At 73.5% G+C, this 56,422-nt stretch carries 49 protein-coding genes and 2 pseudogenes; 29 read left to right on the forward strand and 22 right to left on the reverse strand.

The genetic code is table 11. From position 1 onward, the window contains the following. The first annotated feature begins 28 nt into the window (after positions 1–28). Positions 29–1,447: a glycosyltransferase gene (locus J2S41_RS37445; RefSeq protein WP_310375425.1), complete on the forward strand. Its 1,419-nt coding sequence runs from the start codon at positions 29–31 to the stop codon at positions 1,445–1,447. Beyond that, complete coding sequence (gene upp, locus J2S41_RS37450; RefSeq protein WP_310375427.1) at positions 1,428–2,060, forward strand: uracil phosphoribosyltransferase; 633 nt, start codon at positions 1,428–1,430, stop codon at positions 2,058–2,060. Before J2S41_RS37445 ends, upp begins: the two co-directional genes overlap by 20 nt. 22 nt (positions 2,061–2,082) lie before the next feature. On the opposite strand, the gene J2S41_RS37455 is transcribed toward upp, so the two are convergent. Continuing rightward, a complete protein-coding gene (locus tag J2S41_RS37455; RefSeq protein WP_310375429.1) occupies positions 2,083–2,571 on the reverse strand; it encodes an NUDIX hydrolase in 489 nt (162 codons plus the stop codon). A 59-nt stretch (positions 2,572–2,630) separates the two neighbouring features. Between J2S41_RS37455 and J2S41_RS37460 the strand changes: the two genes are divergently transcribed. Then, a complete protein-coding gene (locus tag J2S41_RS37460; RefSeq protein ID WP_310375431.1) occupies positions 2,631–3,311 on the forward strand; it encodes a GOLPH3/VPS74 family protein in 681 nt (226 codons plus the stop codon). A 187-nt stretch (positions 3,312–3,498) separates the two neighbouring features. On the opposite strand, the gene J2S41_RS37465 is transcribed toward J2S41_RS37460, so the two are convergent. Continuing rightward, positions 3,499–4,455, reverse strand: coding sequence for a PseG/SpsG family protein (locus J2S41_RS37465; protein ID WP_310376828.1), 957 nt, complete (start codon positions 4,453–4,455; stop codon positions 3,499–3,501). A 38-nt stretch (positions 4,456–4,493) separates the two neighbouring features. Continuing rightward, complete coding sequence (locus tag J2S41_RS37470; protein ID WP_310375433.1) at positions 4,494–5,237, reverse strand: cytidylyltransferase domain-containing protein; 744 nt, start codon at positions 5,235–5,237, stop codon at positions 4,494–4,496. An 86-nt stretch (positions 5,238–5,323) separates the two neighbouring features. Between J2S41_RS37470 and J2S41_RS37475 the strand changes: the two genes are divergently transcribed. Then, on the forward strand, positions 5,324–6,412 hold the full coding sequence (locus tag J2S41_RS37475) for a LuxE/PaaK family acyltransferase (RefSeq protein ID WP_445343941.1): 1,089 nt from the start codon (positions 5,324–5,326) through the stop codon (positions 6,410–6,412). A gap of 32 nt (positions 6,413–6,444) precedes the next feature. Then, entirely contained in the window at positions 6,445–7,605 is a 1,161-nt protein-coding gene (locus J2S41_RS37480; RefSeq protein ID WP_310376833.1) for an acyl-CoA reductase, read from the forward strand. A gap of 49 nt (positions 7,606–7,654) precedes the next feature. Here the strand turns inward: J2S41_RS37480 and J2S41_RS37485 are convergent, their stop codons facing one another. Beyond that, complete coding sequence (locus tag J2S41_RS37485) at positions 7,655–9,520, reverse strand: class I SAM-dependent methyltransferase (RefSeq protein WP_310375435.1); 1,866 nt, start codon at positions 9,518–9,520, stop codon at positions 7,655–7,657. After that, on the reverse strand, positions 9,520–10,353 hold the full coding sequence (locus J2S41_RS37490) for a hypothetical protein (RefSeq protein WP_310375437.1): 834 nt from the start codon (positions 10,351–10,353) through the stop codon (positions 9,520–9,522). The genes J2S41_RS37485 and J2S41_RS37490 overlap by 1 nt, the downstream gene beginning before the upstream one ends. A gap of 93 nt (positions 10,354–10,446) precedes the next feature. On the opposite strand from J2S41_RS37490, the gene J2S41_RS37495 reads away from it, so the two are divergent. From J2S41_RS37495 to J2S41_RS37515, 5 genes are all read left to right on the forward strand, one after another. Next, complete coding sequence (locus tag J2S41_RS37495; protein WP_310375439.1) at positions 10,447–11,391, forward strand: aldo/keto reductase; 945 nt, start codon at positions 10,447–10,449, stop codon at positions 11,389–11,391. Further along, the gene (locus tag J2S41_RS37500; RefSeq protein WP_310375440.1) at positions 11,388–12,137 is read left to right on the forward strand and encodes an SDR family NAD(P)-dependent oxidoreductase; all 750 of its coding nucleotides are present in this window, start codon (positions 11,388–11,390) and stop codon (positions 12,135–12,137) included. Before J2S41_RS37495 ends, J2S41_RS37500 begins: the two co-directional genes overlap by 4 nt. Before the next feature lie 222 nt (positions 12,138–12,359). Then, positions 12,360–15,050, forward strand: a complete 2,691-nt coding sequence (locus J2S41_RS37505; RefSeq protein ID WP_310375442.1) for a fibronectin type III domain-containing protein — start codon at positions 12,360–12,362, stop codon at positions 15,048–15,050. A gap of 171 nt (positions 15,051–15,221) precedes the next feature. Continuing rightward, positions 15,222–16,262, forward strand: a complete 1,041-nt coding sequence (locus tag J2S41_RS37510) for an SGNH/GDSL hydrolase family protein (RefSeq protein WP_310375443.1) — start codon at positions 15,222–15,224, stop codon at positions 16,260–16,262. A gap of 141 nt (positions 16,263–16,403) precedes the next feature. Continuing rightward, entirely contained in the window at positions 16,404–17,096 is a 693-nt protein-coding gene (locus J2S41_RS37515; protein WP_310375444.1) for a GH12 family glycosyl hydrolase domain-containing protein, read from the forward strand. Positions 17,097–17,542: 446 nt separating this feature from the next. Here the strand turns inward: J2S41_RS37515 and pseI are convergent, their stop codons facing one another. From pseI to pseB, 6 genes are read right to left on the reverse strand one after another with little or no spacing between them, the layout of a single operon-like run. Further along, positions 17,543–18,598: a pseudaminic acid synthase gene (gene pseI / locus J2S41_RS37520; RefSeq protein WP_310375446.1), complete on the reverse strand. Its 1,056-nt coding sequence runs from the start codon at positions 18,596–18,598 to the stop codon at positions 17,543–17,545. After that, positions 18,595–19,122: a GNAT family N-acetyltransferase gene (locus tag J2S41_RS37525; protein ID WP_310375448.1), complete on the reverse strand. Its 528-nt coding sequence runs from the start codon at positions 19,120–19,122 to the stop codon at positions 18,595–18,597. Before J2S41_RS37525 ends, pseI begins: the two co-directional genes overlap by 4 nt. After that, positions 19,119–20,789: a class I SAM-dependent methyltransferase gene (locus tag J2S41_RS37530; protein ID WP_310375450.1), complete on the reverse strand. Its 1,671-nt coding sequence runs from the start codon at positions 20,787–20,789 to the stop codon at positions 19,119–19,121. The genes J2S41_RS37525 and J2S41_RS37530 overlap by 4 nt, the downstream gene beginning before the upstream one ends. Positions 20,790–20,820: 31 nt before the next feature. Next, positions 20,821–21,744: a hypothetical protein gene (locus J2S41_RS37535; protein ID WP_310375452.1), complete on the reverse strand. Its 924-nt coding sequence runs from the start codon at positions 21,742–21,744 to the stop codon at positions 20,821–20,823. After that, positions 21,744–22,868, reverse strand: coding sequence for a DegT/DnrJ/EryC1/StrS family aminotransferase (locus J2S41_RS37540; RefSeq protein ID WP_310375453.1), 1,125 nt, complete (start codon positions 22,866–22,868; stop codon positions 21,744–21,746). The genes J2S41_RS37535 and J2S41_RS37540 overlap by 1 nt, the downstream gene beginning before the upstream one ends. Next, positions 22,869–23,846, reverse strand: coding sequence for a UDP-N-acetylglucosamine 4,6-dehydratase (inverting) (gene pseB, locus J2S41_RS37545; RefSeq protein WP_310376834.1), 978 nt, complete (start codon positions 23,844–23,846; stop codon positions 22,869–22,871). 134 nt (positions 23,847–23,980) lie between these two features. Between pseB and J2S41_RS37550 the strand changes: the two genes are divergently transcribed. The 4 genes from J2S41_RS37550 (at position 23,981) to J2S41_RS37565 (ending at position 27,116) form a co-directional block, all read left to right on the forward strand. Next, entirely contained in the window at positions 23,981–24,223 is a 243-nt protein-coding gene (locus J2S41_RS37550) for an acyl carrier protein (RefSeq protein WP_310375455.1), read from the forward strand. Next, positions 24,216–24,923, forward strand: coding sequence for an SDR family NAD(P)-dependent oxidoreductase (locus J2S41_RS37555; protein ID WP_310375457.1), 708 nt, complete (start codon positions 24,216–24,218; stop codon positions 24,921–24,923). Before J2S41_RS37550 ends, J2S41_RS37555 begins: the two co-directional genes overlap by 8 nt. Positions 24,924–24,992: 69 nt before the next feature. After that, positions 24,993–26,459: an AMP-binding protein gene (locus J2S41_RS37560; protein ID WP_310375458.1), complete on the forward strand. Its 1,467-nt coding sequence runs from the start codon at positions 24,993–24,995 to the stop codon at positions 26,457–26,459. Between the two features lie 180 nt (positions 26,460–26,639). Continuing rightward, the gene (locus J2S41_RS37565) at positions 26,640–27,116 is read left to right on the forward strand and encodes a CAP domain-containing protein (RefSeq protein ID WP_310375460.1); all 477 of its coding nucleotides are present in this window, start codon (positions 26,640–26,642) and stop codon (positions 27,114–27,116) included. 47 nt (positions 27,117–27,163) lie between these two features. Here the strand turns inward: J2S41_RS37565 and J2S41_RS37570 are convergent, their stop codons facing one another. Genes J2S41_RS37570 through J2S41_RS37580 form a run of 3 tightly spaced genes read right to left on the reverse strand, consistent with a single transcriptional unit; the run spans position 27,164 to position 32,230 of the window. Then, the gene (locus tag J2S41_RS37570) at positions 27,164–28,498 is read right to left on the reverse strand and encodes an ATP-binding protein (protein ID WP_310375462.1); all 1,335 of its coding nucleotides are present in this window, start codon (positions 28,496–28,498) and stop codon (positions 27,164–27,166) included. Positions 28,499–28,547: 49 nt separating this feature from the next. Beyond that, complete coding sequence (locus tag J2S41_RS37575) at positions 28,548–30,188, reverse strand: phospho-sugar mutase (protein ID WP_310375463.1); 1,641 nt, start codon at positions 30,186–30,188, stop codon at positions 28,548–28,550. Positions 30,189–30,244: 56 nt separating this feature from the next. Further along, entirely contained in the window at positions 30,245–32,230 is a 1,986-nt protein-coding gene (locus J2S41_RS37580) for a serine/threonine-protein kinase (RefSeq protein WP_310375465.1), read from the reverse strand. Positions 32,231–32,456: 226 nt separating this feature from the next. On the opposite strand from J2S41_RS37580, the gene J2S41_RS37585 reads away from it, so the two are divergent. Both J2S41_RS37585 and J2S41_RS37590 read left to right on the forward strand, forming a co-directional pair. Beyond that, positions 32,457–34,037, forward strand: coding sequence for an acyl-CoA mutase large subunit family protein (locus tag J2S41_RS37585; RefSeq protein ID WP_310375467.1), 1,581 nt, complete (start codon positions 32,457–32,459; stop codon positions 34,035–34,037). A gap of 236 nt (positions 34,038–34,273) precedes the next feature. Beyond that, positions 34,274–35,713: an amidohydrolase gene (locus J2S41_RS37590; RefSeq protein ID WP_374728228.1), complete on the forward strand. Its 1,440-nt coding sequence runs from the start codon at positions 34,274–34,276 to the stop codon at positions 35,711–35,713. Between the two features lie 75 nt (positions 35,714–35,788). Here J2S41_RS37590 and J2S41_RS37595 read toward each other — a convergent pair whose 3' ends face one another. Continuing rightward, complete coding sequence (locus tag J2S41_RS37595) at positions 35,789–36,784, reverse strand: DUF4349 domain-containing protein (protein ID WP_310375469.1); 996 nt, start codon at positions 36,782–36,784, stop codon at positions 35,789–35,791. Between the two features lie 149 nt (positions 36,785–36,933). Between J2S41_RS37595 and J2S41_RS37600 the strand changes: the two genes are divergently transcribed. The 3 genes from J2S41_RS37600 to J2S41_RS37610 are packed head-to-tail and all read left to right on the forward strand — an operon-like array spanning position 36,934 to position 39,352. After that, positions 36,934–37,569, forward strand: a complete 636-nt coding sequence (locus J2S41_RS37600) for an MBL fold metallo-hydrolase (RefSeq protein WP_310375470.1) — start codon at positions 36,934–36,936, stop codon at positions 37,567–37,569. Then, a complete protein-coding gene (locus J2S41_RS37605) occupies positions 37,566–38,600 on the forward strand; it encodes a hypothetical protein (protein WP_310375471.1) in 1,035 nt (344 codons plus the stop codon). The genes J2S41_RS37600 and J2S41_RS37605 overlap by 4 nt, the downstream gene beginning before the upstream one ends. Then, complete coding sequence (locus J2S41_RS37610; protein WP_310375473.1) at positions 38,597–39,352, forward strand: SCO6745 family protein; 756 nt, start codon at positions 38,597–38,599, stop codon at positions 39,350–39,352. Before J2S41_RS37605 ends, J2S41_RS37610 begins: the two co-directional genes overlap by 4 nt. Here the strand turns inward: J2S41_RS37610 and J2S41_RS37615 are convergent. Then, a complete protein-coding gene (locus J2S41_RS37615; protein ID WP_306835167.1) occupies positions 39,349–39,807 on the reverse strand; it encodes a gamma-glutamylcyclotransferase family protein in 459 nt (152 codons plus the stop codon). The two genes, J2S41_RS37610 and J2S41_RS37615, sit on opposite strands and share 4 nt — an antisense overlap. A gap of 100 nt (positions 39,808–39,907) precedes the next feature. Between J2S41_RS37615 and J2S41_RS37620 the strand changes: the two genes are divergently transcribed. The 5 genes from J2S41_RS37620 to thrS all read left to right on the forward strand — a co-directional run bounded on the left by J2S41_RS37620 (position 39,908) and on the right by thrS (position 46,380). Further along, complete coding sequence (locus tag J2S41_RS37620) at positions 39,908–41,326, forward strand: NAD(P)H-quinone dehydrogenase (protein ID WP_310375476.1); 1,419 nt, start codon at positions 39,908–39,910, stop codon at positions 41,324–41,326. 265 nt (positions 41,327–41,591) lie between these two features. Further along, a complete protein-coding gene (locus J2S41_RS37625; protein WP_310375477.1) occupies positions 41,592–43,190 on the forward strand; it encodes a circularly permuted type 2 ATP-grasp protein in 1,599 nt (532 codons plus the stop codon). Beyond that, the gene (locus tag J2S41_RS37630) at positions 43,184–44,122 is read left to right on the forward strand and encodes an alpha-E domain-containing protein (protein ID WP_310375478.1); all 939 of its coding nucleotides are present in this window, start codon (positions 43,184–43,186) and stop codon (positions 44,120–44,122) included. The genes J2S41_RS37625 and J2S41_RS37630 overlap by 7 nt, the downstream gene beginning before the upstream one ends. Beyond that, positions 44,122–44,982: a transglutaminase family protein gene (locus J2S41_RS37635; protein ID WP_310375479.1), complete on the forward strand. Its 861-nt coding sequence runs from the start codon at positions 44,122–44,124 to the stop codon at positions 44,980–44,982. Before J2S41_RS37630 ends, J2S41_RS37635 begins: the two co-directional genes overlap by 1 nt. A gap of 153 nt (positions 44,983–45,135) precedes the next feature. Next, the gene (gene thrS, locus J2S41_RS37640) at positions 45,136–46,380 is read left to right on the forward strand and encodes a threonine--tRNA ligase (RefSeq protein ID WP_310375480.1); all 1,245 of its coding nucleotides are present in this window, start codon (positions 45,136–45,138) and stop codon (positions 46,378–46,380) included. 68 nt (positions 46,381–46,448) lie between these two features. Here thrS and J2S41_RS37645 read toward each other — a convergent pair whose 3' ends face one another. The 4 genes from J2S41_RS37645 to J2S41_RS37660 are packed head-to-tail and all read right to left on the reverse strand — an operon-like array spanning position 46,449 to position 49,468. After that, the gene (locus J2S41_RS37645) at positions 46,449–47,252 is read right to left on the reverse strand and encodes an ABC transporter permease (RefSeq protein ID WP_310375481.1); all 804 of its coding nucleotides are present in this window, start codon (positions 47,250–47,252) and stop codon (positions 46,449–46,451) included. Further along, positions 47,249–48,301 (reverse strand): ABC transporter ATP-binding protein, encoded by a 1,053-nt coding sequence (locus J2S41_RS37650; protein ID WP_310375483.1) that lies wholly within the window; start codon positions 48,299–48,301, stop codon positions 47,249–47,251. Before J2S41_RS37650 ends, J2S41_RS37645 begins: the two co-directional genes overlap by 4 nt. Beyond that, the gene (locus J2S41_RS37655) at positions 48,279–48,743 is read right to left on the reverse strand and encodes a MarR family winged helix-turn-helix transcriptional regulator (RefSeq protein WP_310375485.1); all 465 of its coding nucleotides are present in this window, start codon (positions 48,741–48,743) and stop codon (positions 48,279–48,281) included. The genes J2S41_RS37650 and J2S41_RS37655 overlap by 23 nt, the downstream gene beginning before the upstream one ends. 41 nt (positions 48,744–48,784) lie before the next feature. Then, the gene (locus tag J2S41_RS37660; RefSeq protein WP_310375487.1) at positions 48,785–49,468 is read right to left on the reverse strand and encodes a TetR/AcrR family transcriptional regulator; all 684 of its coding nucleotides are present in this window, start codon (positions 49,466–49,468) and stop codon (positions 48,785–48,787) included. Between the two features lie 75 nt (positions 49,469–49,543). On the opposite strand from J2S41_RS37660, the gene J2S41_RS37665 reads away from it, so the two are divergent. After that, positions 49,544–49,771, forward strand: a complete 228-nt coding sequence (locus J2S41_RS37665; protein ID WP_310375489.1) for a hypothetical protein — start codon at positions 49,544–49,546, stop codon at positions 49,769–49,771. A gap of 204 nt (positions 49,772–49,975) precedes the next feature. On the opposite strand, the pseudogene J2S41_RS39990 reads toward J2S41_RS37665, so the two are convergent. Beyond that, a pseudogene (locus J2S41_RS39990) lies at positions 49,976–50,200 on the reverse strand (acyl-CoA carboxylase biotin carboxyl carrier protein subunit); the annotation flags it as partial. Positions 50,201–50,263: 63 nt separating this feature from the next. After that, positions 50,264–51,718 (reverse strand): annotated as a pseudogene (locus tag J2S41_RS37670) (acetyl-CoA carboxylase biotin carboxylase subunit); the annotation flags it as partial. 102 nt (positions 51,719–51,820) lie between these two features. Here J2S41_RS37670 and J2S41_RS37675 point away from each other — a divergent pair. From J2S41_RS37675 to J2S41_RS37690, 4 genes are all read left to right on the forward strand, one after another. After that, positions 51,821–52,432: a PadR family transcriptional regulator gene (locus tag J2S41_RS37675; RefSeq protein ID WP_310375493.1), complete on the forward strand. Its 612-nt coding sequence runs from the start codon at positions 51,821–51,823 to the stop codon at positions 52,430–52,432. A gap of 94 nt (positions 52,433–52,526) precedes the next feature. After that, entirely contained in the window at positions 52,527–53,468 is a 942-nt protein-coding gene (locus tag J2S41_RS37680; protein ID WP_310376836.1) for an ATP-binding cassette domain-containing protein, read from the forward strand. 3 nt (positions 53,469–53,471) lie between these two features. Next, entirely contained in the window at positions 53,472–54,236 is a 765-nt protein-coding gene (locus J2S41_RS37685; RefSeq protein ID WP_310375495.1) for an ABC transporter permease, read from the forward strand. A 19-nt stretch (positions 54,237–54,255) separates the two neighbouring features. Further along, the gene (locus J2S41_RS37690) at positions 54,256–55,977 is read left to right on the forward strand and encodes an MFS transporter (RefSeq protein ID WP_310375497.1); all 1,722 of its coding nucleotides are present in this window, start codon (positions 54,256–54,258) and stop codon (positions 55,975–55,977) included. Positions 55,978–56,422 lie beyond the last annotated feature (445 nt).

Here is a 56,422-nt window from a genome sequence, read left to right on the forward strand (position 1 = left end):
TGACCGACGGCTCCGATTGTCTCTCGCTGTGCGAGTAGTGCACTTCTCCGATACGTACCTGCCCCGCCGCGACGGCGTCATCACGTCCATCCGGACGCTGACCTCGGCGCTCGCCGAGCAGGGCCACCCCGGCATGACCGTCGTGCCCCGGCACCCGGGCCAAGCGGTCGAGGACAACCTGCTGACGCTACGTGCCCTGCCGTGCGGGGTCGCAAACCTGCGACTTTCGCCGTGGCTGCTGCGCGAGACCGGGGCGAGCGGCGTGCTCGACCAGATCGCGGCGTTCCAGCCCGACATGGTCCACGTGCACACGCCCGGGACGGTCGGGCTGCTCGGCGTGGTCGCGGCGCGGAAGTTCGGGCTGCCGATGGTGCACACGTACCACACCGACCTGCACGCGTACGCGGACGCGTACCGGGTGCCGGCCAGCGCGCTCAACGCGCTCACCAAGCTCTACGCGCGCCGGCTCGGCACGCCCGTGCACGAGTCGCACCTGGTGCCGATCACCGGCCCGCGCGCGGTTCGGTACGCCCGCCGCGCCGCCGCCCGCACCCGGCTGGTGGCCGGGCGCGCCGCCAGCGTCGCCGGCCGGGCCGCCAGCGTGGCCCGCCGCGCCGCCGGCCGCCGCCCCGCGCGCACCGCGCCGGAGCGGCCGATCAGCAACCGGCACGCCGCCATCGACAACTACAACCGGCTGCTGCTCGGTGACGCGGACGCGGTGATCGTGCCGACCCGCGCCGCGCTCAACCGGATCACGCTGCCCGTGCCGGACGAGCGGATCTTCCTGGTCCCGACCGGCGTGGCCGCGCGTCCCACCACGCCCGAGGCGGTCGCGGCGTTCCGCGCCGAGCACGGCATCGCGGACACCGACCGGGTGCTGCTCTTCGTCGGCCGGGTCAACCGGGAGAAGGGCGTCGGCCTGCTGATCGAGAGCTTCAGCCGGATCGTGGCGCGCTGCCCCGAGGCCCGGCTGGTGCTGGTCGGCGCGGTCTTCGAGCGCCGCTGGCTGGCCTCGCTGCTGGACGCGGCCGGTCCCGAGGCCGCGGCCCGGGTCACGATCGTCGGCGAGCAGCCGTCGCACGTGGTCGCGGCCGCGTACGGCGCGGCCGAGGCGTTCGTCTTCCCGTCGCTGTCCGACACCCAGGCGCTGGTGTTGCAGGAGGCCGCGCTGGCCGGCGTCCCCGCGGTGATGTGCGACGAGGTGCTGCACGGCCAGGGCCCGCTGGGCGGCGCCGCGGTGCTCGCCGCGCCGGAGCCGGACCGTTTCGCGGACGCGGTGCTGTCGCTGCTGGCCGACCCGGAGGGCGCGCGCCGGGTGGGGCGGGCCGCCGCCGCGCAGGCCGCGCGGCACACGCCGTCGGCGTACGCGGAGACGATGTGTGAGGTCTACGCGTTCGCGTCGGCCGCTGCCGGTAGGTTGAACGACCGTGGACGTACTCGTCGTTGATCATCCCCTTGCCCAGTCCCGGCTGACCGCGATGCGCGACGCGCGCACCGACTCGGCCACGTTCCGCGCGGCGCTCACCGAGCTCACCACCATGCTCGTGTACGAGGCCGCGCGCACGTTCGACGTCGAGCAGTTCCCGGTGGAGACGCCGGTCGCGCCCACGTCCGGCACCCGCCTGGCGCGCCCGCCGCTGATCGTGCCGGTGCTGCGGGCCGGGCTGGGCATGGCAGACTCCGCGCTGGCGCTGCTGCCGGAGTCGTCGATGGGCTTCGTGGGGCTGGCGCGCGACGAGGAGACGTTCGCGCCGCGGGCGTACATGGAGTCGCTCCCGGTCGACCTGACCGGCCACCCGGTGCTGGTGCTCGACCCGATGCTGGCCACCGGCGGCTCGCTGGAGCACTGCTGCCGCCTGCTGACCGACCGCGGTTGCACGGACATCACGGTCATCTGCGTGCTGGCCGCGCCGCCCGGCATCGAGCGGCTGCGCGCCTCCGGCCTGCCGTTGCGCCTGGTCACCGCCTCGATCGACGAGCGGCTGAACGAGCGCATGTTCATCGTGCCGGGCCTCGGCGACGCGGGCGACCGCCAGTTCGGCGGCATGCCCCGCTTCTGAGCCGTCGCGCGGGGCCGGCGCCTCAGCCCGTCCGGTAGTCCCAGGACAGCGCCCGCCCCGCCGCGAACGGCATCACGCCGTGGAACACGCGCGGCCGCTCCGCGAAGACCAGGGGCAGGAAGTGCCGGTCGCTCTCCCACATCGGCACCGCGCCGGCCAGCACGTCCTCGACCGGCGTCCAGACCAGCGTGCCCTCCGGGTTCGAGGCCAGCGGCGTGCCGGACCACGCGGTGATCCGGAAGACGAAGCCGAACCAGTTCTCCCCGTTACGGCCGAAGCCGGGCCACGAGATCGTCCCGGCCAGGTCGAGCGCGTCGCAGGTGAGGCCGGCCTCCTCCAGGATCTCGCGTCGCATTCCGGACACCACGTCCTCGTCCGGCTCCAGCTTGCCGCCGAGGCCGTTGTAGTAGCCGAAGTGCACGTCGTCCGGGCGGGCGTCCCGCCTGATCATGAGGATTTCCCGCTGGTCGGCGGAGAATACGTAGCCCAGCGTGGCGATGATGGCCTGCACCGTGCTCACCCTATCCAGCCCCTACCGTCGCCTTGGTGGCGGCCACTATGGTCATGGCCATGGCTCCCATTACGTTGCCCGAGGAATTGCTGGTCCTGGCGTACGACGACGAGTCCGGACGTGCCGTCGGGTCGCGGATCGCGCTCGACCTCGGCATGGCCGCGGCGATCCTGGTGGAGCTGGCGCTGGTGGGCCGCCTGACCATGGCGGGCGACTCGCTGGTGGTGAAGGACAACACCCCGGTCGGCGACCCGATCCTGGACGCCGTGCTCGCGAAGATCGACGCCGAGGCGCCGCACGCCCCGTCGTCCTGGCTCCAGCGCCTCCGCCACGGCCTGCGCGACCGCATCCTCGCCGACCTGGTCGAGCGCGGCGTGGTCCGCGACGTGGACGAGACCGCGATGGGCGGCGTGATCCACCTGCACCGCTACCCGACCGTCGACCGCAGCCACGAGGAGGGCATCCGGGCCCGCCTGGCCGACGCGCTGACCGGTCAATCCCTCCCCGACGAGCGCACGGCGGCGCTGGCCACGCTGCTCGCCGCCACCCGCATGGAGCCCGCGCTCGGCCTGGACAACGAGGCCCTGGAGCAGGCCCACAAGCGCCTGGAGGAGATCGCCGCGGGCGCCGGCTTCGGGGGCGGGGTCAGCATGGAGGAGTCGACCATCCGGCCGAGCGTCTCGCTGGTCATAGCCGCGCTCGGCCGCGCCATCAACCAGGCTCTCGGCTCGCGCGCCTAGGGCGTATCCGGAAGGGGTCGCGACCGCTTCGGCGCTTCGCCCGAAATATCGCCGCAGGTCACGCCGGATGGCGTGCTCTGGTGCGGCTTTGCTCTGCTTACCTCGCGTACCGCCGGGTGATGTCGGGGGTGTCGCGCCGTCCGGTTCGTCCGGGTAAGCAGAGCAAAGGCGGCGGGGGACCGGACGGCTATCGGGTGAGGAGGGCGTCGGCGGCGCGGAGCCGGCCGTCGCCGTCGACCGAGGACCAGCCCCGGGTGGCGCGCGTGTGCCGCAGGGACGGGGAGGTCAGCGCCGTGCGCAGCGTGTCGAGCGCGGCGGGGGAGGGCAGCGCGGTGAGCGGGCCCAGGCCGAAGCCGAGGCCGTGGGCGAGCATCGCGTCGTAGCCGAGGCGCTGGTTGTCCGCGACCGTGATCAGCGCGGGGGCGACGCCGAGGCAGAGCAGTTCCCAGGTGGAGGTGCCGGCCGCGCACACCGCCAGGTCGGCGCCGTCGAGCAGCGCGGGCAGGTCGGGCGTGTGCGGCACGAAGCGGAAGCGCTGGCCGGGTGCGGGCCGGAGCGGGACCGGCGCGGGGGTGATCACGACGGCCTCCAGTGGCAGGCCGGTCGCGGCCAGCATGCCGGCCAGCACGGGCGCGGCGCCGAACGGGTCGGTGCCGCCGAAGAAGCAGACCACGGACGGTACGCCGGGCGCGGCGAGCGGGCGGGGCGCGGGCGGGCGGCGGGACCGGACCGAGTCGCGCAACAGTACGTAGGGCAGGCCGGCCAGGCGGGTGGCGCCCGCGGGCAGCGGCGGCGCGGACAGCTCGGCGCCGAGGTTCTGGTCCAGGTAGAGGTCCGCGTGCTGGCCGCGGAGGTCGCCGTCGACGATCGCCATCACCGTGATGCCGGCGGAGCGCAGCGCGGCGGCGCAGCCCGGGTCGGTCACGTACGAGTCGATCACCACGGCGTCCAGGCCGAGCCCGGCGGCGGTGGCGGCCAGCGCGGCGGGCTCCGGGGGCGCGGCGACGACCGGCAGGCCGAGCCGGGCGATCTCGCGCGCGGTCCACGGCACCGTGCCGACGTCGCCGAGCAGCGTCACCCGGCAGCCGCGCGCGATCAGTTCCTCGGCGAACGCCAGGCAGCGCACCAGGTGGCCGACGCCCATCGTCACGCCTGCGTCGCAGCGCAGGCCGACCGCGGCGGTCACCGGTCGGCCAGCGCCTTCTGCCGTACCTCGCCGTTGAGCGCGCGGACGTCCGGGTTCGCGTCCAGCCAGGCGGACAGTTCGGCCACGCCGACGATCCGGTCGCCGAAGTGGGCGACCACGGCCTCGATCAGCCGCCAGTCCTCGATCGTGTCCAGCGTGACGCGCAGGCCGGAGCGGTCCGGCGGCAGCGCGATGCCGGTGACCGTGAAGTCCTCCGGATGGGTGTACACGTACGACGTGACGTGCGTGCGGTGGAACCCGGTCGCGAGCCGGTCCGCGCGGCGCAGCGCGTCCACCGAGACGATCTCCACGTCGGTGCCGAGCGGCAGCACCCGGTGCAGCGACGTGCTCAGGTAGTCCAGCCCGGGCGCGGCGGCGAAGTGGCGGGCCGCGGTGCGGATCACCTCCGGGTCGAGCAGCGGGCAGTCCGCGTTGAACCGCATCACCGCGTCCACGCCGCCCTGTACGGGCAGCACTCCGGCGAGCGCGCCGACGAACCGGGTGAGCACGTCCTCCGCCGGGCCGCGGAACACCCGTACCCCCAGCGTGGCGCACTCGGCGGCGACGGCCGCGTCCTCGGGGCGGTCGCTGGTGGCCACGATCAGGTCGTCCAGGCAGCCGGCGGCGCGCGCGGCGCGGACCACCCAGGCGAGCACGCTGCGGCCGGCGAGCGGGCGCAGCACCTTGCCGGGCAGCCGCTGCGAGCCCATCCGGGCCTGGACGATTCCGACGATCCGCATCCGTGCCGCTCCCGCTCTCGTTTGACCCCGGGGGCCGTCGCTGGTGGCCCCGAGGGTCAACGAACGTGAGAGACGGGGGTGACCGCGTGCCGATCGACACCCTGGGCGCGCCCGAGGTCTTCCGGCTGGCGCAACCGGCCAAGGAGGAGCGGCTGCTGCCGGAGATCGTCGAGCGGCTGGCGGCGCACCGGGCCGGCTGCCCGCCGTACCGCCAGATCATGGACGCCCTCGGGCACCGGCCGGACCGCACCTATCGGAGCCTGGAGCAACTGCCCTGGCTGCCGGTACGCATGTTCAAGACGCACGCGCTCAAGAGCATCCCGGACGCGGCCGTCTTCAAGACGCTGACCAGCAGCGGGACCACCGGCGCGCCGAGCCGGATCTTCCTGGACCAGCACGCCGCGGCCGCGCAGAGCCGCATGCTGTCGCGCACCATGCAGACCGTGCTGGGCCCGCACCGGCTGCCGATGCTGCTGGTCGACACCCGGGCGATCCTGGCCGACCGGCGTACGTTCTCGGCGCGCGGCGCGGGTGTGCTGGGCATGATGGGCTTCGGCCGGGACCACGCGTGGGCGCTCGACGCGGACGGCGAGGTCGATCCGGGCACCATCGAGGCGTTCCTGCGCAAGCACGGCGACCGGCCGTTCCTGATCTTCGGGTTCACCTTCATGGTGTGGCTGCACCTCTACGAGCTGGCCCGGGACAACGGCTGGGACCTGGGCAACGGTGTGCTCGTCCACTCCGGAGGGTGGAAGAGGCTCCAGGACCGCGCGGTCTCGCCGGGGGAGTTCCGCGCGCGGTTCACCGCGGACACCGGGCTACGGCGGATTCACAACTTCTACGGCATGGTCGAGCAGATCGGCACGGTGTTCCTGGAGGGGCCGGACGGCGGCGGGCTCTACTGCCCGGACTTCGCCGACGTGATCGTCCGGGACCCGCGCACCTGGGCCGAGCAGCCGGTCGGCGAGCCGGGCCTGATCGAGCTGGTCAGCGCGCTGCCCACGTCGTACCCGGGGAATGTCCTGCTGACCGAGGACCTCGGCGTGATCCGCGGGGTCGATGACGGCGCGTGGCCCGGCAAACGCTTCGAGGTGCTCGGGCGGCTGCCGCGGGCCGAGGCGCGCGGGTGCAGCGACGTCTACGCCGTGCCGGCGCAGGGGAGGGCCGCGCTGTGATCGTCCGTTTCCCGTCCGGCGCCACCGATCCGATGCCGGCCGCCGAGCCGCTCACCGTGGGCGATGCGCGCGTGGTCGCGTTCCTCGGCGCGCTGTCCGCCCGGCTGCTGTCGCCGTCCGTCGCGCGCGCCCACCCGGAGCTGGGGTCGCTCGGCTTCTTCCTGCGCCGGGCCGAGCTGGCCCGGACCGTGGAGCGGATCAGGACCACCGATCCGCACACGGTACGCCGCCCGCGCGGCCTGGTCTTCCACGTTCCACCGGCCAACGTGGACACCGTGTTCGTCTACTCCTGGGCGCTGAGCGCACTGGCCGGCAACCGCAACGTGGTACGCCTGTCGTCCCGCTCCGCCGGTGCCGCGGACGCGGTGCTGGCCGCGCTGAACGCCGCGCTCGCGGACGCCGACCCGGTGATCGCGCGTACCCAGCGGATGATCACCTACGGCCGCGACGACGCCGTCACCGCGGCGCTCTCCGCCGCCTGCGACCTGCGGGTACTGTGGGGCGGCGACGCGAGCGTGACCGAGTTGCGCCGCTACCCGCTCGGCCCGCTCGCCCGCGACCTGACGTTCCCGGACCGGTCCTCGTTCGCGGTGCTCTCCGCGGCCGGCTGGCTGACCGCGGCCGGCGACGCGCAGCGGGCCGCGGCCGAGGGCTACGCGAACGACGTCTACTGGTTCGACCAGGCGGCGTGCTCGTCCCCGGGCACGCTGTACGTGATCGGCGCGCCGGCCGACGCGGAGAAGGCGGTCGACGGCTTCCGGCGGGAACTGGCGGAGGCGGTGCACCGTCGCGGATGGACGGTGGACGCCGCGATGGCGGTGGAGAAGCGGGTTCGCGCCTACGGGCTGGCGGCGGACGGGCGCGCGGTCGGGGTGCGGTTCCCCAGCAACGAACTGGCCTGGCTGCGGCTCGCGGACGGGGCGGAGCCGGCGCGTGCGTGGCTGGGCGCGGGGGTGGTGGCGGTGTCCCGGCTGGACTCGCTGCTCGACCTCGTGCCGATGGTCGGCCCGCGGGATCAGACGGTGAGCCATTTCGGGTTCACCGTGGGGCAGTTGCGGCCGCTGGTGGAGGCGCTGCCGGGGCGGGGGGTGGACCGGATCGTCCCGTTCGGGCAGGCGCTGTCCTTCGCGCCGGTCTGGGACGGGCACGATCTCCTGGAGGAGTTCACCACCCGCACCACGATCCGCACCTGACCCGCCCGAGGGCGGATTCCCGGAGGAATCCGCCCCCGGGGGCAGGGGGTCAGACGACCTCGCCGGGTTGGGGGAAGTTGGCGTCGCGTTTGGCGCGGCGGGCGGCGGCCCGGCGCTTGCTGATCTTCCTGGTGAGTTTGCGGGTGTCGTTGCGGACGAGCTTGTAGCCGCTGCGGGCCACCATCAGGAAGCGGCCCGGCCAGGACTTCCGGTAGAGCTGGATCTCCCAGTCCATCTTGGACAGGTGCAGGTCGCGGGAGCGGATGATCTGCTCGGTCCACTCCATCTGGGCGAGCAGGTGGCTGGCCTGGTAGCGCTGACGCCACAGGGCCTCGGCGAGCTCCCGGTAGCCGGGGACGTCGATGGTGGCGGCGCCGGGGGCGAGGGCCAGCAGCTCGCGGCGGCGAGCGTCGCGGGCGGGCAGCGGGAGGCCGGAGAGGTCCAGTTCGAGCGCGACGGCGGCGCGCAGCGAAGGCTCGCGCAGCGGGCGGTCGATCATGCCGAGCAGCAGCGTGGCCAGGTCGACGGCGCTGCTGGTGAGCGGCCAGGGATGCGGCTGGCCGGAGGTGATCAGGCGGGCGGCGAACCGCCAGGCGATCCGGGTGAGGACCACGTCGACGGCGACCGGCTCCTCGGGGGACCAGCGGGGCGGCGCGAGGCCGAGCTGCGTACCGTCGTCGAGCAGGTCGCCGGCGTCGGCCAGGGCCATCGGGCCGGTCACCCAGCCGTCGCGGGCGTGGCCGTCCAGCCAGGCGGCGAGCCGGCGCAGCTCGGTGCGGAGGCCGCCGAGGTCGGCGCGGGCGCACAGGCCGAACAGCCGTTCCTCCAGGACCACCCCGGCGGGTACGGGGAAGGAGCCGTTCACCCGGCGCAGGCCGCCGTGGCTGACCGAGTCGTCGGCCGGGACGAGCGTGGTCGCGGTCGCGCCCCAGTCGGCGGGCGTCAGCGTGTACGCGTGCGGGCCGTCCGCGTCGCCGGCCAGCAGCGCGTGCGCCGGGATCTCGCCGGACGCGCGGGACACCGTCACCCAGGCGGGGGCGAGCACGGCCTCGGCGCCGGCCCGCAGCGCGCGGCCGGCCATCCGGCGTGGATCGCTGAGCACGGGCCGGTCCCGGTACGCGTCCGTGAACGCGCGGGCCAGCACCGCCTGCAACGGCCCGCGCAGCGGCGCGCCGGGCTCGCCGAGCAGGCCGGGGCCGACCAGCACGGTCGGGCGGTCCGGCACCGGGAACGCGGCGTAGCCGGCGGACGAGTGCAGGCCGAAGATGGCCAGCCGGGTGGTCAGCTCGGTCAGCGACGCGGGCCGGTCCGCGGACGAGCCGGGCGGGTACCAGGCGGAGTCGGAGCGTTCGCGCGCGCCGGGGTCGAGCTCCACGGCCGCGTGGATGCCGAGCGGGTTCTCGTGCCGGAGCACCAGCGTGCCGTCCGGCGCCACCGCCTTCGCGAGCGTGGCCAGCAACTCGTCATCGGTCAGCGGCGTGCCCTCGGCCGAGTTCAGCCGGTCCAGGCCGTCCAGGCAGACGACCAGGTCGTACCGGGTGATCGGGTCCAGCCGGGACGCGCTGCCGCAGAGCACCCCGGCCGCGGGGAAGCGCAGCGCCAGCGCCTCCGCGTCGCCCAGCGAGCGGACCAGGCAGGTCACGTCCGCGCCGGCGGCGAGCAGCACGGTGATCAGCTCGTCGTGGTGCGGGCCGGCGACCAGCACGTGCGCGCCGGGCGCGGGCACCAGCGTGTGCAGCAGGTGCCGGAGCGCGCCGCTGTACCCGGGCGTCGCGTCGGACCAGGCGAACATCTCGCCGCCGATCCGGGTCAGGTTGGCCAGCGCGGCCGCGGCCGGGTTCACCTGACCCGGGATCGGCGGCTCCGGGGCCGCGTGGGCCGGTTCGGGCAGCAGGGCGGCGGGGCGGTCGGACATCAGGCGCACCTCTCCAGGGGCTCCGCCCAGCCGAGCACGCTCCTCAGCTCCGCCGGCCGGGCCAGGTTGTCGGCGCCGAGCTCCCGTCGGGCCAGGGCTCGGCAGGTTCCGCGGTCGGTGGCGTAGCCGTAGACCTCGGGCCACTGGCGGCGCAGCCGGGGCTCGCCGCCGAACGTCAGGTCGCCGTCCTCCAGCACCATCGGGTCGCCGTAGACGGCCGCGTCGGCGCCGGTGAGCAGGCCGTACCAGATGGCGCTGCACAGCCGGTTGGACACCACCCGGCGGTGCCGGCGCAGCTCGCCGAGCTGCCGGACCAGGAACTCGCGGTCGTGGTCGCGCCACCAGAAGCCGCGGTAGCCGTGGCAGATCACCCGGAAGCCGGCCCGCTCGTACAGCCGGCGGATGCCGCGGACGCGGTGCTCGTTCCAGTAGAGACACACCGTGACCGGGCCCTCCTCCACGGACCGGACCTCGTCGATCAGCCGCTGGTGGTCGCCGAGCACCTGCTGGCCCTCCCAGCCGTGGAACGGGTAGAAGATCGTGCCGGTCCGCTCCCCGTCCGCGGCGGGCGTCATCTCGTGCAGGTACGCGAACGGCGACCCGATCGCCACCACGTTCCGGCGGCCCTGCGACACGGCGCGGCGGCGGGTCTCCTCGGACCAGACGAACAGCGGGCTGCCGTCCACGTACGGCACGCCGGGCGCCAGCCCGTCCCCGATGTTCCAGCCGTGCTGCAGGTACCCCAGCATCCGCGGCGGGTGGGCCGGATCGGCGAGGCCGCAGTACCGGGCGAGCACGTGCGCATGCCCGTAGTAGTAGTTCGCGTGATGCATGGGCAGGCCCACAGCTCCCGGAGCTCGACGGCGACGGTCCGCAGTGCCCAACGCGCCGCGCACCCGTTCGGTGACTTCGCCGTTGGTCCCTGCATGACGGACCTGCGCGCAGCGCTGCCCGTACGGGAGCGCGGCGGATACCGGCAGTCGGCCCTGGTGCTCGGCGGCGCCCAGCTCGGCGGCGCCTACGGCATCGCGAACACCACCGGCGGCCCGACCGACGCGGTCGCGGCCGAGCTGCTGGTCGCCGCGGCCGGGCTCGGCGTCACGCACGTGGACACCGCCCGGGCGTACGGCGAGAGCGAGCGCCGGATCGGCGCGGCCGCGTCCGGGCTGCGCACGATCACCAAGGTGGCGCCGCTCGGCGCGGTGGCCAGCTGCGAGTCCTCACTGGCGAACGCGGTCGCCGCCAGCGTCGCGCGCAGCGCCGAGCACCTCGGCGAGCCGCTGACCATCCTGCTGCACCGGGCCGCGGACGCGCTGGCGGTCGGCGGCGCGGCCTGGCACACGCTGCGCCGGTACGCGGAGCGCGGGCTCGCCGAACGGGTGGGCGTGAGCGTGCAGTCGCCGGCCGAACTGCGCGCGGTGCTGCGCCTGCCCGGGCTCGGCTACGTGCAGCTGCCGTGCAACGTGCTGGACCGGCGGTGGCTCGCGGCCGACCTGGCGGACACGCTCGCGCAGCGGCCGGACCTGGTGGTGACCGTGCGCAGCGTCTACCTGCAGGGGCTGCTGGCGGCGGGCCGGATGGTGCGCTGGCCGCACCTGGACCCGGGCGCGCGGAACACGGTGGTGGACACGCTGGACCGGCTGGCGCCGGAGCTGGGCCGCGCGGACCGGGCGGATCTCTGCCTGGCGTACGTGCTGGGGCTGCCGTGGGTGACGTCCGTGGTGGTGGGTGCGGACTCGGTGGCGCAGCTGCGCGCGAACGTGGCGCTGGCCTCGCGCACGCCGCTGACCGCGGACGAGCGCGCGCACGTGCTGGCCGCGCTGCCGCACGTACCGCTGGAACTGCTGGACCCGAGCCGGTGGACGCCGTGAGCGCGTTGTTCGACCTGACCGGGCGCACGGCCGTGGTGACCGGCGCGACCGGGCGGCTGGGGCGCACGTTCGCGTCCGTGCTGGCGGACGCCGGCGCCGCGGTGTGGGCGGTGTCCCGCTCGGGCGGCGAGGTGGCCGGGTGCCGGTCGTTCGCCTGCGACGTGACCTCGGACGACGCGGTGGCCGCGCTCGGCGAGGGGCTGCGGGACGGCGCCGGCCGGCTGGACGTGCTGGTGCACGCGGCGCACGTGGGCCGGTCCGGGTCGCTGGCCACGGCCACGCCCGCGGACTACGCGGAGGCGGCCGGCCTGGCGCTGACCGCGTTCCAGCGGCTGCTGTCGGCCACCCGGGATCTGCTGGTCAAGGCGACGGTGGACGGCTCGCCGTCGGTGATCGCGGTGTCCTCGATGTACGGGCTGGTCAGCCCGCGCCCGGTCTACGACGATCCGGCGGCCGGGAACCCGCCCTACTACGGTGCGGTCAAGGCCGGCGTGGTGCAGCTCGCCCGGTACGCGGCGGTGGAGCTCGGCCCGCTGGGCGTGCGGGTGAACACGCTGACGCCCGGCGCGTTCCCCGGGCCGGGCGCGGACCCGGGCCTGGTGGCGAGGCTGGGCGCGCAGACGCCGCTGGGCCGGGCCGGTGAGCCCGCCGAACTGGCCACCGCGCTGCTCTGCCTGGCCTCACCACACTCGACGTACCTGACCGGCGCGAACCTGGTGGTGGACGGTGGCCGTACCGCCTGGTGATCCGCGGTCCCGGCAAGCCAACCTATCTCGCAAAATTCGGGTGTAAATCCCGATTAACGCGCGGATATTCGCGAATCGCCACGATCACACTGTGTACTGCCTTAGGTTACGTGGAGTGTCTGCCGGTCAACTAGGCGCCGGCCCACCCACACGGGGGTACGAAGAATGTCGATAAGGAAACCACGTGGGCGTGTGCCACGCTCACGCTGGGCGACAGCGAGGATGGCTCGTCACGTCGGGGTGGCGGGCATCGCTGGCGCGGTCGTCGGGTCGGTGCTCGCCGCGCCGGCCCTCGCGGTCCCGGTCGCGCCCACCGCGCTGACCGTCTCGCCGCGCGCTGAGGCCGTCTGGGCGAGTTGGACGGCGCCGCCCGGCACGGTTGACCACTACATGGCCTGGGCGTACGACCCGGGCAGCCAGGTGGACGGCAGTTGCATGGTCACCGGCACGTCCTGCCTGATCGGCGGTCTGGACACCGGCGTCGCGTACACGGTCCGCGTGGCCGCCTACGAGACCGACCAGGCCTCGTCGAAGGGCGCGGAGGCGGTCTCCGCCACCACCGCGACGCCCGGCCCGCCGTCCACGCCGACCGCGCCGACCGCGGCCGTGACCGCGCCCGGCAAGGTGAGCGTGACCTGGGGTGCCGGCGGCGGTGGCATCGCGGCCGAGTCCTTCCGGGTGACCTCCACACCGGCCAGCGCGGGCTGCGTGCCCGCCACGCCGGTCGGCACCAACTGCACGGTCACCGGCCTGGACCCGGCCACGTCCTACACGTTCCGGGTCACCGCCCGCGGCCCGGGCCAGACCGGCACCGCGGTGTCGGACGCCTCGCCCGCGGTCACGCCGGCCGTGCCGAACCCGCCGACCGACATCGTGGTGAACGCGACCACGGCGGTCAGCGGCACCGGTGAGGCCCGGATCAGCTGGCTGCCGCCGGCGACCGGCGGCACGGTGTCGAGCTACACGGCCCTGGTCACCGGCCCGGGCGGATTCAGCGACACCTGCGTCGAGACCACGGACACGTACTGCGACATCGCCGGGCTCACCGACCAGGCGACGTACAACATCCGGGTGTTCTCCAACGGCGCCGGCGAGTCGTCGCAGCAGCAGGCGACCGCCACCTACATCGGTGGTTCGCCGTCCGCGCCGGACCTGCTCGCGGCCACCGGCGTGTCGCCCACCGGCGTCACGCTGAACTGGGACCCGACGGCCGCGATCGGCACGGCCGCCACCAACCCGTACACGGTCACCGTCAGCCCGGCGGCCACCGTGCCCACCACCTGCGTGAACGCCCCGGCGGTCACCGCCAGCTGCGCGATCTCCGGCCTGACGCCGGGCGTGGCCTACAAGTTCCGGGTCGGCGCGGCCGGCGGGACGTTCGGCCAGAGCACCTACACCAGCGCCTTCTCGGTCGCGGCCCGCCCGGCGCGGGTGGAGAACGTGAAGACCTCGGTGGAGGAGGGCGGCACCGGCCGGATCACCTGGACGCTGCCGCAGTCCGACGTGGTGCCGTCCGGCATCAACGTCTACGAGGCGACCGACCTGGCCACCAACGGCGCGGGCGCCACCCCGATCGCGTGCGTCGGCGGCGCGGCGCCTCCGCTGGTGCTGTCCGGCAAGGCGGTCGAGTGCATCCTGCCGGTGGTCTCGCCGGGCACGACGAACTTCGTGGTCCGTACCTTCGGCTGGTCCGAGGGTCTTCCGTCCACGGACTTCTACTCCGACTCGGCCTCCACCGCGCTCGCGGTCGGCGCGCCGGGCCGGCCGTACATCCAGGAGGCCGTCGCGGCCGGTGCGGGCAAGGCCACGATCACCCTGCGCCGTCCCGCGGCGCTCGGCGCCGGTATCGAGTCGTACCTGGTCACGTCCGCGCCGGACGCCAAGACCTGCACGGCCAAGTACATCGCCAGCGACGACCCGACCAGTTGCACGATCGAGGGTCTGACCGGCGGCACCAGCTACACCTTCACGGTGAAGGCGCTCGGCGTCGGCGGCAACGACGACTCGCCGACCGTCACCAGCGAGGCCGTCCTGGTCGGCCCGCCCGGCGTGGCCACCTCGGTGACCGCCAAGGCGACCGAGAACAGCTCGATCACGGTCGCCTGGAAGCCTCCGGCGGACAACACCATCCCGATCACCAGCTACACGGTGCGGTCCACCACCGGTGGCCTGCAGTGCACCGTGCTGGCGACCGCGACCCCGCTCCAGTGCGTCTTCGACAACCTGGCCGCGGGCTCCACCTACAAGTTCACGGTCTCGGCCAACAGCCAGAGCGCGGGCAGCTCCGACGTGACCACCGAGTCGGTCACCGTGGGCGCCTCGGCCGGCGGCGTCCCGACGGGCGTCCAGGCCAGCGCGAACAGCGGCGGTCTCCGGGTCGCCTGGAGCGCGGTCGCCGGCGTCGCCAAGTACCAGGCGATGGCCACCGCGAACGGCAAGTCCACCTGGTGTGCCGCGGTCGGTGCGACGAACCTGTCGTGCACGATCAAGCCGCTGGAGGCGAGCACCGAGTACACGGTCGCGGTCCGGTCGGTCAGCGCGGCGGGCATCCCGTCCGCCTGGTCCACCGAGATCACGGCGGTGACCCGCAAGGCGCTGCCGACGATCGTCTGGCCGGCGACCTCGCCGGGCGGCGGCGGTCTCAAGAGCAGCGGCGGCTACGTGCTGTACCGCAACTCGCGGACCACCATCAGCGGGTACGGCTACCTGCCGGGCGAGTCGGTCTGGGTCTACCTCTACACCGGGGCTACCAAGGTCCGGGTCGGCGGCGCGACCGTGAAGGCGGACGGCACCTTCGCCACGGCGATCACCATCCCGGTGAACGCCACCCGCGGCGGCAAGCGCCTGCTGGCCGGCGGCTGGGACGCGGACGGCGACGTCCGCTGGCAGAACGCCTTCATCACGGTCCGGTGAGTACGGACCGATAGGAACGAGCACGGGGGAGCGCCCCGCCGGCCACTCGCCGGCGGGGCGTTCCGCGTGAAACACGAATGAACAGCACCTGGGCTTCCGTTGAGCAATCCAGGCATGTCAACCTGCTCCTCGGCGTGTCAACGCATGGGCTGAGGAGAGATCGTCTTGTCTTTGTCTGGAGTTCTACGGGCCGCCGCGGCGGTCACGGTCGCGGTGCTGGCCACGGCGGGTCCCGGCGCCCCGGCCCACGCCGCGGCCGCGCTGCCCACCGTGGACTACGTGTCGCTCGGTGACTCGTACGCGGCCGGCGTGGGCGCCGGGACGCCCGTCGACTCCTGCCGGAACACGGAGGGTGCGTACCCGCGGCGGTGGACCGCCACCGACGCGAAGCAGGTCCGGCTGACCACCGCCACGTGCAGCGGCGGCAAGACCGCGGACGTGCTCGCCGCGGCCGCCGCCGTGACCGCCGAGACCGACCTGGTCAGCATCACGGCCGGCGCCAACGACCTCGGCGTGACCGGCGCGTTCGCCGCGTGCATGACGCCGGGCCGGGAGACGGACTGCGCGGCCGCGCAGGCCGCGATCGAGGCGGCGCTGCGCACCACGCTACCGGCCGCGGTCGGCACCGTGCTGACCACGGTCAAGGAGAGGGCGCCGGAGGCGAAGGTCGTGCTGACCGGCTACCCGAAGCCGTTCTCCGAGACCGGAACCTGCACCGGCACGGACATCCCGGTGGCGATCCGGGCGCTGGGCAACCGGGTGATGAGCGGGCTGAACGCGGTGCTCGCCGCGCAGGCGAAGCTGGCCGGCGTGGCGTACGTGGACGTCGAGTCCGCGTTCGCCGGGCACGAGATCTGCTCGGCCGCGCCCTGGGTGGTCGGCTTCGAGGGCCAGGCCGACGGCACCATCCTGCACCCGAACCCGACCGGGCACACCGAGGGCTACCTGCCGCCGTTCACGAAGGCGGTGGGCACGCCGCAGGACGTGGCACAGTGGATCGCCGAGCGGGACGCGCCGCCGGCCACGCCGTCGCCGTCCGGGTCCGTGACGCCGTCCGCCTCCGCCTCCCCGGCGCCGTCCGCGGTGGCGGCGCCGCCGCGTGACACGCCGTCGCTGCCGATCACCGGGCCGGACGTGGTGCTGACCGTGCTCGCGGGCGTGGCGTTGATCGCGGTGGGCGGCGCGGTCTACCTGCTGGCGCGCCGCGCCTGATCCCACCTTCTCGTGGAGGCCCCGGCGACGCCGGGGCCTCTTCGTATAGATGGATGTAGTTGACTTCGTTTAGAGACAAAACTAACGTGGGTACGGTCGCGCGGCATTCGTCTTACTGGTCCGGAATACCGGAGGTGCATCGTGCTGCGTACCGCACGCATCGCCGTCGGCGCGCTCGTCCTCGCGCTGACGCTCACCGTCGCCGCGCCCGCCCAGGCCGCGGCCTGGTCCTCCAGCGACCGCTGGGGCACCTGGACCAACGGCGGTTACACGCTCTACAACAACATCTGGGGCTCCGGGCACGGGGCGCAGACGATCTGGGCGAACTCGTACAGCAACTGGGGCGTCTGGGCCGACCACCCGAACACCGGCGGCATCAAGGCGTACCCGAACGCCACGAAGTTCGTCGGCCGTCGGGTCAGCGCGCTCGGCCCGACCACGAGCAGCTTCAACGTCACGGTCCCGACCAGCGGCGTCGCGTTCACCACGGCGTACGACATCTGGTCCTCGGACAACGCCCACGAGATCATGCTGTGGATGAACAAGCACGGCGCGGTCGGCCCGCTCGGCACGTTCCAGCTGCGGGCGTCGGTCGGCGGCCACACCTGGGACATCTACCGCGGCTCGAACGGTGCGAACAACGTCTACTCGTTCATCCGCACCAGCAACACCGACTCCGGCACGGTCGACATCCGGGCGATCGCCCAGTGGCTGCGCACCAACGGCTGGTGGGGCGACGTGACCGTGGGCAACGTCCAGTTCGGATACGAGATCACCAGCGCCGCCGGCGGCAAGGACTTCGTCACCAACTCCTTCTCGGTGACCGCCGCCTGACCCACCGCCGCGCGCCCCACCCGCGCGGCGCCCCTCCTCCCGCGGCCCCTCCTCGCGCGGCGCCCCTCCTCGCGCGGCGCCTCCTCGCGCGGCGCCCCTCCTCGCGCGGCGCCTCCTCGCGCGGCGCCCCTCCTCGCGCGGCGCCTCCTCGCGCGGCGCCCCTCCTCGCGCGGCGCCTCCTCGCGCGGCGCCCCTCCTCGCGCGGCGCCTCCTCGCGCGGCGCCCCTCCTCGCCGATCTAGGCCGGATTCACGCGACCGGAGATCAATGCGCCGGAATCCGCCCTAGATCGCCGCGGGAGGCGCGCAGCCGCGGGAGGCGCGCAGCCGCGGGAGGCGCGCAGCCGCGGGAGGCGCGCAGCCGCGCCAGGCGGGCCCGCCGGGTGAGCCGGGCGAGGCCGTCGGAATGCGCCAGGTCGTGGGAGCTGGGCGAGGGCTGCGCGGAGGGTTAGACGATGTCCCAGGTGAGTGGGGTGCCCTTGGGGTAGGAGGAGCGGAAGGTGCGGCCGAGGACGAGGTCGATGTCGCCGGGTGGGAGGCCGCCGGCGGGACGGATGGAGCGCACGTTGTCCCGGGTGACGGTGTCGCCGGCGGCCACGTCCTCCACCACGTAGAGCGAGCGCCGGTAGCGCAGGCCCTCCTCCTCGGACTGGTCCGCGCCGATCCGGGGCGAGCCGAGCGCGGCGTGCGCCCGCCGGGCCTCGACCACCAGCGCCGCCAGTTCGGCCGGCTCCAGCGAGAACTCCGCGTCCACGCCGCCCTCGGCGCGGGACAGCGTCACGTGCTTCTCGATCACGGCGGCGCCGAGCGCCACGGACGCGACCGCCACGCCGATGCCGGGCGTGTGGTCGGAGAGCCCGGCGACGGTGTCGAACGCGTCCGCCAGCACCGGGATGCGCCGCAGGTTCGCGGCCTCCACCGGCGCCGGGTAGGTGGCGGTGCAGGACAGCAGGATCGGGTGGGCGCAGCCGGCGCCGCGCGCGGCCCGGACCGCCTCGTCGATCTCGGCGATGCTGGCCATCCCGGTCGACATGATCAGCGGCTTGCCGGTGGACGCGGCGAGCCGGATCAGCGGCAGGTCCACCAGCTCGGACGAGGCGATCTTGTACGCCGGCGCGTTCAGCTTCTCCAGCAGGTCGACAGCGGTCGGGTCGAACGGGCTGGAGAAGACCGTCAGGCCGCGCTCCCGGGCCCGGTCGAAGATCGGCTCGTGCCACTCCCAGGGCGTGTGCGCGCGCTCGTACAGCCGGTAGAGGTTCTCGCCGCCCCACAGCTCGTGGCCGTCGCTGATCCGGAAGCGCGGGCCGTCCACGTCGATGGTGAGCGTGTCCGCCCGGTACGTCTGGATCTTGAGGGCGGACGCGCCGGCGTCCGCGATCGCGTCCACGATCCGCAGCGCGCGGCCGAGGTCGCCGTTGTGGTTGCCGGACATCTCGGCGATGACGAACGGCGGGTGTGCCGTGCCGACGTGCTGGTGGTCGATGCGGGTCTGGCGGGCCGTCATGCGGGTTCTTCCTCTCGATAGGCGGCGGCCGTGAGCGCGTACCGCACGACCGTCTCCGGCTCGCCGTCCACGTCCCGCCGGTACTCGCCGGTGACGGTGAAGCCGAAGCGCTCGTGCAGCTTGATCACGGCCGAGTTCTTCGCCAGCGCCTCGCCGCGCAGCTCGGCGTACCCGGCGGGGCCGAACGCGTGGTCCAGCGTGGCGATCTCGGTGGCGATCCAGGTGGGCAGCAGCGCGCGGCGCGCCTCCAGCCCGTCCACGTCCAGGTAGAAGCTCCAGTCGGCGCCGCCGCCGGCGTCGTCGAAGAGGACCACGCCGACCGGCTCGCCGTCCGCGCAGGCGATGTGCAGGTGCCGGGCGTCGTCCGCGGCCACCCGCGACCACCAGGCCGCGTGCTCGTCCGGCGCGATCACGTGCGTGGTGAAGCTGGCCTGGCGTACCACCTCGTGGTTGCGCCAGCGCAGCACCCGGTCGCGATCGTCGTCCGTGGCCGGGCGCAGCCTCACGGTCGGTACGGGGCTCATCGGCCACTCCTGGACACTCGTTTGACGGTCTGGCGGGCCAGCCGCAGCGGCGCGGTGACCGCGCGGCCGACCAGGAAGCTGCGCGAGTTCTCGTAGTGGTGCAGGCGGCGCTCGTGCTCCCGGTGCGAGGTGCGCACCCGCTCCTCCCACCAGGCGATCTCGTCGCGGGCCTGGGCCAGCTCCGCGGCCAGCCGGTCCATCGCGCCGGTCATCGCGCGCCAGTCCCGCGCGGCCAGCGCGGTGTGCCGCGCGGTGACCGTGCCCAGCTCGCAGCGCAGTTCCTGCTCGGCCTGCTCGGTGAGCAGCCAGCGCGCGGCCTGGATCTCGCACTCCAGCGCCACGGCCCCGCGCGCGGCCTCGCGGGTCAGCGGGCGACCCGCCGCCGCGGCCAGCGACACGGTCAGGCTCTCCACGTCCAGGCTGGTCGGCCACGGGTGCGGGAGCCCGGAGGTGAGCAGCGTGACCGCGAACCCGCGCAGCGCCCGGGCCAGCACCTCGTCCACCGGGATCGGCGCGGACAGGTGCCAGGACGGGTCCAGCAGCTCGTGCCGGGTGCCGTCGGTGAGCACGTTGTCGCAGGTGGCGAACGCGAGGTGGCCGCTGGGCGGCGAGCCGGCCAGCCAGTCCGCGTACCCGCGCAGCAGCCCGCGGACCGCCGGCAGGTCGTGCTCCGCGCATGCGGCCAGCAGCAGCTCCTCCAGCAGCCGATCCGGCGCGACCCGGCCGGTGAGCAGCTCCGGCATGCGGGTGACCCGGCCGACCAGGCGCAGCGTGGCGCCGGAGTCGGACAGCAGGCGGCGGGACCACTGGCCGTCGTCGGCGCGCTCGTAGGCGACCGCGGTGTCCCAGTGCGCGGCGTGCGCGCCGCCGGCGATGAACGCGGGGGGCAGCGGCTCGCGCGGGCACACCGGCCGGCGCCCGGCCGCCACCACCCAGCCCGGCGCGAGCTGCGCGCCCATCCCGGCGCGCAGCGCGGCACCGGCGAGCCGGCGCGGATCGTCCAGCAGCGGCCGGCGGCGGGTGGCGGCGGCGAACGCGGCGGCGGCCTCCGCGGCCAGCAGCGGCACCGTGCCGGAGGCGGCGTCCAGTTCGGGGGTACGGGCCAGCACGGTCGGCCGGGCCGGATCCGCGAACGCCGCGTAGCTCGGCGCCACGTGCAGCCCCGCCTCGCGCAGCCGCGCCACCAGCGCGCTGTGCCCGACCGGCTCGGCCGGGTCCGGCGCGGGCAGCCCGCCGGCCGCGGTCAACCGGTGCACGCCGAGCGCGTTCTCCACGCCGAGCAGCAGCACGCCGTCGCCGGCCGCCGCGCCGATCAGCCGGTCCAGCGCGGCCGGCCAGGACAGCCGGGCGCCGTCCGGGCCGTGCAGCCGGCCCAGCCCGGCCAGCGCCAGCACCAGGTCGTGGTCGCCGGCCGGGGTGAACCTGTCCAGGCTGCCGCAGAGCACCCGCACGCGCGGGTTGCGCTCGTGCCGCCGGGCCAGCGCCTGCGCGTCCACGTGCGAGCGGATCAGGCAGGTGACGGCCGCGCACCGGTCGGCGAGCGCGTCGGTCAGCTCGGTGGTGTGCGGGCCGGCGACCAGCACCCGGCTCTCCGCGTCCGCGTACGCGCCGGCCAGCAGCTCGAACGCCGCGCCGCCGGCCGCGTGCCCGGCGTCGGAGTGCGCCATGGTCTCGCCGCCGATGAGACGGAAGGATTGATCAAGATCTGACACGGCTCGCCCTCGGATCCGGAGTGGCCTGTGCGGGAAGGGGTGGTTCCTGGGGCCAGCCGAGGAGGTCGCGCAGCTCCTCCGGGCCGGCCAGGTGGTCGAGTCCGAGCTCGGTGCGGGCCGCCTCGCGCGCGGCCCGGGGGTCGATCTGCTCGCCGTGCAGCGCGGACCACTGGCGCCGCACCCGGGCGTGGCCGCCGTACCGGGGGTCCTCGCCGGTGAGCGTCATCGGGTCGCCGTAGACGGCCGGTTCGCAGCCGGCCGCGATGCCGTAGAAGATCGCGGTGGAGAGCCGGTTGGACGCGACCCGGCGGTGTCCGCGCAGCTCGGCGAGCTGGCGGTCGAGGAATTGCGGGTCGGTGCCGCGCCACTTCAGCCCGCGGCGGCCGTGGCAGACGACGCGGAAGCCGGCCCGCTCGTACCGGGTGCGTACCCGCCGGTCGTCGTGGTCCTGCCAGTAGAGACAGACGGTGACCGGCTCGGTCTCCACCGATCTGATCGTGTCGATCAGCGCGTCGTGGTCGCCGCGGACCTTCTGCCGCTCCCAGCCGTGGAACGGGTACCAGATGGTGCCGGTCCGCCGCATGTCGCTCTGCCGCGGCACGCTCAGCGCCGGCGGCGCTAGCCGGGGCCGCTCGGCGGCCAGCACCCGGTCCGCGTGCGCGATCAGGTACGCGAACGGCGCGCCGATCACCACCGCCGGCCGACCGGCCAGCCGCGCGCGCCGGGCCGTGGCCGCGGACCAGGCGAACGTGGGCCGCCCGGCGACCAGCCGCGTGCCCTCGCCCAGCCCGTCGCCGATGTTCCACCCGTGCTGGAGGTAGCCGGCGATCCGCGGCGGGTCCGTGTCGTCCAGTCCGCAGTACCGGGCCAGCACGTGCGCGTGGCCGTAGAAGTGGTTCGCGTGGTGCATCAGCCCAGGACGGCCCGCAGCGCCTCGACGGCCCGCTCCTGGTCGGCGTCCGTGAGGTCGGCGAAGAGCGGCAGCGAGAGCTGCTCGTCGTAGAACCGCTCGGCGGCCGGGCACATGCCGCGCCGGTAGCCGAGGTCGGCGAAGACCGGGTGCAGGTGCACCGGCAGGTAGTTGACCTGCACGCCGATCCCGGCGGCGCGCATGCGCTGGTAGACCTCGCGGCGGCGGCCGTGGGCGATCCGCACCGGGTAGAGGTGCCACGTCGGGTCGGCCCAGGCGCGCTGCACCGGCAGGCTCAGCCCGGGCACTCCGGCCAGCATCTCGTTGTAGCGGGCGACCAGCCGGGCCCGGGCCGCCTTGAACTGGCCGAGCCGGCGCAGCTGGCTGAGCCCGAGCGCACAGAGCACGTCCGGCAGCCGGTAGTTCAGGCCGAACGAGTGCACCTCCTGGTGCCAGCCGCCCTCGTCCGGCGCGCGCATCAGCTCGCGGTCGCGGACCATGCCCTGGTTGGCGAAGCGCCGGGCCCGGCCCAGCACCGCCGGGTCGGTGGCCGCCACCGCGCCGCCCTCGGCCGTGGTCAGGTTCTTGGTCGGGAAGAACGACAGCGTGGTCACGTCCGCCAGCGAGCCGACCGGCACGCCGCGGTAGACGGAGCCGATCGAGTGCGCGGCGTCGCCGATCAGCACCGCGTCCGCGCGCCGGGCCACCTTGGTCAGCGCCTCGTACTCGGCCGGGTGGCCGGCGTAGTCGACCGCGGTGATCGCCCTGGTCCGGGTGCCGATCGCGGCGTCGACCGCGGCCGCGTCCAGGTTCGCGGTCTCCTCCTCCACGTCGGCGAACACGATCCTGGCGCCGTGCAGCGCGGCCGTGGCCGCGGTGGCGGCGAACGTGATCGGCGTGGTGATCACCTCGTCGCCGGGCCGGATCCCGACCGCCGCGTACGCCGTGTGCAGCGCCGCGGTCCCGGACGTGACGGCCACGCAGCCGGTGCCGCCGAGGTTCGCGGTGAGCGCCGCCTCGAACGCGCCGACGGTGGGGCCGGTGGTCAGGAAGTCACCCCGGAGCGCGGCCGTGACCGCGGCGATGTCGTCGTCGTCGATGGACTGGCGTCCGTAGGGGAGCATTCAGGCACCTGTGCCGATCATGTCGCGCAGCTCGTCGATGGAGAGCCACAGGTCGTTGGTGTCGGAGCGGTAGACGAAGTCGTCGGCGACCGGCTCGCCACCGGCCGGCGGCGTGTAGCCCCAGGACGCGATGGTCGGCTGGACCACGTACCGGTCGGGCAGGCGCAGCGTCCGCGGCGCGTCGTCCAGCGCGATCATCTCCTCGTGCAGCTTCTCGCCGGGGCGGATGCCGATCTCGTACGTGGAGACGTCCGGCGCGACCGCGTTGGCCAGGTCGAGGATGCGCATCGAGGGGATTCGCGGCACGAACAGCTCGCCGCCGTGCATCAGGTCGAACGAGGTGGAGACGAAGCGCACGGCCTGGTCCAGCGTGATCCAGAAGCGGGTCATCCGCTTGTCCGTGATCGGCAGGCTGCGCCCCTCCGCGTGCAGCCTGCGGAAGAACGGCACCACCGAGCCGCGGCTGCCGACCACGTTGCCGTAGCGCACCACCGCGAACCGGGTCGGGTGGTTGGCCGCGTAGTGGTTCGCGGAGATGAAGATCTTGTCGGCGGTCAGCTTGGTGGCGCCGTACAGGTTGATCGGGCTGGACGCCTTGTCGGTGGAGAGCGCCACCACCTTCGTGACGCCGCAGTCGATCGCGGCCTCGACCACGTTCTGCGATCCGTACACGTTGGTGCGGACGAACTCGAACGGGTTGTACTCCGCGGTGTCCACCTGCTTGAGCGCGGCCGCGTGCACCACGAAGTCGACGCCGTGCATGGCCCGGGTGAGCCGCTCGCGGTCGCGCACGTCGCCGATGAACCAGCGCAGCCGCGGGTCGTCGCCCAGTAGCTGCCGCGTCTCGTACTGCTTCAGCTCGTCGCGGGAGAACACCACCAGCCGCTTCGGGTTCAGGTGATCGAGGGCGTAGCGCAGGAACGCCTTGCCCAGCGAGCCCGTACCCCCGGTGATCAGAATCGCCGACCCGGTCAGCACGCTCACGGTGAAAACCCCCTGGTACCTCGACTATGCGATTGCCACCCGACCTAACGACCAAGCATCTTGATCGTTCGTTGGACAGGCGGAAGAAAAGCAGCAGAACGCTAAAAATCGCCGCAAAGGAGTCTTCTTTGCCACCCCTGGACCGCCTGCGCGAGGTGTTTCGCGCGTCGCTCGAGCTCCCGGCCGACGCCGTCGTCGACGGCCTGGAGTACCGCGGCATCGAGAAGTGGGACTCGCTGGCGCACATGGCCCTGGTCGCCGCGCTGGAGCAGGCCTTCGACGTCATGATCGACACCGAGGACGTGCTGGCCATCAGCTCGTTCACGGCGGCCCGCAAGGTGCTGGAGCGCCAGGGGGTCGACTTTGACTAGCCGCGTCGCGCTGATCACCGGCGCGTCGCGCGGCATCGGCCGGGCCGTCGCCGCCCGCCTGGCCGCGGACGGCCACACGCTCTGCCTGCACGCCAGCCGGGCGGAGCACGTGGACTTTCCCGGGGCGCTCGCGGTCGGCGGCGACGTCGCCGACGCGGACGCGATGAAGGCGGTGGCCCGGGAGATCTTCACCGCCCACCGCCGCCTGGACGCGCTGGTGATCAACGCGGGTACGCACGACGCCGCGATGCTCGGCGCGATGCCGGCCGCCGCGGTGGACCGGCTGTTCGCGGTCAACGCGGCCGGCGCCACGCACACGCTGCAGGCCTCGATCAGCCTGCTCCGCCGTGGCGACCGGCCCGCCGTCGTGCTGGTCTCCTCCGTCATGGGTACGGCCGGAGCCGCCGGTCAGGCCGTCTACGGCGCCACCAAGGCCGCGGTCGCCGGGCTGGCCCGCGCCGCCGCCAAGGAGCTCGGCCCGCTCGGCATCCGGGTCAACGCGGTCGCGCCCGGCTTCGTCGACACGGACATGCTGGCTTCGCTTCCCGAGGCGCAGCGCAAGGAGCGGATCGCGGCCACCGCGCTCGGCCGGCTCGGCACCGCGGACGACGTCGCCGCCGCCGTCGCGTTCCTGCTCGGCCCGGACGCCGGCTTCGTCACCGGCCAGGTGCTGGGCGTGGACGGCGGGCTGACCGTATGAGCCGGCTTGCGAGCGAATCACCGGCTCGGTGCCGACCACGGCGGACCGCGGCGCTGAGGGGAGGCCGGCATGAGGCTCGGTGACGCGGATCGGCTGACCGTGCCCGCGCAGGCGGCCGGGTCGGCCGCGACCGGCCTCTCGGACGCGGACGCGGTCACGCTGCCGCACCCGGGCGCCGCGCTGATCGACCCGATCGCCGGCCGTGAGCTGAGCGGCTCCGCGCTGGTCGCGGCCGTGGACGCGGCCGCGGACCGGTACGCGGAGCTGCCCGCCGGGCCGGTCTTCGCGCTGACCGGCACGGACCTCGACTCGGTCGTCCGCTACCTGGGCGCGGTGCAGGCCCGGCGGCCGGTCGCGCTGCTCGACGGGAGCCTGCCCGCGGAGACGCTCGGCGACCTGATCGACCGGTACCGGCCCGGCGTGATCACCGGCGTCGCCGGCCGGACGCAGGACCGGCTCACCCCGTACCACGGGCAGGAATGTGCGGTTCTGGGACCGCTGTGGGCCGGGCCCGGCGGCGCCGAGACGCACCCGGACCTGGCGTTGCTGCTGGCGACGTCCGGCTCGACCGGCAACCCGCGGCTGGTCCGGCTGTCCCGGCACGCGCTGTTCCGGAACGTGGCCTCGGTGGTGGCGGCGCTCGGCATCGACGCCACCGAGACCACGGTCACCAGCCTGCCGCTGTTCTACACGTACGGGCTGATGGTCCTGAACACGCACCTGGCGGCCGGCGGCACCGTGCTGCTCGACCCGCGCGGGCTGCTCGACGCCGGGTTCTGGCGCACCGCGGCGGAGCGGCGGATCACGTCGCTGGCCACGGTGCCGTACCAGTGCGAGATGCTGCGCCGGATCGGCTTCGACCCGCAGACCGTGCCCACGCTGCGCACGCTCACCCAGGCCGGCGGCCGGCTGCGCGGCGACCTGGTGGTCGACTTCAGCGCGCGCATGCGCACGGCCGGCGGCGAGCTGATCGTCATGTACGGCCAGACCGAGGCCGGCCGGATGGCCGTGCTCCCGCCGGGGCTGCTGCCGGACGCCGCGGAGTCCGCCGGCGCCGCGATCCCGGGCGGCGCGTTCCTGGTCGACTCGCCGGACTCGGACGGGATCGGCGAGATCGTGTACACCGGGCCGAACGTGATGATGGGGTACGCCGACTCCGCCGCCGACCTGGTCCGCGGCGACGATCTGGCCGGCGTGCTGCCGACCGGGGACGTCGGCCGGGTGGACGAGCGCGGGCTGCTGTTCCTCAGCGGCCGGATCAAGCGGTTCAGCAAGGTCTTCGGCGTCCGCCTCAACCTGGACGACGTGGAGCGCATGCTGGCCGGGCGCGGCCCGGTCGCGGCGGTGAGCGGCGACGACCGGATCGTGGTCTACGCGGAGGCGGCCGACGACGACCTGCGCACCGTGATCCGCCACGACCTGGTCAAGCGCACCGGGCTGCACTCCACCGGCTTCGACATCCGCGCGATCGACGCGCTCCCGCTGCTGCCCAACGGGAAGATCGACTACCAGACCCTGGGTGGTATGGAGCGGTAGGTCCGGTTTCCGGGACCCCGTCGGCCTTCGGGCCGGCGGGGTCCTCGCCGTTTCCGGCCCCGCACCCGTCCGGGACCCGAGCGCTCACCGCATAGCACCCGGTCGATTCGTCAGACCCGCGAACACCCCGCCGAACGTGATGGGCGTAAGCAACGCAACGCCGATCGAGAGGCTGAATTCTTGCGCAACCTGGTCCGCTCCGCCGTTCTGACCGCCGTCACCGCCGCCGTCACGATCGGTGGCACCGCCACCGCCGCGACCGCCGCCGTCACCCCGGCCACCACGCTGGAGACCCAGGTCGTCGCCGCCACCAACACCGAGCGCGCCAAGCACGGCTGCAAGAAGCTGACCATCTCCCCCGCCCTGACCAAGGCCGCCCGCGGCCACTCCAGCGACCAGGCCAAGCACGGCTACTTCTCCCACACCGGCCGCAACGGCTCCACCTTCACCCAGCGCGTCAAGTCCGCCGGCTACGCCCCCGCCGTCGGCGAGAACATCGCCTGGGGCTACGCCGACACCACCGGCGTCATGACCGGCTGGATGAACAGCCCCGGCCACCGCAAGAACATCCTCAACTGCAAGGCCATCAAGATCGGCGTCGGCGTCGCCCGCGACGCCAAGGGCACCATCTACTGGACCCAGGAGTTCGGCGGCTGAATCGGCCCGCCACCGGGACCGGCGTCGGATGACGCCGGTCCCTTTCGCTATGCGCCGAGCAGCGCGGCCGGGACCACGGCGATGCCGTCCGCCCGGCGGTACGCGTCCCGCCCGGTGGTGATCACGGCGGCGTCCAGCAGGTCGGGGCCGAGCCGGTCGCGCAGCCAGTGCAGGTGCTTCACGTCCTCGTCGGACACGTCCGGAGCGAGCTTCACCTCCAGCGCCACCACCCGCTGATCGGCCCGCTGCACGATCAGATCCACCTCGTGCCGCCCGTCCGCCGTTCGCAGGTGGTGGACGGTCGCCTCGGCGGCCTGCGCGTACACCCGGACGCACAGCGTCACCAGCGACTCGAACATCGCGCCGAGCAGCGGCCCGGGCCGGCGCACGCCGGAGGCGGCCACCGAGTCGTCGAGCAGCGCCGGCACCTCGGCACCGAGGAGACGGCAGGCGAGCGCGGGATCGGCGAGATGATGCTTGGGTGCCGCGGCGAGCCGGGAGAAGGAGCTGCGGCTCGGCAGCCAGCCGCTGACCGGATCCAGCAGCCAGAGCTGGGTCAGGACGTCCCGATAGGCGCTGGTGGTGGTCTTCGCCGGCTTGTCCACCTCGCCGGGGGTGGCGGCGTCGAGGATGGCGCTGTATGACGCGGTCGTCGCGGTCGCGCTCGCGTAGGCCGCCAGCCAGGCCCGCAGGATGGCCGGCCGCCGGACCATGTGGCCCTGTTCCGGGAAATCCCGCTCGACGATCCGCGCCAGGTAGCCATCGAGCTGCGCGCGCCGGGCACGGGCCGGCAGCCGCCGGATGGCGGGGAAGCCGGAGCCGACGATCTCCTCCGCATAGCGCGTCAGGGTCACGTCCGACGAACCCGTGATCTCCGGCCGGTTGCCCGCGATCATCTCGGCCAGGCTCACCGTGGGCCAGGAGATCGCCCGCTCGGCGAGGCTCATCGGCCGCATGCGCAACTGGACGATGCGGCCGGCGCCGGAGTGGGTGGGCGCGGTGGTCGGTGAGGCGCTGCCGGTCAGCAGGAAGCGCGCGGGACTCGGGTCGTCGTCCACGCTGCGCCGGACGAGATCCCAGATCGCCGGCTCGCGCTGCCACTCGTCGATCAGCACCGGCCGTCCCGCGCGGTCGAGGCGTTCGGGATCGGCCCGGACGAGCTGGCGCTGCGCCGGATCGTCCATGGCGAAGACGGTTGCGGCCCGCCGCCCGGCGGTAGCCGTCTTGCCGACTCCCTTCGGCCCTTCCAAGCTGATCGCGGGAAGCCCGCTCAGGAGATCGTCGAGCTCACCGTCGACGATGCGCGGATCATAGCCTCTCACCAGCGTGATCACCGCCCTCGGCCTGCTCGGCCTACAGTTTACAGGTCTTCTGGCCTGCATTTTTCAAGGGTTCTGGACTACTTTTTTCAAGCGTCCTGGGCTGCACTTTTCACGCGCCACGGCCGAGGGCGGTGGCGATCTCGGTGCGGAGGGTGGCCAGGCGGCTGGTGGCGCGGTCCCGGGCGGCCGGGACGGGGGCGTCGCCGACCGGCTCGATGACCTCGAGATACGCCTTGAGTTTGGGCTCGGTGCCGGAGGGGCGGACCACGGCGCGGGCCGAGGCGGTGCGCAGGATGAGCACGTCCGCGTCGGGGAGCAGGTCCTCGGCGGCGGTGAGCGGCTCGCCGAGCAGCGTGGCCGGGCTCGCGGCGCGGAGCGCGGCCATCATGGTGGCGATCTCGGAGAGGTCCTGGACCCGGACGGAGAGCTGGTCGGTGGCGTGCACGCCGAACTCGGCGGCCAGCTCGTCCAGCCGGTCCGCGAGCGTGCGGCCCTCGCGCTTCAGCGCGGCGGCCAGCTCGGCGGCGAGCAGCGCGGCGGTGATCCCGTCCTTGTCGCGGACCAGGTCCGGCGCGACGCAGTAGCCGAGCGCCTCCTCGTACCCGAAGACCAGCTCGCCGCCGGTGGCGCGGACGATCCACTTGAAGCCGGTCAGCGTCTCGTCGTAGGCCCGGCCGCGCGCCGCGCACAGCGCGCGGAGCAGCGACGACGAGACGATGGTGGTCGCGAACAGGCCGTCGGTGCCGCGCCGGATCAGCGCGTCCGCCAGCAGCGCGCCCAGCTCGTCCCCGCGGAGCATGCGCCAGCCGCCGCCGGCCGGCACCGCGACCGCGCACCGGTCCGCGTCCGGGTCGTTGGCGATCGCCAGGTCCGCGCCGGACGACGCGGCCAGCGCCAGCAGCAGGTCGGTGGCGCCGGGCTCCTCCGGGTTCGGGAACGCCACGGTCGGGAAATCCGGATCGGGCTCGGCCTGCTCGGCCACCACGACCGGCGCGGCGAACCCGGCGGCCTCGAACGCGGCGGCCAGCACCGGCCCGCCGACGCCGTGCATCGGCGTGTAGGCGACGGTCAGGTCGCGGGAGCCGGCGGAGACCGTCCCGGCGGCCGCGGTGACGTAGGCGGTGACGATCTCCTCGTCCAGGACCGTGCCGTCCGGCCCGAGCGGCACGCCGGCCAGCGGCCCGACCGCGCGGATGGCGTCGGAGATGCCCGCGTCCGCCGGCGGCACGATCTGCGCGCCGTCGCCGAGCGGCCCGCCCAGCCCGTTACCCAGGTAGACCTTGTAGCCGTTGTCCCGCGGCGGGTTGTGGCTGGCGGTGACCATCACGCCGGCGGCGGCGCCGAGCCGGCGCACCGCGAACGCGAGCACCGGCGTGGGCAGCGGGCGGGGCAGCAGCAGCGCCTCCCGGCCGGCGCCGGTGGCGACCCGCGCGGTGCGCTCGGCGAACGCGCGGGAGCCGTGCCGCGCGTCGTACCCGATCACCAGCGGGCCGGTCGCGCCCTGCGCGTCGAGCCAGCGGACCAGCCCGGCGGCGGCGCCGGTGACCACCGCGAGGTTCATCCCGTTCGGCCCGGCGCGCAGCGGCCCCCGCAGCCCGGCGGTGCCGAACGTGAGCGGGCCGGCGAAGCGGTCGGCCAGCTCGGCGGGGTCGTCGAGCACCGCGCGCAACTCGTCCCGGGAGGCGGGGTCGGGGTCGTCAGCGATCCATGCCTCGGCCTGTGCGATCAGCGACTGCGCGTGCGTACTCATTGAGTCTTGATAGCACGCCGCCGGGACCGCAAGATCGCCGTCCCGGCGGTTCCGGGTCAGGACGCGGTGAGCGTGAACGTCTGCACGGTCTGGTCGTAGATCGGCCTGCTCTCCTGGAACCGGGCCTCGGTGGTGGTCAGGAAGAAGGAGTAGACCTTGCCGCCGGAGGCGACGAACCGGCGGATGCCGTGCCGGCCGGCGTCGCCCTGGCCGCAGGTGTACTCCAGCTCGATCGCCTCCTCGCCGGACATCTTCGCCGCGGTGCGCTGCACCTGCGTGTACGGCTTCGGGCAGGAGTTCGAGTTCTTTTCCAGGAAGCCCTCCGCCGCGTTGACGAAGTTCTCCAGGTTGCCGCCGTTCTCCACCGTTATGCGCAGCCGGCGGCCCTTGTCCTCCGGGTCGGTGAAGTCGACGTAGACCCGCTGCTCCGCGTCGTCGACCTTCCAGCCGGCCGGCACCTGCACCGAGATGCCGCGGTTCGCGTACTCCTCGACCGGGATGGTCGGCGCGGCCGGCTCGGACGCGGTGGGACCGCCGCCCGCGACCGGTGCCGGCGTCGGTGACTCCTGGCCGCCGCCCAGGTTGAACAGCACGATGACCAGGATCAGCGCGGCGGCGGTGCCGGCCGCGGCGAGCGCCTGGGTGCGGCGCGGCCAGGACCGGACCGTGTCCACGGTGCGCACGCCGATCCGCTTCGCGGAGTCGAGCGCGCCGGCGGCGCCACCGGCACTGCGCGGTGACCCGCCGTACACCCCGCCCTGGGACATGCCGGGCGCCATGCCGGTCGGTGCCATGCCGGCCGGCACCATGCCGGTCGGTGCCATGCCGGGGTAGCCGCCGTGCGGCGGAAGCTGGTGGGTGGTGTCGCCGTGCGACTGCCACGGCGCGCCCATCGGTGGCGGACCGGCCTGCATGCCGCCGTAGCCGGCGGGGGAGACCGGGGACGCGGGCGCGCCGCCGGACTGCTCGCCCGACTGGATCTTGCGGAGCCGGTCGGTCAGCGACTCGCCGGGAGCCAGCATGGCCGGGCCGCCGATCTGGCCGCTCGGCGGCGGCTTCGGCGGGGCGAGCGGCGCGGGCGACTGCGGCGCGTTCGGGTTCTGCCGGGGGCGCTGGGCGGGGACCACCGCGTACGGATCGGTGGCCATGTGCGGCGGCACGTTGCTGGCCAGCGGGCCGGCCAGCAGCTCGCGCAGCAGTCGGCGGGCGGTGTTGACGTCCATCCGCCGGTCGGGGTCCTTCTCCAGCAGCCCGAGCAGCACGTTCGCCAGGGAGCCGGCGCGGACCGGCTGGAGCGGCGGGTCCTCGACCACCGAGTGCATGGTCTCGATCGGGTCGCCCTTGTCGAACGGCGGCCGGCCCTCGACCGCGGTGAAGAGCGTCACACCGAGCGAGAAGAGGTCGCTGGGCGGGCCGAAGGCCTGGCCCATGGCCCGCTCCGGCGAGATGAAGTGCGGCGAGCCGAGCACCATGCCGGGCGTGGTGAGCTGCACGTCCGTGGGCATGCGGGCGACGCCGAAGTCGGTGAGCACGCACCGGCCGTCGGAGGCGATCAGCACGTTCGCCGGCTTCACGTCGCGGTGCAGCACGCCGGCCGCGTGCGCGACCTCGAGCGCGCCGAGCAGCGCGATCCCGATCTTGGCGACCGCGCGCGGCGCCAGCGGGCCGTCCTCGATGATCATGTCGGCCAGGGAGCGCGCGTCCAGCAGCTCCATCACGATCCACGGACGGCCGCCCTCGTGGACCACGTCGTAGACCTGGACGACCGCGGGGTGTTGCAGCGCGGCGGCGGCGCGGGCCTCGCGCAGCGTCCGCTCGTACATCTGGTCCCGGTCGCTGGGGGCGAGCCCCGGCGGCAGGATGACCTCCTTGACCGCGACGTCGCGGCGCAGCAGCGTGTCGGACGCGCGCCACACGGTGCCCATGCCGCCGTGGCCCACCGCGGTGCGCAGGCTGTACCTGCCGCCGATGGTCGCGCCGGGGACGGCACGGCCTCCGGTCGGGCCGACAGAGGGGCTGTTCCACGTCGGAATCTGTGTCACTGGAAATGCCGCCCGGGGGAGTCGTGGGCCGGAACCAACCCCCCTATCTTGCGGGGTGGCTCGCCGTGAGGAAAGGTGCGGGGTACCAACTCTCCGCGAACTCGACCCTGTGTGTCCGCCGAGTGGCCCTCGGTCTATGTTTTATCGCGGGTGCGCAACGATGCCCGAACCGGCGGTGCGAAATACCTCACCCATCGATGGTGTCCCGAGTCATAGGATCGTCGAAATGAGGGATCGTTCAGGGGAGTCGGGTTTCCCGATCAAGCCGGTCTACGACGAGTCCGACCTCCCGCCCGGCTTGGCCGAGCGCCTCGGCGCGCCGGGGGCGTACCCGTACACGCGTGGCGTCTATCCGACCATGTATACGACCCGCCCGTGGACCATGCGGCAGTACGCCGGCTTCGGCACCGCGGCCGAGTCCAACGCCCGCTACCACGCGCTGCTCGCGGCCGGGACCATGGGCCTGTCCGTGGCGTTCGACCTGCCCACGCAGATGGGGTACGACTCGGACGAGCCGATCGCGCACGGCGAGGTGGGCAAGGTCGGCGTGGCGATCGACTCGATCGACGACATGCGGCTGCTGTTCGGCGGCATTCCGCTGGACAAGGTCTCCACGTCCATGACGATCAACGCGCCGGGCTCCGTGCTGCTGCTGCTCTATCAGCTGGTGGCGGAGGAGAATGGGATTCCCGGATCGGCGCTGAACGGCACGATCCAGAACGACATTCTCAAGGAGTACATCGCGCGGGGCACCTACATCTTCCCGCCGAAACCGTCGTTGCGGCTGGTCGCGGACACGTTCGCGTACTGCCGCAAGGAGACGCCGAAATGGAACACGATCTCCATCTCCGGCTATCACATGGCGGAGGCCGGCGCGACGCCCGTGCAGGAGGTCGCGTTCACGCTGGCCAACGGCGTGGAGTACGTGCGCGCCGCGATCGAGGCCGGCCTGGCCGTCGACGACTTCGCGCCCCGGCTGTCGTTCTTCTTCGTGGCCCGCACCACGCTGCTGGAGGAGGTCGCGAAGTTCCGCGCGGCGCGGCGCATCTGGGCCGGCCTGATGCGCGACGAGTTCGGCGCCACCGACCCGAAGTCGTTGATGCTGCGCTTCCACACCCAGACCGCGGGCGTGCAGCTCACCGCGCAGCAGCCGGAGGTGAACCTGATCCGGGTCGCGGTGCAGGCGCTCGGCGCGGTCCTGGGCGGCACCCAGTCGCTGCACACCAACTCGTACGACGAGGCGATCGCGCTGCCCACCGAGAAGGCGGCCCGGCTCGCGCTGCGCACCCAGCAGGTGCTCGCGCACGAGACCGACCTGACCGCGACCGTGGACCCGTTCGCCGGCTCGTACGTGGTGGAGGCGATGACCGACGAGATCGAGCGTGGCGCCCGCGAGCTGATCGACCGGGTCTTCGCGTTCGGCTCCTCGGTGGCGGCGATCGAGGCCGGGTTCCAGAAGCGGGAGATCGAGGCGTCCGCGTACCGGACCGCTCAGGAGATCGACGCCGGTGACCGCGTGGTGGTCGGCGTCAACCGGTTCGCGACCGACACCGAGGAGCCGTACGAGCCGCTGCGCGTGGACCCGGCGATCGAGGCCGCGCAGGCCGAGCGGCTGGCCCGGCTGCGCGCCGAGCGGGACGGTGACGCGGTGACGCGGGCGCTGTCGACGCTGCGTGACGCCGCCGCCGGTACCGAGAACGTGCTCTATCCGATGCGTGAGGCGCTGCGTGCGCGGGCTACCGTGGGTGAGGTCTGCCATGCCCTCCGCGACGTCTGGGGCACTTATCGCCCGTCCGAGACGTTCTGACCGCGCGGTGATCACTCGAACGAGTGGCGATCACCGATCCCGCCGCGCGGTGTGCGTTTGGCCTCATGGGGTACCAAGGAACGAGCGGCGGACCCTGCCGAAAGCGCGATAACGCCCCCTTGACCAGGGGTAATTTTGATCAGAACACCTGTTGGCTGTCCGGTGTATACGGGACTCGCCCGAAGTTCACTCGTGTCCCGTGACGCCGTAACGCGTTGTAGAAAGGGAGGTGGCGAGTGCCTGCGCAGGACCATGGCGCAGCCGGCGCCCCACCGACCCTCAAGCGTCCTTACCAGCGCTTTCGTGACGGACCGCGACCCGATCACTACCGTAACGAGGTTGCGCAGCGTCACCATTTGAGGTCTAGGCTGTCCGAGTCAACATCCATCCCCATCAACAGTGATCGAGAATCCGACGTGACGAGTGCGTTGACGCTGCCGAGCAGCGAGCTGACGTCGTCCTGGCCCGATACTCCACCCGGGGCCGACCCCCTGCCCGGTCAACTCGACCGATGGCTCGCGTCACGAGGGGCCGAGCTGGTAGCCGTACGCCGGCACATCCACGCGCACCCGGAGCTGTCCTACCACGAGTTCGAGACCGCGGCGCTGGTCGCGCGCGAGCTCGCGGTGGCCGGGCTGAAGCCGCGGTTCCTGCCCAAGGGCAACGGCGTGATCTGCGACATCGGCACCGGCGACCGGGTGATCGCGTTCCGGGCCGACCTCGACGCGCTGCCCATCCAGGACACCAAGGACGTGGCGTACCGGTCCACCGTCGACGGCGTGATGCACGCCTGCGGCCACGACGTGCACACCACGATCCTGCTCGGCCTCGGCCTGGCGCTGGCCAAGCTGAACGAGGAGGGTCAGCTGCCCGGCCGGGTGCGGCTGCTGTTCCAGCCCGCCGAGGAGTCCATCCCGTCCGGCGCGCCGCACGTCATCGCGGCCGGCGGGCTCAAGGACGTCGCCGCGATCTTCGCGCTGCACTGCTACCCGCAGCTCCCGGCCGGCCTGGTCGGCGTGCGCTCCGGCCCGTTCACGGCCGCGGCGGACACGCTCGAGGTGCGGCTGCGCGGCGCCGGCGGGCACACCGCCCGCCCGCACCTGACCACGGACCTGGTGCACGCGCTGGGCCGGGTGATCGTGGACGTGCCCGCGCTGCTGGACCGGCGGATGGACGCCCGCGCCGGCGTCTCCATGGTCTGGGGCACCGTGCACGCCGGCGAGGCGTACAACGCGATCCCGGCCGAGGGCTACGCCAAGGGCACCATCCGCATCCTCAGCCGCGAGGCGTGGCGGGAGGCGCCCGAGCTGATCACCCGCCTGATCAAGGACGTGGTGGCGGCGACCGGCGCGGAGGCCGACGTGGTCTACACGCGCGGCGTGCCGCCGGTGATCAACGACCGGATGACGTCCGCCGTGATCGCGGCCGCGGCCGGCGCCGCGCTCGGCCCCGAGCGGGTGGTCGAGGCCGAGATCAGCATGGGCGGCGAGGACTTCGCGTTCTACCTGGAGCAGGTGCCGGGCACCATGATCCGGCTGGGCACCAGCACGCCCGGGTCCGAGATCCGCCGGGACATCCACCAGGCCGGCTTCGACGTGGACGAACGCGCGATCGGATACGGCATCCGGGTGATGGCGCACACCGCGCTCGCGGCGCTCGCCAGCGGCGCGTTCTGACAGATCAAGATCATTCGAGGGTACGGGTGGCCCGTTCGCCGAGACGGCGGACGGGCCACCCGTCGCCCTTGGTGATCAGGGGGCCGAGGCCGGCGGCGGGGCGCTCACCGGGATGACCGGGCGGCGGCGCCGCGACCGGCGCCAGAGCAGCACCAGCGCCAGCACCGGCAGCCCCAGCCCGGCCAGCCACGGCAGCAGCAGGCCGACCAGCGTGAGCACGCCCGCGCCGAACGACAGGAACGAGTTCCAGCCGTTGCGCAGGCCGAACAGGAAGCCGCTGCGCTCCTCCGGCTCCTCCTCGGCCACCGGCGCGGTGTCCTGCACCAGCTCGACCGTGAGCGTGGAGAGCGCGGACAGGTCCTTCAGCCGGTCCCGCTTCGCCTCCAGCGAGGCCAGGTCCGCCTGCCGCCGGGCCAGCTCGTTCTCCAGCGAGACCAGGTCGTTCAGCGTCTTCGCCTGGGCCAGCAGCTTGCGGGCGCTCTCCACCTGCGCGCGCTGGCTGGCGATCCGCGAGTCCAGGTCGACGACCGCCTCGGTCACGTCCTGCGCGTCGACCTTCCGGTTCTCCTGCTCGCCGAGCGCCGCGATCTTGCCGAGCGTGTCGTAGAACGCGTCCCGCGGAATCCGCAGCGTGATGGTGGCCTTCTCGTACGGCGTGCCGGTGGGGTTCACGTCCGAGGTGCGCGCGTCCGCGCCGACGAACCCGCCGGCCGCCTCGACCAGCCGGATCGTCTCCTCGGCCCGCGCGGTCACGTCCGTGACCCGGACCGTCACCGAGCCGGTGTAGATCACGTCTCGGTTGATCACCGGTGCGCCGCCGCCACCACCGGACGCGGGCGTTTGCTCACCGGAGCCCGAGCCGGTGCCGGTGCCCGCGCCGCCGTCGTCCGCGCTGCCGTCGTCCGTGGCGCCGTTGTTCTGCGGCTTCGCGGGCGCGGCGGCCGGCGCCTCGCCCGCGGTGCTGGCGGCCTCTTCGGAACCGCCCGCGCCGCAGCCGGTCAGCGCGAGCGTGAGCGCCAGACCCGTCGCGCCGAACGCGGTGAGTGCGCGATGTCGTCGTACCGTGGCCATGGTGTGTCCGATCCCCTCGTCAGACGCGCGCCGTGGCGGCGCGTGCGTGATCGATCAGACGCACCCGGCGGATGAACCGGTTCCGCGCGGGAACCTTCGGTAGCGTCACGGTTCGGCCGCGAGACGGCCACGGCCAGAAGGAGGCGTCGATGCGGATCACGAAGTTCACCCATGCCTGCGTCCGGCTGGAGCGCGACGGCGCGGTGCTGGTCATCGACCCGGGCGCGTTCAGTGAACGGGACGCGCTGGACGGTGCGGACGCGATCCTGATCACGCACGAGCACATCGACCACGCGGAGCCGGAGCGGATCGCGGCCGTGGTCAAGGAGCGCGGCGTGCCGGTCTTCGCGCACCCGGGCGTGGCGGCCGCGCTGCCGGAGCTGACCAGCGTGATCACCACGGTGCAGCCGGGCGAGTCGATCGAGGCGGCCGGCTTCGCGGTGAGCGCGCACGGCGGCGCGCACCAGATCATCCACCCGGACATCCCGCGGGTACCGAACCTGGCCTGGCTGGTCGAGGCGGACGGCACGAACGTCTACCACCCGGGCGACTCGTTCGCGCGCCCGGACGGCGTCGACGTGGACACGCTGTTCCTGCCGATCTCCGGGCCGTGGATGCGGATGGCCGAGGCCGTCGACTTCGCCCGCGAGGTCAACCCGCGGCGCGCGTTCGCGCTGCACGACGCCCTGCTCAGCGATATCGGGCTGGGCGTGGTCGGGCGGAACCTGGAACGGCTGCTGGACGTGGAGTACGCCCGGCTCCAGCCCGGGACCACCGTGTCGTGACCGTCGGCGCGGACCTGGTCTGGCGGCTCTACGGCGAGCCGCCGGAGCGTTTCACGGCCGCCCGGGACCGGGCCGTGGCCGAGGCGCGGGCGCGCGGTGACGCGGCCGGGGCGAAGGAGATCGCGGCGCTGCGCAAGCCCACGATCGCGGCCTGGCTGGTCAACCTGCTGGCGATCCGCCGCCCGGAGCTGCTGGCCGACCTGGCCGCGCTGGCCGGCGAGATGCGCGCCGCCCAGCGCGAGCTGCGCGGCGCGCAGCTGCGCGAGCTGTCCGCGCAGCGGCGGCGCGTGGTGTCGTCGCTGGTGGCCGAGGTGCGCACGCTGGCCGGCGCGGCCGGGGTGAGCACCGCGAAGCTGCCGCTGAACGAGGTGGAGGACACGCTGAACGCGGCACTGTCCGATGAGGGGATCGCGGCGTCGGTCCGATCCGGACGGCTGCTGCGCCCGGTGTCCTACGCCGGGTTCGGCGAGGTGCCCCGCCCGAGACTGCGCCTGGTGACGGCCGAGCCCGGCGCCGCCTCCGAAGAGGACGGACCGGGCCGCGCGCGGCCCGGCGAGACCCGGACGAGCCGCCCGCGGCGGGAGGAGCCGAAGGCCGGGGCGCGCAGGAGGGAGGCGGCCCGCGAGGCCGAGGCGGCCGCGCGGCGCGCGCTGGAACGGGCCGAACGCGAGGCACTGCGCGAGCGCGAACAGGCCGACGTGGACCTCGCCGCCGCCGAGGACGCCGAGCGCGCCGCCGTCGCCGCGATCGCGGACCTGACCGAGCGGATCGCCGCGTTGCAGGCGGAGCGCGCCGAGGCCGAGCACGAGGCCGGCCGGCGCAGGCTCGCGCGCCGGACCGCGGAGCGCGCCGCGAGCGCGGCCCGGCGCCGGCACGGTGACGCGGCCGCCGCGCTGGAGGCCGCCGGGGGCACGCCGGGACCGTTCGTCGAGCCCGCGGCGCCGTTCGCCGACGGGGGCGGGCGGAAAGCTGCGGCACGCCGGGGCAGGGCTGACCGTGGCGGCGCCACCAAGGCAGAATCGGGCGCGTGACCCCCGACCAGGCGGCGGCTGCCGCGAAGGCGCACGTGCTGCGTCTCGGCGGGGCGTTCGCGGAGGACCCGCTGACGCTGCAACGCGCGCGGCGGCTCGGCCTCTCCGGCTGGGCGTACTACGTGGCCGCGCGCGGCGGCGCGCTGGGCGACGTGCGGGCGGACACGGTGGCGGCCGCGCTCGGGTTCATAGCGCCGGACGCGGTCTCGGACGGGTGGGACGCCGCCGCGACCGTGCTGCCGCCGTCGAAGATAGCGGCCGAGCACCTGTCCGAGTGCGCGCGCTGGGGCGTCGAGCGGCTGTCCACGTTCCCGCGGCTGACCCGGCTGATCGAGCTGTGCCGGCGCGTGGTGCTGGCCGCGGACCCGGCCGGGCTGCCGCTGTTCGCGGCGTGGCGGGCGATGCCGGTGCCGGACCACCGCGCGGGCGGGCAGGCCGCGGTGCTGCTGCACCTGATGCGTGAGCACCGCAACGGCGCGCACCTGCTGGCCGCGCGGGTCAGCGGACTGAGCCCGCTGGAGGCGGTGATCTCCGGCCCGGAGGGCGAGGCCGGCGCCGTGGCGTACGGCTGGCAGCCGCCCTACCCGAAGGTGCCGCCGCTGGTCCGGCGCCGGCTGTGGGCGGACTCGGTCACCGACCGGATCGCCGGCCAGGCGTTCGAGGTGCTCACCCTGACCGAGCGCGCGGAACTGCTCGGCCTGCTGGAGTCCGCCTGCGCGCTGATCTGGCCGGAGGACCGGCCCGGTGGCTAATCCGGCTTCGCCGTGCGGGTGGGCCGGGCGCGCAGCTCGGCCACGTAGTCGTCGGGGGCGCCGGCCGCCTGTGCCGCGTTGGCGATCTCGGTGAGGTACCAGGAGGTGGGCAGGCCGCCCTCGTACCCGTTGAGCACGTAGACCCACGCGGTGACCTCACCCTCCAGGGTGGCGACCCGCACGGTCAGCTTCCGGTAGGTGCCGGAGTTCACCCCCTCGACCTCGTCGAGCTGCGCGGCGTCGAACTCGTCGACGTCGTACAGGGCCACGAACACGCGGTCGCCCGGCGACTCCACCACCGTGGTGACGGCGCCCTCCCAGCCGAGGACGTCCTCCCCGGCGAAGGTCAGCCGCCAACCCTCCAGCCACCCGACCCCGATCATGGGCGAGTGCGGAGCGTAAGCATGCATGCGGGCTGGGTCGAGGTTTGAGCCATACGCGGCGTAATGACGCACGGCGATGACGATAGCCCGGCCGACGGTTGGGGGAGAATATGACCGAGCGTGTCGTATCTGGTTTACGGGGAAAAACCAGATCGTGGTTGGGAGGAATGGCATGGGCGAGGGGCCTGCTTCGGGCGGAATCGTCATCATCGGTGGCGGTCCGGCCGGATACGAGGCGGCGCTGGTCGCCGCGCAGCTGGGGGCCGAGGTGACGGTGGTCGAGCAGGACGGCGCGGGCGGTGCCTGCGTGCTGTTCGACTGCGTACCCTCGAAGACCTTCATCGCCAGCTCCGGGGTGGTGACGGCGTTCCGGGACACGGAGGAGTTCGGCATCGACTCCGACGGCCTGGAGGCGGTCACCGTGGACGCGCCCGCGGTGCACGCGCGGGTGAAGCGGCTGGCGCTGGCGCAGTCGTCGGACATCCACGAAAAGCTGATCAAGGCGGGTGTGACCATGGTGTCCGGCCGGGCGCGCCTCGGCGACGACACGCTCGGTCACACTCACCGGGTGCTGGTCACGCCGGACAATGGTGACTCCGAGTATTCGATTGATGCCTCAACGGTTCTGATCGCCACCGGCGCGACGCCGCGCCAGCTCCCGTCCGCCATGCCGGACGGCGAGCGCATCCTGACCTGGCGGGAGATCTACGACCTGCCGGAACTGCCGGAGCACCTGATCGTGGTCGGGTCCGGGGTCACCGGTGCGGAGTTCGCCAGCGCCTACCTGGCGATGGGAATTGACGTGACGTTGGTCTCCAGCCGCGACCGGGTGATGCCGCACGAGGACGCGGACGCGGCCATGGCGATCGAGCGCGTGTTCCGCTCCCGCGGCATGAACATCCTCAACAACTCGCGCGCCGAGTCGGTGGTCCGCGGCGGCGACGGCGTCAAGGTCACGCTCGCCGACGGCCGCGAGGTCTTCGGCTCGCACGCCCTGATGGCGGTCGGCTCCATCCCCAACACGCAGAACCTGGGCCTGGAGGAGTACGGCGTCGCGGTGGCCAAGGGCGGCTACATCACGGTGGACCGCACCTCGCGCACGAACGTGCCGGGCATCTACGCGGCCGGCGACTGCACCGGCGTGCTGCCGCTGGCCAGCGTCGCCGCCATGCAGGGCCGGATCGCGATGTGGCACGCGCTCGGCGACGCGGTCCGCCCGCTGCGGCTGCGCACGGTCGCGGCGAACGTGTTCACCGATCCGGAACTGGCCACGGTCGGTGTCTCCCAGGACGAGGTGGACGCCGGCAAGGTCACCGCGCGCCAGGTGATGCTGCCGCTGAACGGCAACGCCCGCGCCAAGATGGACGATCTGCACGACGGCTTCGTGAAGATGTTCTGCCGGCCGAGCGGGCACGTGATCGGCGGCGTGGTGGTGGCGCCCAAGGCCAGCGAGCTGATCCAGCAGATCGCGCTGGCGGTGGAGAACAACCTCACGGTGGATCAGCTCGCCCAGACCATCACGATCTACCCGTCGCTGTCCGGTTCGGTGGCCGAGGCCGCGCGCCAGCTCATGCTGCACGACCTGGAGTAGGCGCGGCGGCCCGACTCACCGGGGCGAAACGTCCACATTTGGCGCTCGGTTCGCCGCGCGGCGCGTACCGTAGAGGGGCCCACGACATCGGGTCCCCCGTTCTCGATGTCGGGCGTCGGCACCACCCGCCGGTCGCTCGCGATGCAGGCCGGCGGCGCGCGGTGCCGGGGCCGCCGGCAGGTCCCGTGCCGGCGGCCCGCGCACACGCCGCGACCATGCAAGATCCGTAATGCGCCCGCAACGAGATCGGCGTAATTTCCAGCGCATGGCGGACCTGTTCGAGGACTATCGCCTCGGCCCCGGATGGGACGAGATGTTCGGCGAGCCCGGCATGCCGCGGGAGATCTACGAGGCGCTGCACGGCACGCTGCAGCCGCTCTCCAGCGCCGAGCTCGGCGTGCGCGCGGACGTGCTGGCCCGCGTGTTCCTCGACCAGGGCATCACGTTCGCGCTCAAGGGCGTGGAGCGGCCGTTCCCGCTGGACATCGTGCCCCGGATCATCGCGAACGCGGAGTGGGAGGCGGTCTCCGCCGGCGTCGCGCAGCGCATCCGCGCGCTGGAGGCGTTCCTCGCCGACGTCTACGGCCCCGGCCAGGTGCTCAAGGACGGCGTGGTGCCCCGCCGGGTGGTGATGACCTCGGGCGGCTTCCACCGCGCGGCGTTCGGGATCACGCCGCACAACGGGGTGCGCGTGCACGTCGCCGGCGTCGACCTGATCCGCGACGAGCGGGGCGTGTTCCGGGTGCTGGAGGACAACGTCCGCATCCCGTCCGGGGTCAGCTATGTGATGGAGAACCGGCGTGCGATGGCGCACGTGCTGCCGGAGGTGTTCGCGGCCACCCGGGTCTGCCCGGTCGACTCGTACCCCGCGATGCTGCTCACCGCGCTGCGCGCCGCCGCACCGGTCGGCATCAACGACCCGACCGTGGTGGTGCTGACGCCGGGCGTGCACAACTCCGCCTACTTCGAGCACACGCTGCTGGCCCGCGAGATGGGCGTGGAGCTGGTCGAGGGCCGCGACCTGATCTGCGTGGGCAATGAGGTCGCGATGCGCACCACGGCCGGCGAGCAGCGGGTCGACGTGATCTACCGCCGGGTCGACGACGAGTTCCTCGACCCGGTGCAGTTCCGGGCCGACTCCGTGCTCGGCGTGGCCGGCCTGATCAACGCGGCCCGCGCCGGGCGGGTCACCATCGCGAACGCGGTGGGCAACGGCATCGCGGACGACAAGCTGCTCTACACGTACGTGCCGGAGCTGATCCGCTACTACCTCAACGAGGAACCGCTGCTGCCCAACGTGGACACGTACCGGCTGGAGGAGCCGGACGCGCTGGCCCACGTGATCGACCGGCTGGACGAGCTGGTGCTCAAGCCGGTCGACGGCGCCGGTGGCGCGGGCATCGTGATCGGCTCGCAGGCCTCGGACGAGGAACTGGCCGCGGCCCGCGAACGGGTGCTCGCCGACCCGCGCGGCTGGATCGCGCAGCGCGAGGTGAAGCTCTCGATGGTGCCCACGCTGGTCGGCAACCGGCTGCGCGCCCGGCACGTGGACCTGCGCCCGTTCGCGGTCAACGACGGCGAGCGGATCCGGGTGCTGCCCGGCGGCCTGACCCGGGTGGCGCTGCCGGAGGGCGCCCTGGTGGTGAACTCCAGCCAGGGCGGCGGCTCCAAGGACACCTGGATTCTGGCGGCGGAACCGTCCCTGCCGGACGGCCCGCCGGTGCTGGAGCACGTCGAGCCGGACCCGGCGCTGGAACAGCTGGTCGAGGGCCACGCCGCGCCGGACCCTGGCCCCGGCACCGCGGCCACCGGCGGTCAGGAGCAGCAGGAGCAGCAACAGCAGGGGAGGTACGCCGCATGCTGAGCCGGATCGCCGAGTCGCTCTACTGGATCGGCCGGTACGTGGAGCGCGCCGAGGACACCGCGCGCATCCTCGACGTGCACCTGCACCGCATGCTCGCCGACCCGTGGATCGACGAGCAGACCGCCTGCCGCTCGCTGCTGTCCGTGATGGGCGTGGCGACGGTCGAGCCGCCCTACACGTCCGCGCGCATGGTCGGCCTGCTCGGCCTGGACGAGCGGAACCCGAGCGCGGTCACCGGCGCGCTCGCCGCCGCCCGGGAGAACGCGCGCGGCGCCCGCGAGACGATCTCCGCGGAGATGTGGGAGTGCCTGAACGCGACCTGGCACGGCCTGCCGGACGCCCGCCGCCGCGTCGACCAGCAGGGCGTGCACGCGTTCTTCCGCTGGGTGCGCGAGCGCTGCTCGGTGATGACCGGGCTGACCGACGCCACCATGAGCCGCGACGAGGGCTGGCTGTTCCTGGTGCTGGGCCGCAGCGTGGAGCGGGTGGACATGACCGCGCGGCTGCTCTCCACGCACGTCGGCGCGGGCGGCAGCATCCCGTCGTGGCTGACGCTGCTGCGTTCCTGCGGCGCCTGGGAGACGTTCCTGCGCACGTACCGCGGCGCGCTGGACGACCGGCACGCGGCCGAGTTCCTGCTGCTGGACCGGCTCTTCCCGCGCTCGGTCTTCGCGGCGCTGGCCACCGCCGAGTCGTGCCTGCGCGACCTGGAGCCGGAGCCGGGCCGCGCGGGCGTGGCCACGGAGGCGCAGCGCATCGTCGGGCGGGCCCGCACCAACCTGGAGTTCCGCGGCGCGGACGAGCTGCTCGGCGACCTCGGCACCGTCCTGGCCGGACTCCAGCGCACCTGCTCGCAGGTCAACGACGCGGTCTCCCGCCGGTACTTCCGGCAGACCGGCGCGGTCCGGTGGGTCAGCGAGGTGGCGGTCTGATGGTCGACTCGTGGCGCCTGAAGATCAGGCACCGGACCGGGTTCACGTACGCCGGGAAGGTCCGCTCGTCGTACAACGAGGCCCGGATGTCGCCGCGGAACGAGGCCCGCCAGGCCGTGCTGGACGCGCGCGTGGAGGTGTGGCCGCCGGCCCGCACGCACCGCTACGAGGACTACTGGGGCACCGTGGTCACCGCCTTCGACGTGCACTCCCCGCACGACCGGCTGGAGGTCACCGCGACCGCCACGGTGGAGACGCTGCCGGCCGGCGACCGGCTTGCCGCGCACGAGGGCGTCTCCTGGGACGACCTGGCCGTGCCGGACACCGTGGACCGCTGGTACGAGTTACTGCTGGCCACGCCGCGCACCCGGCTCGACGAGGAGCTGACCGCGCTGGCGACGGAGATCGCCGGTGTGCACGCCACGCCGCACGCGGCCGCGCTGGCGCTGTGCGAGCGGATCCGGCAGGACGTCACGTACCAGACCGGCGCGACGGGCGTGCAGACCGACGCGGTCCACGCCTGGCGCCAGCGCAAGGGCGTCTGCCAGGACATCAGCCACCTGGTCGTGGGCCTGCTCCGCGCGATGGGCACGCCCGCGCGCTACGTCTCCGGCTACCTGCACCCGGCGCCGAACGCGGGCATCGGCGAGAGCGTGACCGGTCAGAGCCACGCCTGGGTCGAGTGGTGGGTCGGGCGCTGGACCGCGTTCGACCCGACCAACGGCGTGCCGGTGGGGGAGCGGCACGTGGTGGTCGGGCGCGGCCGGGAGTACGGCGACGTGACGCCGCTGAAGGGCGTCTTCTCCGGCCCGGCCAACACCGGCCAGGAGGTCGAGGTCACGTTAACCCGGCTGCGCTGAGGACCTTCCACGAGTACGGTGGGCGCCATGCGATACGGCCAGCTGACGACGACGCCGGGTTTCCCCCGGCGGCGACGGTCGGTGCGCTGACGCACGTCGACATCCGCAAGCCCCGGGGCGAGTTCGCTCCGGGGCTTCGTTCTTCCTCGCCCGGTGCGGCTCGCCCCCGTACCCGCGAAGGAGAGAACCGTCATGAACGATCACCGCAGGCTGGGCCGCGAACTGGAGCTGTTCGCGACCGACCCGCTGGCCGGCGCCGGCCTGCCGCTCTGGCTGCCGGACGGCGCGGCCGCGCGGCACGCCGTGGAGGAGTACCTGCGCGAGGAGGAGCGCCGCGCGGGCTATCAGCACGTGTACTCGCCGCCGGTGGGCAAGCGGGAGATGTACGAGATCAGCGGGCACCTGCCGCACTACGCGGACGACATGTTCCCGGTGATGGCGCTCTCCTCCTCGCCCGACGACGAGTTCGTGCTGAGACCGTCGGCCTGCCCGCACCACGCGCTGATCTACCGGTCCCGCGGCCGGTCCTACCGGGAGCTGCCGCTGCGGATCGCGGAGCTGGGCGGCATGTACCGGTCGGAGCGGTCCGGCGTGCTCGGCGGGCTGAGCCGGGTGCGCGGCATGTGGCTCAACGACGCGCACGTGTTCGCGCCGCTGGAGCTGGTTCACGAGGAGATCGCGCTGGTGCTGCGGATGGTGGGCCGGGCGCACGCGGCGCTGGGCGTGAAACCGGCCGGGTTCCGGCTGTCGCTGCGCGGCGACGGCCCGAAGTACGTCGGCGAGGGCGCGATGTGGGACGAGGCCGAGGGCATCCTGCGGGACGTGCTGCGCGACTCCGGCCGCGCGTTCGCCGAGGAGCCGGGCGAGGCGGCGTTCTACGGACCGAAGATCGACATCCAGGTGGTGGACGCGGGCGGACGGGAGATGACCCTCTCCACCGTCCAGCTGGACTTCCACCAGCCGGCCCGGTTCGACCTGTCCTACGTGGACTCGTCCGGCGCCCGGCGGCGGCCGGTGATGATCCATCGCAGCCTGGTGGGGAGCATGGAGCGGCTGTTCGCGTACCTGATCGAGGTGCACGACGGCGCGTTCCCGCTCTGGTACGCGCCGCGCCAGCTCCAGGTGCTGCCGGTCTCGGCCGGGGAGGAGGACGCGGCGCACGCGTTCGCGCGCGCCGCGGTACTGGCCGGGTTGCGCGCGGAGGTGGTGTCCGACGGGTCGGTCTCGTCCCGGGTCCGGCTGTCCGCCAGGCAGCGGGTGCCGTACGCGGCGATCATCGGCCCGGCCGAGGCGGCCGCCGGGGAGGTCTCGCTGCGCCCGCGCAACCAGCGGGGGCTGGCGCCGATGCCGGTCGAGGCGGCGCTGCGCGCGCTGCGGGCCGAGGCCGATCCGCACTGACCGCCGCGCGGTGGGGGACGCCCGGCTCGGACGTCCCCCACCGCGCGACCTCGGGCCGCCGCGTCACGTCAGGTCACCGCGCGGCGGCGGAAGCCGATCAGGCCGGTCACCGTGAACGCCGCGCCGAAGCCGGCCAGCGCGACCAGCGAGATCCACGGCGCGATGTGCGGCACGTCCGGCACCGACGCCGCGCGCACCGCCTCGGACAGGTAGGTCAGCGGGTTGAAGAGCGTGACCACCTGGAACCAGGCCATCGAGTCCAGTGACTTCCACGGGTACTGGGTGGCGCCGGTGAACATCAGCGGCGTCAGGATCAGCGCGAACATGATGCTGATCCGGGACGGCTGCACCACGGTGCCGAGGGTGAGCCCGATCGCGGCGCCGACCCACGAGCCGAGCAGCAGGGCCACCACCATCAGCGGTACGCCCGGCGGGTGCCACGGCACGGCGCCGAGCACCAGGAAGCCGATCGGGAACATGATCACGACCGAGACCATCGCCCGGGCCACCGCGATCGTGAGCTTCTCCACCGCCACGGCCCAGGTCGGCAGCGGCGCGAGCAGCCGGTCCTCGATCTCCTTGGTGAACGAGAACTCCATCACCATCGGCAGCGCCACGGTCTGCAGCGCGGTCAGGAACGCGGTCAGCGCCACGATGCCGGGCAGCAGCAACAGCGAGTACTCCTCCGAGACGTACCCGCCGGCGTTGAGCACCTTGGCGAAGACGAACAGCATGAACAGCGGCTGCAGCGCGGTCTGGGCCAGGAAGACCCAGATCTCCTTGCCGGTGACGAAGACGTCCCGCCACAGGATCGCGGCGAACGCGCCCAGCGCGGACGGGCGCGCGGGCGCCAACTCGGTCGGCGTGCTCATCGCAGGCCCCTTCCGGTCAGATCGATGAAGACGTCCTCCAGGCTGGGCTCGCCGATGTGCACGTTCGCCAGCGTGGCGGCGCGCGCGTCCAGCACCGCGACCACGGGGCCGAGCAGGCCGGCCGGCGCGCGGTCCAGGTACAGCCGGATCTTGATCTCGTCGGTGCCGGGCGCTCCCGGTGGTCCCGGTGGTGATCCGCCGCCCAGGGCCGCGAGCGCGGCCGGTGGGAGCGCGGGCGCGCCGGCGCTGACCGCCTCGCCGCGGCTCACGCCGTCCACGTCGGTCAGCGCCGCGATCAGCTTGTCCGCGTCGTCGGCGGGCGCGGGCGTGACGGACAGCTCCAGCACGGCCTGGCCGGTCAGGCGCCGGGTGAGCGCCTCCGGCGTGTCCAGCGCCAGCAGCCGGCCGTGGTCGACGATGCCGACCCGGTCCGACATCTCCGCGGCCTCGTCCATGTCGTGCGTGGTCAGCACCACGGTCACGCCGCGGTCGCGCATCTCGCGTACCCGCTCCCAGAGGAAGATCCGGGACTGCGGGTCGAGGCCGGTGGTCGGCTCGTCCAGGAACAGCACGGCCGGCTCGTGCATCATGGCCCGCGCGATCATCAGGCGCTGCGCCATGCCGCCGGAGTAGAAGTCGATCTTCTTGTTCGCGGCCTCGGTCAGCCCGAACTGCTCCAGCAACTCGTCCGCCCGGGCGTTCCGGTACGCCCGGGAGAACCCGTGGTAGGCCGCGTGGAACGCCAGGTTCTGCCGGGGGGTGAGCGACCGGTCCAGGTTGCTGCGCTGCGGCACCACCGCGAACGCGCTGCGCGCCCGGACGCCGTCGCGGATCACGTCCCGCCCGGCGACGGTGGCGCTGCCGCTGGTGGCCCGGACCCGGGTGGTCAAGATGCCGATCGTGGTGGACTTGCCCGCGCCGTTCGGCCCGAGCAGCCCGAAGATCTCGCCGGGCGCCACGTCGAAGCTGATCCCGTCCACCGCGTTGACCTGCGCCTTCGGGTATCGCTTGACGAGCTCTTTCACATCAACCGCGGGTGGTGACGTCATCGGGGTCCTCCATCGTGGAGATCAGCTCCAGCAGAAACTCGCGGATGATCGCGGCCTTCGCCGGGTCGGCGTCGACCGGGGTGAGCGGCGTGTTCAGGGTGCGGACCTCGTGCACCTTGGCCAGCGCGAGCCGGCCGGACTCGGTGATGCCGATCCGGATCGCGCGCCGGTCGTGCTCGTCCGGCAGCCGCACCACGTGTCCCGACCGCTCCAGCGTGTCGACGATGCCGGTGAGCGTGGCGGGCTTGAAGAAGCACAGCTCGGCGATCCGCCGGTGACCGAGGTCGCCGCCGTGCATGCCGAGCGTGGTGAGCACGGCGACGCCGGCCGGCGTCAGGTTGTGGTGTGCGGCCAGGTAACCGCCCCAGCGATGCTGGGCCAGCCGGGCCGCCAGCACGAGCAGGCTGCCGAGCGGTGCCTCGTGCAGTCGTGAGGTGTCCACGCGGCACACGTTAGCCCCCGTATAGTTAGGGGCCAAACGATTTATTCGCGCGGCTCCGGCGTGGCCGCCAGGATGGCGTCCAGCCCCCGGGTGAACAGCTCGTCGTCGTCCCACGGTGGCTCGTCCAGGTGCCCGGAGGCGGCCAGTGTGGGGTAGGCGTCCCGGTTCGCCAGCAGGTGCTGTCGCGCCCGCGGGTCGCGGTGCTGCCGCCAGGTGCTCTCGGTGAGCGCCGCGCCGATCACGTAGTTGGCCAGCAGCCGGGTGACCACGGCCAGTTCCCGGCCGGCGAAACCGCCCCGGGCCAGCGCCGCCTGGAGGAACTCGGTGCGCGCCAGCACGTTCGGCCCGAGCATCGGGCGGCCGATCAGGCCCGGCGCCCACGGATGCCGCAGCATCGCGGCGCGCCAGCCGCCGGCCAGCGCGCGGACGTCGTCCCGCCAGGCGGCCGGCTCGGGCAGCGCCACCTCGCCGAAGATGTGGTCGACCGCCAGGTCCAGCACGTCGTCCTTGGTCTTCACGTGCCAGTAGAGCGCGGTCGACGTGACGCCGAGCCGCTCGGCCAGGCGCCGCATGGTCAGCCCGTCGATGCCGTGCAGGTCGAGGAGGTCGACCGCCTCCGCCACGATCCGCTCCCGGGTCAGTGGCGCCGCCCGCCGCGCCCGCTCCGGCTCGACCCGCAGCCACACCGCACCCGCCCGGCCGTCACCACCCGCCCCGGCCCTCATGCGCGCCTCCGTTGCCATCCTTAACTTACCGGCGATAAGTTAACAGAACACCGATCAGGAGGGTACGGCAGACCGATGCCCCTGCTGCGAATTCAGTTGGATGCCGACCGGAACACCGCACGTCGCGTGGTCGAACTCCACCGCGCCGGCAAGGTCGACGCCGAGTTCCGCGCCGCCGCGGAGGCCGAGGTCTGGCGCCGCGGCTACACCCCCGCCGCGGCCCCCGTCTTCATCGGCATCACCAACGGCACCCCGACCCACCTCATCTACGACGTCGAGATCTACCCCGACACGACCCCCTGACACCGTCGCCCGCCCGGGCGGCGTCGCCACCAGCGGGCACCCCGGATTCGCCGGGCCGCTCGGACCGGCCTCGCCGCGGGGTGATTCTCACCGGCCACGGATCTGGCAGGGAGGAGCCCCGGCGACGACCGGTGCCCGCGGGAGCATGCGGAGGCCGGCCAGGCCGGGAGCGGGAAGATGAGGCTCTTGATCGGGGTCTTGAGGTCAGTCCTTGATGGAGCAGATGATGCCGCCGGCGGGGATCGTGCTGCCGGGGGTGGCGGCGAGGTCGGTGATGGTGCCGGACTTGTGGGCGTGGAGGGGTTGTTCCATCTTCATCGCCTCCAGGACCACGATCAGGTCGCCCTCCGTGACCGTGTCGCCCTCGGCGATGGCGATCTTGACGATGGTGCCCTGCATGGGTGAGGTGAGTGCGTCGCCGCCGGCGGCCGTGGTGGTGGTGCGGGTGGCGCCGCGGCGGGGGGTGGTGCGTTCGGGGCGGGGGGACGGGGTGCCGAGGCCGGCCGGCAGGGTGACCTCGAGGCGCTTGCCGCCGACCTCGACGACCAGCGTGTCACGTTCCTCCGTGGGGGCGGTGGGCGCGCCGCCGGTGAAGGCGGGGACGCCGCCGGCCCACTCGGTCTCGATCCAGCGGGTGTGCACGGTGAACGGCTCGGTGGTGAACGCGGGGTCGCGGATGACGAGCCGGTGGAACGGCAGCGCGGTGGCCATGCCCTCCACGCGCATCTCGTCGAGCGCGCGGCGGGCGCGTTCCAGCGCCTCGGTGCGGGTCTCGCCCACGATGATCACCTTGGCGAGCAGCGAGTCGAAGGCGCCGCCGACCACGCTGCCGCTCTCGATGCCGGCGTCGACGCGGACGCCGGGGCCGGCCGGCAGCACCAGCGAGGTGACCGTGCCGGGCGCGGGCAGGAAGCCGCGGCCCGGGTCCTCGCCGTTGATCCGGAACTCGATCGCGTGCCCGCGCGGCACCGGGTCCGCGTCGAGGCGCAGCTTCTCGCCGGCCGCGATCCGGAACTGCTCGCGGACCAGGTCGATGCCGGACGTCTCCTCGGTGACCGGGTGCTCGACCTGCAGGCGCGTGTTGACCTCCAGGAACGAGATGGTGCCGTCGCGGCCGACCAGGTACTCGACCGTGCCGGCGCCGTGGTAGCCGGCCTCGCGGCAGATCGCCTTGGCCGAGGAGTGGATCTGCGCGCGCTGCTCGTCGGTGAGGAACGGCGCGGGCGCCTCCTCGACCAGCTTCTGGTGGCGGCGCTGCAGTGAGCAGTCGCGGGTGCCGACGACGATCACGTTGCCGTGCGTGTCCGCCAGCACCTGCGCCTCGACGTGCCGCGGCTGGTCCAGGTAGCGCTCCACGAAGCACTCGCCCCGGCCGAACGCGGCGACCGCCTCGCGGGTGGCGGACTCGAACAGCGCGGGGATCTCCTCGCGGGTGCGGGCGACCTTGAGGCCGCGCCCGCCACCGCCGAACGCCGCCTTGATCGCGACCGGTAGCCCGTGCGCGTCCGCGAACGCGATCACCTCGTCCGGGCCGGCGACCGGGTCCGGCGTGCCGGGGACCAGCGGCGCGCCGGCGCGCTGCGCGAGGTGCCGGGCGGTCACCTTGTCGCCGAGGTCGCGGATCGCCTGCGGGGACGGGCCGATCCAGGTCAGGCCCGCGTCCAGCACGGCCTGCGCGAAGTCCGCGTTCTCGGAGAGAAAACCATAACCGGGGTGTACGGCGTCCGCGCCCGCCCGCGCGGCCCGCTCCAGCAGCTTGCCGATGTGCAGGTACGTCTCGGCGGGCGTGTCACCGCCGAGCGCGTAGGCCTCGTCCGCCAGCCGCGCGTGCGGCGCGTCCCGGTCGGAGTCCGCGTAGACCGCCACGCTGGCGAGCCCCGCGTCGCGGCAGGCGCGCACCACCCGGACGGCGATCTCACCACGGTTGGCGATCAGAACCTTACGCACAGCACGCTCCTGCCCACCCCGGCGATGACGTTACTGAGCGGGAGTTTAGTGGCACGCCGCGCGGCCCGCCGACTAGTCAAACTTGGCTATTACGCTTCTGACGTGTCTACCACCCGCCTCATGATCCTCGGTCTCGTGCGCTGGACCCAGCCGGTGCACGGGTACGACGTCCGCCGCGAGCTGCTCAGCTGGAGCGCCGACAAGTGGGCGAACGTGCAGCCCGGCTCGATCTACCACGCGCTGCGCAAGCTCACCGAGGACGGGATGCTGCGCGAGGTGGCGACCGAGCAGGTGGGCGCGCGCCCGGCCCGCACCACGTACGAACTCACGCCCAAGGGCGAGGAGGAGTTCCAGAATCTGCTGCGCGGCGCGTGGTGGAACCTGGAGGGCGCGGTCGACCCGTTCTTCGCCGCGTTCGCGCTGCTCCCCGCGCTGCCCCGGGAGGAGGCGGCGGCCGCGCTGCGCAACCGCGCCCGGATGCTCCGGGCGAACAACGAGAGCCTGCGCGCCGCGATGGAGTCCGGCTGGATGAGCCCGTCCTCCGGTAAGCCGCCGCACGTGGCCTGGATGTGGCAGCTGCAGATGGCCCGCGCGGAGGGGGAGATCGCCTGGTGCGAGCGGGTGGCGGCGCTGGTGGAGAGCGGCGAGTCGTACCAGCCGGCGGCCACGCCCTGGCCGCAGGGATGGCAGGGGTTCACCGCCGACATTGAGTAATAATCAAGCTTGATTACCCGCGCTATATCGCGTTAGCGTGAGCGGGCCGCGGGCGCACGCCCGCGCCGACGTGCTGTTGGGGGAGAGCGGGGACATGATCGAGACGAAGGGGTTGCGGAAATCGTTCCGCAACCGGCGGGGGACGGTCGACGCCGTGCGCGGCGTCGACCTGTGTGTGGAGGCCGGGGAGATATACGGCTTCCTCGGTCCCAACGGGGCCGGCAAGACCACCACGCTGCGCATGCTGGCCACGCTGATCACGCCGGACGGCGGCGCCGCCACGATCGCCGGCGCCGACCTGCTCCGGGCGCCCGGCGAGGTCCGCCGCCGGATCGGCTACGTGGCGCAGGGCGGCAGCACGTCGGACGGCAGCATCGCGCGGCAGGAACTGGTGCTGCAGTCCCGGTTCTACGGCGTCAGCAAGGCCGAGTCGCGGCGCCGGGCCGACGCGGCGATCCAGGCGTTCCAGCTCACCGAGTTCGCCGACCGGCCGTGCGCGACGTATTCCGGCGGTCAGCGCCGCCGGGTCGACATCGCGCTCGGCGTCATCCACCAACCGCGGGTCGTCTTCCTCGACGAGCCGACCACCGGGCTCGACCCGCAGAGTCGCGCGCACATGTGGGACGAGATCCGTCGGCTCCGCGACCAGGGCATGACCGTCTTCGTGACCACGCACTACCTCGACGAGGCGGACGCGCTCTGCGACCGGATCTCCATCATGGACCACGGCACGCTGGTCGCGGAGGGCACGCCCGCGGAGCTCAAGCGCGAGATCGCCGGCGACGTCGTCACCGTGGGCGTCGACGGGTCCGCGCCGGAGGCCGCCAAGCTGCTCGACGGTGCGCCGTTCGTGACGGGTCTCGAGCAGACCGGCGACGGGCTCCGGCTCTACGTCGACGCGGGCGGCACCGCCATCCCGCAGATCATGCGGGTCCTGGACGGCGCCGGCATCGCACTCGGCAAGATCGAGCTGCACCGGCCCAGCCTCGACGACGTCTTCCTCGCCAAGACCGGCCGATCGCTGCGGGAGAGCTGACCCATGACCTTCCTCCGGGACATTTGGCTCGTCTTCCAGAACCAGTTGCGCCTGCTGCTGCGCCAGCCGGTCTGGATCTTCATCAACCTGTTCCAGCCGCTCATGTTCCTGCTGCTGTTCGCGCCGCTGCTCAAGCCCGCGCTGTCGGCCGGCGGCGCGGTCAGCGACGCCGAGGTCTACCGCACGTTCGTGCCCGGGCTGCTGGTCATGCTGGCCATCTTCGGCGGGCTGTTCCAGGGCTTCGGCCTGATCTCCGACCTGCGGGCCGGCGTGATCGAGCGGGCCCGCGTCACGCCGGTCAGCCGCACCGCGCTGCTGCTCGGCCGCTCCCTGCAGGACGTGGTGAGCCTGCTGGTCCAAGCCGTTATCATCACGTTGCTGGCGCTGCCGTTCGGGCTCCGCGTGGGCCTGGTCGACCTGCTGTTGGCGTACCTGATGCTGGCCCTGATCGCGCTGATGACGTCCGCGCTCTCCTACGGCGTGGCGCTGCTGCTCAAGAGCGAGGACGCGCTCGCCCCGGTGATGAACACGCTGTCCCAGCCGCTGCTGCTGCTCTCCGGCATCCTGCTGCCGCTCACCTTCGCCCCGGTCTGGCTGCAGCGCGTCGCCGACTGGAACCCGTTCTCCTGGGCCGTCGACGGCACCCGCGCGCTGTTCGCCGGCGACCCGGGCGCGCCCGCGGTCTGGCAGGGCCTCGCCATCACGCTGACGCTGGCCGTGATCGCCGTGGCCTGGGCCGCGCGCATGTTCGCCCGGAGCGTCCGCTGACTCCCTCTACCGTGGGGCGATGCCCCGACTCGTGCGCGACCGGACCACCTGGCTGATCTACGTCCAGCTCGGCCTGTGGGGCTTCTTCCTCTACGGCTTCGGCCCGGTCGTCCCGCTGCTCCGCGACGAGCAGCACACCAGCGCCGCGATCGCGGGCCTGCACAGCACCGGGCTCGCGATCGGCGGCCTGCTCGGCGGCGCCCTCTACCCGTGGCTCTCCCGCCGCCTCGGCCGTACCCGCACCATGTGGCTCGCCCTCACCGGCGTCGCCCTCGCCACCACGCTGCTCATCTCACTCCCGTCCCTGCCCGCCACGCTGACCGCCGCCACACTCGCCTCCATGTGCGGCTGGACCGTCGTCAGCTGCGGCGTCAGCACCCTCACCGACCACCACGGTCCCGTCGCCCCCACCGCCATCACGGAAGCGAACGCGGCAGCGGTCGGGTTGGGGATGGTGTCGCCACTGCTGATCGGTCTCAGCACGCGGGTCTGGGAGAACTGGCGTCCGGGCATGGGCGTGCTGGTCTTGCTGATCGCCGCTGTCGCCGCTCATTCCCTCTTCACCACGGGGGTACGGGGACGGTCCGCTTCCGCCGTCGGGACGGGCGCGCCGCTCGCGCCGTCCGCCGGGTCTGTCGCGTCTTCGGGTTCCGGTGCGTCTTCCGGTTCTGCGGCGTCTTTCGGTTCTGCCGCGTCTTCCGGTTCTGCGGCGTCTTTCGGTTCTGCGGCGTCTTTCGGTTCTGCCGCGTCTTTCGGTTCTGCGGCGTCTTTCGGTTCTGCCGCGTCTTTCGGTTCTGCGGCGTCTTTCGGTTCTGCCGCGTCTTCCGGTTCTGACGCGTCCTCCGGTTCCGCTGCGTCGCCCGGTTCTGCCGCGCCTCCCGGGTTCGCCGCGTCTTTCGGTTCCGCTGCGTCGTCGAGTTCTGTTGGGTCTCCGATTTCTGGTGTGGCTCCGGGTGCTGTGCCGCCGGCCGGTGCCGCTGCTTCGGGCGATCCTGTCGCGCCCTCCGGGGACGCCGAGCCGATGGGGCGCGGGGCGCCGGATTCCGGTGGGGCGCCTCCTGGTCCGGCAGGGTTTCCCGGCGAACCGCTGGGCTCTGCTGCGGCGGACGGTGCCGCGGCTACGCCGGCCGCTGCTAGACCGCCGGCGAACGTGACGCGGTCCGGCGGTGGTGGGCGGCGGCTGCCGAGGACGTACTGGCTGGCCTGGTCGTTGCTCTGCGTCACCGGGGCGGTCGAGGTGTGCCTGTCGTTGTGGGCGGCGGATGTGCTGCGCGACCATGCCGGAATGTCACCCGGCGGTGCGTCCGCGACCGTGGCCGCGATCGTCGGCGGCATGCTGGCCGGGCGGCTCGCCGGTGGCCGGATCGCGCTGCGCGTACCGCCGATTCCGCTCCTGCTGATCGCGCTGGGCCTGTCGGCGGCCGGATTCCTGCTGTTCTGGGTACCGACGGTGAGCTGGGTCGCGGCGGCCGGGCTGATCGTGCTCGGGGTCGGCAACGCGATGCACTATCCACTGACGATCTCGCTGGCCATGGCCGCCGCCCCCGGACAGGCCGACGTCGCCGCGGCGACCGCCAGCTACTCGGCGGCGGTCGGCTTCGGCGTCGCGCCGCTGCTGCTCGGCTGGATCGCCGACCGGGTCGGGCCGCACCCGGCCTTCCTCCTGCTGCCGATTCTGATCGTGACCGCCGCGGCGATCGTGCTCCGGCTGCGGAGGCGGCTGCCGCCCGTCACCGATTGAGGTCGCCGCCCGCGCGATCGATCGTGTGGTGACCGGGCGGTCGCGCTGCCGGGTGTGCCGGTGGCGTGTGTGGTCGGTCGTGTGGTGATCGGGCGGTCGCGCTGCTGGGTGTGCCGGTGGCGTGTGTGGTCGGTCGTGTGGTGATCGGGCGGTCGCGCTGCTGGGTGTGCCGGTGGCGTGTGTGGTCGGTCGTGTGGTGATCGCGCGGTCGCGCTGCTGGGTGTGCCGGTGGCCTGTGTGGTCGGTCGTGTGGTGACCTCGCGGTCGCGCTGCCCGGTGCGCCGGTGGCCTGTGTGTCGATCGGGTGGTGACCGGCCGGTCATGCCGCCCGCTGCTCACCTGATCGATTGAGAGGTGACCCGGCGGCAACGCTGCGGAGTGGGCCCGCGGGCGCTTCGCGCCGATATTTCGCCATAAAGGAGTACGGCGCGGTCGCTGGGAGGTC

Source organism: Catenuloplanes atrovinosus (genome assembly GCF_031458235.1).
Lineage (GTDB): Bacteria > Actinomycetota > Actinomycetes > Mycobacteriales > Micromonosporaceae > Catenuloplanes > Catenuloplanes atrovinosus.

What these genes read in the sequence shown, in the direction of transcription:
- J2S41_RS37460 (WP_310375431.1), top strand. Translation starts at nt 2,631, where the DNA reads ATGGCTCCCATTACGTTGCCCGAGGAATTGCTGGTCCTGGCGTACGAC.
- J2S41_RS37465 (WP_310376828.1), bottom strand. Translation starts at nt 4,455, where the DNA reads ATGGGCGTCGGCCACCTGGTGCGCTGCCTGGCGTTCGCCGAGGAACTG.
- J2S41_RS37470 (WP_310375433.1), bottom strand. Translation starts at nt 5,237, where the DNA reads ATGCGGATCGTCGGAATCGTCCAGGCCCGGATGGGCTCGCAGCGGCTG.
- J2S41_RS37480 (WP_310376833.1), top strand. Translation starts at nt 6,445, where the DNA reads ATGCCGGCCGCCGAGCCGCTCACCGTGGGCGATGCGCGCGTGGTCGCG.
- J2S41_RS37485 (WP_310375435.1), bottom strand. Translation starts at nt 9,520, where the DNA reads ATGTCCGACCGCCCCGCCGCCCTGCTGCCCGAACCGGCCCACGCGGCC.
- J2S41_RS37490 (WP_310375437.1), bottom strand. Translation starts at nt 10,353, where the DNA reads ATGCATCACGCGAACTACTACTACGGGCATGCGCACGTGCTCGCCCGG.
- J2S41_RS37495 (WP_310375439.1), top strand. Translation starts at nt 10,447, where the DNA reads ATGACGGACCTGCGCGCAGCGCTGCCCGTACGGGAGCGCGGCGGATAC.
- J2S41_RS37505 (WP_310375442.1), top strand. Translation starts at nt 12,360, where the DNA reads ATGGCTCGTCACGTCGGGGTGGCGGGCATCGCTGGCGCGGTCGTCGGG.
- pseI (WP_310375446.1), bottom strand. Translation starts at nt 18,598, where the DNA reads ATGACGGCCCGCCAGACCCGCATCGACCACCAGCACGTCGGCACGGCA.
- J2S41_RS37525 (WP_310375448.1), bottom strand. Translation starts at nt 19,122, where the DNA reads ATGAGCCCCGTACCGACCGTGAGGCTGCGCCCGGCCACGGACGACGAT.
- J2S41_RS37530 (WP_310375450.1), bottom strand. Translation starts at nt 20,789, where the DNA reads ATGGCGCACTCCGACGCCGGGCACGCGGCCGGCGGCGCGGCGTTCGAG.
- J2S41_RS37535 (WP_310375452.1), bottom strand. Translation starts at nt 21,744, where the DNA reads ATGCACCACGCGAACCACTTCTACGGCCACGCGCACGTGCTGGCCCGG.
- J2S41_RS37540 (WP_310375453.1), bottom strand. Translation starts at nt 22,868, where the DNA reads ATGCTCCCCTACGGACGCCAGTCCATCGACGACGACGACATCGCCGCG.
- J2S41_RS37560 (WP_310375458.1), top strand. Translation starts at nt 24,993, where the DNA reads ATGAGGCTCGGTGACGCGGATCGGCTGACCGTGCCCGCGCAGGCGGCC.
- J2S41_RS37570 (WP_310375462.1), bottom strand. Translation starts at nt 28,498, where the DNA reads ATGCAGGCCAGAAGACCTGTAAACTGTAGGCCGAGCAGGCCGAGGGCG.
- J2S41_RS37575 (WP_310375463.1), bottom strand. Translation starts at nt 30,188, where the DNA reads ATGAGTACGCACGCGCAGTCGCTGATCGCACAGGCCGAGGCATGGATC.
- J2S41_RS37585 (WP_310375467.1), top strand. Translation starts at nt 32,457, where the DNA reads ATGAGGGATCGTTCAGGGGAGTCGGGTTTCCCGATCAAGCCGGTCTAC.
- J2S41_RS37595 (WP_310375469.1), bottom strand. Translation starts at nt 36,784, where the DNA reads ATGGCCACGGTACGACGACATCGCGCACTCACCGCGTTCGGCGCGACG.
- J2S41_RS37600 (WP_310375470.1), top strand. Translation starts at nt 36,934, where the DNA reads ATGCGGATCACGAAGTTCACCCATGCCTGCGTCCGGCTGGAGCGCGAC.
- J2S41_RS37620 (WP_310375476.1), top strand. Translation starts at nt 39,908, where the DNA reads ATGGGCGAGGGGCCTGCTTCGGGCGGAATCGTCATCATCGGTGGCGGT.
- J2S41_RS37625 (WP_310375477.1), top strand. Translation starts at nt 41,592, where the DNA reads ATGGCGGACCTGTTCGAGGACTATCGCCTCGGCCCCGGATGGGACGAG.
- J2S41_RS37630 (WP_310375478.1), top strand. Translation starts at nt 43,184, where the DNA reads ATGCTGAGCCGGATCGCCGAGTCGCTCTACTGGATCGGCCGGTACGTG.
- J2S41_RS37635 (WP_310375479.1), top strand. Translation starts at nt 44,122, where the DNA reads ATGGTCGACTCGTGGCGCCTGAAGATCAGGCACCGGACCGGGTTCACG.
- J2S41_RS37645 (WP_310375481.1), bottom strand. Translation starts at nt 47,252, where the DNA reads ATGAGCACGCCGACCGAGTTGGCGCCCGCGCGCCCGTCCGCGCTGGGC.
- J2S41_RS37650 (WP_310375483.1), bottom strand. Translation starts at nt 48,301, where the DNA reads ATGACGTCACCACCCGCGGTTGATGTGAAAGAGCTCGTCAAGCGATAC.
- J2S41_RS37660 (WP_310375487.1), bottom strand. Translation starts at nt 49,468, where the DNA reads ATGAGGGCCGGGGCGGGTGGTGACGGCCGGGCGGGTGCGGTGTGGCTG.
- J2S41_RS37665 (WP_310375489.1), top strand. Translation starts at nt 49,544, where the DNA reads ATGCCCCTGCTGCGAATTCAGTTGGATGCCGACCGGAACACCGCACGT.
- J2S41_RS37680 (WP_310376836.1), top strand. Translation starts at nt 52,527, where the DNA reads ATGATCGAGACGAAGGGGTTGCGGAAATCGTTCCGCAACCGGCGGGGG.
- J2S41_RS37685 (WP_310375495.1), top strand. Translation starts at nt 53,472, where the DNA reads ATGACCTTCCTCCGGGACATTTGGCTCGTCTTCCAGAACCAGTTGCGC.
- J2S41_RS37690 (WP_310375497.1), top strand. Translation starts at nt 54,256, where the DNA reads ATGCCCCGACTCGTGCGCGACCGGACCACCTGGCTGATCTACGTCCAG.